The following is a 54,936-nucleotide window of genomic DNA, read 5'->3' as shown; positions in this document are numbered from 1 at the left end:
GGCAGATCGGCCCCGGGCGGGCCGGGGTGGACGTAGCCCAGCGCGTCGCGCCAGAAACTCGACAGGGTCCGCGGGTCGTGGGCGTCGAAGGTGATCTGAATGTGGCGGCTCATCAGAATGCTCCATTCGTAGCGGGGTGTGTGGAGGGCGCGGTCGCGCAGCTGCGGACCTCGGACATGGGTCACTGTGACACCTCCAGCGGACAGGATCGGTCCGCTATTTCTGAAAGGGTGGGCGGCATGGATGTGGGGAGCGGTGAGGAGCGGGGGACCACGGAGCGGGTGCTTGCCCTGCTCGGGCTGCTGCAGCAGCGCCAGGTCTGGACGGGTCCCGAACTCGCCGAACGGCTCGGGGTCACGCCGCGCACGGTACGGCGTGATGTCGAGCGGTTGCGCGCCCTGGGCTATCCGGTGCATGCCACCCAGGGTGTCGGCGGCGGTTACCAGCTCGGCCCCGGACAGGACCTGCCGCCGCTGCTCCTCGATGACGAAGAGGCGATCGCCACCGCGGTCTCGCTGCTCGCCGGCGCGGGCGGGGCGGCCGCCGGCGATGCCGCGCTCCGGGCACTGACCAAGCTCGACCGGGTGCTGCCCACCAGGCTGCGGCACGAGGTGCGCACGCTCTCCGGCTCGGTGGAGTTCTTCGGTACCGGCCGCGCGCCGGTCGACCCCGAGGTGCTGATGACGCTGGCCAGAGCCTGCCGCGACGAGACCGAGGCCGGTTTCGGCTATCCCTCCGGGAGCGAGGTGCGACGGCGGCGGGTGGAGCCCTATCGCGTGGTCGCCTCCGACCGGTGCTGGTACCTCTTCGCCTACGACCTCGAACGCCACGACTGGCGCAGCTTCCGGCTCGACCGGATGACCGAGGTGTCAGCGCGGACCTGGCGCTTCCGCCCGCGCGCGGCGCCGGACGCGGCGGCGTACGTACAGGAGGGGGTGGCGAGCCGCGTCTACCCGCACCGGGCGCGCTTTCTCGTGCACGCGTCGGCCGACAGCGTACGCGCACAGATTCCGGCGTCGGCAGCCGTCGTGCGACGGCGGGGGAGTGAGCGCTGCGAGGTGCTCAGCGGGGGCGGCAGCCTTGATGCCGTGCTCATGCACGTGCTCCTGCTGGGGCACGACTTCGAGGTCCTCGACCCTCCGGAACTGGGCAGCCGCTGTCGCGTGCTGGCGGAGAAACTGATGTCGGCCGGTGCGAGGGTCTCGCCGGTTCCGGACACGGCGGAGTGAGGGCCTGAACAACCCTCAGGTGGCGCTGGTGGATGTGGTGGCGCTGTCCGAGGCCGATTCGGGCTTCGTGTGCAGGACGTCGCGGGCCTGGTCCGCGGCGCGGATGATGCTGTCGGAGACGAAGTCGACGAAGCGGGCGATGTTTTCGAGGCGGACGGCCGCCGGGGTGCCGGAGACGAGGATGCTGACGCCCTGTCGTGCGATCTCGGCGAGATGGGCGGTGCCGCGGGCGCTGGCCAGCATGGATTGGTACCAGACGTCGTCATCGACGACGTAGCGCTCGCGGCGGCCTTCATCACGTTCCCGGCGTACGAGGCCCTGATTCTCAAGGTACGTGATCGCTTTGGAGACGGACGCCGGGCTGACCTGGAGGCGCTGGGCGAGTTCGGATGCGGTGAGGCTGCCAGCGTCGCTGATGCAGAGGCAGGCCAGCACGCGGGCCATCATCTTGGGCGTGCCCGTCCGCATGAGGACGGTGGTGAACGACTCCTCGTATTCGCGCACTGCCTCGGCATCGCGGTCGTGGGCCTGTTCGGGAGCCTTGGCGACCCTGGGCGCGGCCTGCCTGCGCCGGTGGGCGCGGTGTTGGGTGGCGCGGTGTGCGAGATCGGCGCGGTAGGCAGTGGGGCCGCCGTTGCGCATCACCTCACGTGTGATGGTCGAGGTGGGGCGGTCGAGACGTCTGGCGATCTCCGCATAGGCGAGGCCGTCGGCCAGCCCCAGTGCAATCTGCTGGCGCTCTTGCTGGGTGAGCCTGCCTCCCGGCATCGCGGTCTCCTTCGTTGTCTTCGTGGCTCCTGGTGCCTCAGGAGCGTCGGCCGTGCAGCATAGCGTTCACTTCTGGTTCATTGCAACGAATGGAGTGGTGGTTGTTGCGTTACCTTCCAGCTTGTTGCAATGAAATCTCATGGCTGAGCTGCAAAGATGACAATTATTCGCAATATCAGTATTGCTGGATACGTGAATGCAACGTAGCGTTTCCAATGTCAGAAACAGAGAGTCCAGGGAGCGCACGATGCAGACGAAGCAGAGCACGATCCAGAAGTTCGACACTCCGGATCCGGTGGCCGCCGTCCTGGACATCCCCGCGGGGCGCGTCCGGTTCATCGCTGCCGACCGGGCCGACACCACGGTCGAGGTCCTGCCGGCGGACGTCTCGAAGAGCCGCGACGTGAAGGCGGCGGAGCAGATCGAGGTCGCGTACGGCGACGGCGACGGCGTCCTGCGGGTCGCGGCCCCGGCGCCGAGGAACCGGATCCTCGGCACCTCCGGATCCGTCGAGGTGACCATCCAACTGCCCGCCGGTTCACGCGTCGAGGCGAAGGCGGCCGACGCCGAAGTCCGGGGCGTGGGGCGGCTCGGTGACGTCACCTTCGAAGGGGCACACGGCTCGGTCAAGCTCGACGAGACCAAGAGTGTCCGCCTCGCCCTCCTCGCCGGCGACATCTCGGTCGGCCGCCTGGGCGGACCCGCGGAGGTCACCACAGCCAAGGGCGACATCCGCATCGCCGAGGCCGTGAGCGGCACGGTCACCCTGCGCATCGAGGCCGGTGACATCTCGGTCGGCGCCGCCCGCGGTGTCTCCGCCGCGCTCGATGCCGGCACCGCCTACGGCCGGATCCACAACACGCTCAAGAACTCCGACGGCGCCGCCGGCCTGAACATCCACGCGACGACCGCCTACGGCGACATCACCGCCCGCAGCCTCTGGGAAACATCCCTCACGACCGATACCAACCCGGCCATCGCGGTGAGCGGGCCGCGCAAGTCCCACGGCAACAAGGTCGTGGACGCCCGCGGTGGCCGCCGTTGTGCTCTCCAGCCGCACCGAACACATCCAATCGCGAGATGAGGAAAGACCATGGGTGAATCCCTCCACACCGTCGAGAACAACAGCGGGCAGAATCGTCCGGAGCTGCAGCAGGCCATCGAGGAGTTCGTCGATGCCGGGTTCGCCGGGATGCAGATGCGGGTGCACGACGAGCAGGGCGAGTGGGTCGGCAGCGCCGGGGTGCGCAAGCTGGGCGAGGACGCCAGGCCGCAGACGAACGGGCTTTTCTGGGTCGGCAGTTCCACCAAGACCTTCACCGCGACACTGGTGCTGAGACTGGTCGCCGACGGCGCGATCGGACTGGATGCTCCGGTGGCCGACTACCTGCCCCAGCTCGGGCTGGACCGGCGGATCACGGTGCGGATGCTGCTGCAGCACACCAGCGGGTTGTACAGCTACACCGGCGAACCCGAACCCGACGGGACGTTCGTGCCGGGAATCCCCTCGGCGGGCAAGGAGTGGGTGGACAACCGGTTTCTCACCTACCGGCCGGAAGAACTCGTGCGATTCGCGCTGCTCAAGCCGGCTCGGTTCGAGCCGGGGACCGGCCAGAGCTACTGCAACACCAACTACACGCTGGCCTTGCTGCTGATCGAGAAGGTCACCGGCCGCTCGTACGCCGAGGAGATGCACCGGGCGATCCTGCGGCCGCTCGGGCTGCGGGACACCGTGGTGCCGGGGGCCTCGCCGGAGATCCCCGGGCCGCACGCCCATGGTTACTACCGCTACCAGGACGCCGACGGATGGAAGGTGGTCGACGTCAGCCGTCAGAACTCCTCCCTGCTGGCCGGCGCCGGAGACATGATCTCAAGCACCCAGGACCTCCACACGTTCTTCTCCGCGCTGCTGGGCGGCACGCTGCTGCCCGCCCCGCTGCTGGACGAGATGCGTACGCCGCATGGTGAACTCGGCTACGGTCTGGGGATGTTCGTACAGGGCTTGGGTCCGGACCACGGCGGCACCATCGTCCACCACAACGGCGGCGCCCCAGGGGGCTACGGCTCTCTGATGATCAGCACGCCCGACGGCAGCAGGACCCTGACCGCGGGGCTGACGACCGGCGATGCCGAATCCAACCCGGCAGTGGTGATCCAGGGGGCGTTGGACAGGCTCATCAAGGCAGTGTTCAGCGGCTGATGGGCTGATGGGCTGATGGGCTGGTGGGGTGACGGGCTGACGGGCTGACGGGCGGGCGAGCCGCCGCCCGTCATGCCAGGAGCGAGCGCCAGCGGTCGGCCGACTCCAGCATGTCCGTGATGACCCGCTCCAGGAACGTCCCTGCCTTGGCCATCCGTTGTCCCACGGGCGTGTCGAGCCCGAGCGTCTCCGCCGTCGTCATCGCGGCCCGCGCCGATTCGAGCGTGTGCCGTGCGCTGATCACGATCGAGTTGTACCAGGCGTTGTCGTCGATGACGTAGATGTCGCGGCGCCGCTGCGGATCGTGCTCGCGCCGGACATACCCCTGCTCCACAAGGGAGTTCACGGCCACGGAGACGGAGGCCGGGCTCACCTGCAGCCTGCGGGTCAGCTCGGCCGCGGTGCGCCTGCCGTCCTCGGACAGCAGCAGGTCGACGTGCACGCGCGCGGTCATCCTCGGCAGCCCCGACCTGACCGCCAGCTCGATGATCTCCTCTTCCACCGCGCCGGCCGGCGGCCCGGCCCCGCGTGGGGGAGCGGGCGTGCCGCGCCGGGCACGCTGAACCGTCGCCCGATGCGCCTGCTGGGGCCGGTAGCCGCCGGCGCCGCCGTTGCGTCCGACCTCGCGACTGATCGTCGAGGTCGGCCGGTCGAGCCGTCTGGCGATCTCGGCGTAGGAGAGTCCGTTGGCGAGTCCGGCAGCGATGCGCTGGCGTTCCTGTTGGGTCAACCGTCCACCTGGCATGCCGCCAGTATTGCCTTCGCCGTCATCCATTGCAACGCACCATTGCATTCGAGTCCAGCGTCATTGCATCAATTTAGCTTCTGCTAGCTGGACTAACGCTGTTTAGTGGATTGACGACACATCGAACGCAACGTAGCTTTCAAGTAATCCCAAACGCGTACTATCGCGAAATGAGGAATGGTCATGGGTGAGTCCGTCCACACCGTCTCGACGACGCCGATGGTGCGTCAGTCCGGCTGCCCCTTCGACCCGCCGGCGGAGTTGCTCGACGCCCGCCGCCACGGCCCCATCAGCCGCTACACCCACCCTGGCCCTGGAGGGAAGCCCGGATGGCTGATCACCGGATACGACATGGTCAGGTCGGTGCTGGCCGACCCGCGGTTCAGTGCGCGCAAAGAGCTCATGAACGTGGTCGACTTCGAGATTCCGCCGGCGCCGCCCGGCGAGTTCCTGCTCATGGACGACCCGCAGCACCGGCGCTACCGCAAGCCGCTGATGGGCAAGTTCACCGTACGGCGCATGCGCCTGCTCACCGAGCGCGTGGAGCAGATCACCGCCGACTGTCTGGACGCCATGGGAAAGACCGGGCCGCCGGCGGACCTGGTGACCGCGTTCGCCAAGCCCATCCCCGCCATCGTCATATGCGAGCTGCTGGGTGTGCCGTACGAGGACCGGGGCTCCTTCCAGGAGCAGATCGACTCGTTCATGAACGGGGAGACGAGTGAAGAAGAGCTGATCGCGGCCTACACCGCGGTCCAGAACTACCTCGCGGAGCTGGTGGTCGCCAAGCGTGCGAATCCCACCGACGACGTACTCAGCGACCTCACCGACAGCGATCTGACCGATGAGGAGCTGAAGGGGATCGCCCTGATCCTGCTGTCGGCCGGGTTCGACACCACCGCGAACATGCTGGGACTGGGCACCTTCGCCCTGCTCCAGCACCCGGCTCAGCTGGCCGCGCTGCGGGCAGACCCTGCGCTCGCCGAGCGGGCCGTGGAGGAGCTGCTGCGGTACCTGAGCGTCGCCAAGCAGTTCTGGCGGACGGCGCTGGAGGACGTCGAGCTGGGCGGCCAGACCATCAAGGCCGGCACGACGGTTGTCCTGTCGTACAACACCGCCAACCGCGACCCCGAGCGCTTCACCGATCCCCAAGCGCTCGACCTGCAGCGGCAGGAGGGCGGGCACCTGGCCTTCGGCCACGGCGTCCACCAGTGCCTGGGGCAGCAGCTGGCCCGCGTCGAGATGCGGGTCGCGTTCTCCGCGCTGCTGAACCGCTTCCCGACGCTGCGCCTGGCCGTACCGGCTGAAGAAGTCAGCCTGCGACCGGAGGCCGCGGACATCTACGGGGTGAAGAGCCTCCCGGTCACCTGGGACGTGTGACCCTCACGTTGTCGCGCGGCGGTAGACCGAGACGAGGAGCTGGTCCTTGGCCGGGCCGTGGACTTCCCAGCGCAGGTGCCACTCGTCCGGCGACAGGACGGTGAAGGTGCCTTCGTAGCGATCCGCGGCGCATTGGTGCACGGCCGTCCAGTGGCCGCGGCGCAGGTCCAGCGTGTGGAAGGGACGGCCGTCCGCGAAGGACACCTCCGCGGAGCCGTCCGGGAGCGGCGTCATCCGGAGGGTTCGGCTCGCGTCCCGCTGCGCGCCGTCCCATTCCATGACACCTTCCTCCACGTGCAGCCACCCGTCGTCGGCGTCGTCGGTGCGGAACTCGGCCCGTCCGGAGAAGTGGCCGACGTGTTCACCGGCGTACAGCTCACGCTCCACGCTCCAGTTGCCTGCGAGGTAGGCGAGCGCATCGGGTACGGCCCGGACGCCGGGATCGGGTGAGGTCATGCCCCCCAGCTTCTCACTCGGCACAGGGGCGGCAGCCTGTACCCCTCCTTCAATACAGTCCGGAACTTCCGCACAACCGACCCCGTCTTGATCTGCGGAGCCAGGACAGCGGGCACGGTCGAAGGGCGGCGTGGAGTGGAACGGCGAAGACGATGGCGTGCACAAGCGGCAGGGTGGGTGATGACTCTGACTGCTCTTGCGACCGCCATTCTCACCGGCTGCTTTGCTCCGGGGGCGGCTCGCGCGGCGCGCCCCCGACGGCAGCCCGGTGGTGACCGGCCGCCTCGACGGCGCTCGTTGACGCAGGTCAAGGCTGCTGTAGGGGCGCTGTAGGGCTGCTGCCTCGCGTCAATCGGCGGCGGTTGGGTGAAGGGGGGAGGCATCGGGGAGCGGAGCGGGAACGATGCCCACGATCACTGATGTCGTAATGGTCGGATTGTGATACCGGTTGTCGTGGGAGGTCGGATGGACAGGACCGGCGTGCGGTGGTTCTCGCGTCGGTGCCGGTCACCGGCACTGTGCCGGCCTCCGCCATGGCGTACGCGCCGTGCTCGGCACCGGCCGGTCGGCCCGCCTGCCAGGCACTACCGCAGGGGCCGGCTCATCGGCTCTGCTGCCCTGCCTGTCATGACGGGGTCCGTATGGCTGGCCGCTGCTCGGCATCGCACCGGGACCGACCAGGGAAAGCCATCGTGCAAGAGCTGTACAAGCGAATGTGTCTGCTGTTGCAGGCCCCCGGGACCGCCGGCAGGGCGACCACAGCATTGTCCGGACTCTGCAAGCAGTTGCCCGCCATCATGTGGGCAGGCGTCCTGCTGGCAGTGGCCGCCGCACTCGTCATCGTCTGGTCGGGCGCGGGACCGCCCGCGCCGGCGGCGATTGCGCTGACGGTCTTCGCCGGGGCGACCGTGGCGTGGGTGTCGGGCCGGGGCGACACCACTTTCGTCGGGCTGATCGCCGTACTGATGCTCGTGATCGCCGGCGTCGTGGCGCCGGCGCGGCTCTTCGCCGGGCTCGGGAACGAGACGGTGTGGTTGCTGATCGCCGCCTTCGTCCTGGCGGCGGGCATCGGCGCAACGGGTCTGCCGGCCCGCGTGGCCCTGGCCCTGTGCACCCGCGCCCGTACGGTGCGGCAGTTGTTCCACCTGGTGGCGGCAGTGCTGGTGCTGACAGCCTTCGCTCTTCCGGCCACCGCGGGCCGGGCGGCCCTGGTGCTCCCCGTCTTCGTGGCGCTGGCCGCCTCCGTACAGGAGCGCGTCACCGTCGTACGCGCTCTGTCCCTGTTGTTCCCCACGGTGGTGCTGCTGTCGGCCATGGCCACCCTGACCGGTGCGGGTGCCCACCTGATCACCAGCCAGCTATTGGCCGCCACGACGGGCGGCGGCATCAGCTATGTGCGGTGGCTGGTGCTGGGACTGCCGTTCGCGCTGATCTGCTCTCACCTGGCCACGGAGGGACTGTTGCGGACGATGACCGACCGGGAGGAGCGCCGTGCCCCGTTGGTGCGGATGCGTGATGGCTCTTCGGCGGCCGGTGAATCGTCAGGTGAACCGTCCGGTGACGCGTTCGGCGGAACGGTCGGCGAAGCAGGGGGCGAACAGGAGTCGCGACGGCCCGGACGGCTGGGGCGATGCGGACGACTCGGACGCGACCAGGCCCGGGCTGCTGCGATTCTGCTGGTGGTGATGGCCTTGTGGTGCACCGAGTACCTGCACGGCATCCCGCCCGCCGTCACGGCATTGGCCGGCGCGGTGATGATCACCGCACCCAAGTGGGGCACCATCGGCATGTCGGCGGCCCTCGACGCGGTGCCGTGGTCATTGCTGCTGTTCATGGTGACCACCACCGTGCTGGGCGGCGCACTGGCCTCTTCGGGGGCAGCGGACTGGCTCACCTCCCTGTTCTTCCCCGCTGCCGCGGGCCCGGGTGTGGTCCTGGTGGTCGTCGTGGTGGTCAGCGCGGCCTCTCATCTGATGCTCCAGTCGCGGTCGGCGCGGTCGTCGGTGCTGGTGCCGCTGGTCATCCCACTGGCCTCGACCGCGGGCCTGCAACCAGCCGCACTGGCTTTCGCCTCCACCGCCGCGGCGGGGTTCTGTCACACCACCATCGCTTCGGCCAAGCCCCTCGCCCTGTTCGCTCAAAGTGGCGTCCCTGCGGTCTTCGGTGAGCGGGATCTGCTGCGCCTGTCGGCCTGGCTCGGTCCCGTCACCGCCGCGGTGACCGTCGGCTGTGCCCTGACCATCTGGCCCTGGCTGGGCCTGCCCCTGCGCTGATCACCTGTGCTGAACACATCCGCTGAACACACCGCGACGCGTGGACAAGACGCGCGTACAAGATGGCGGCCCTGACCGGGACCGCCGCTGAGGAAACGGGAAGACTCATGTTCTTGCGAGTTCTGGTCGCTCCCAGCGGCTTCAAGGAGTCCCTGGCCGTCGAAGCGGTCGGTGCGGCGATCAGCGCCGGTGTCCGGCGTGTGCTGCCCGGCGCCTGCGTCTCGGCCGTCCCCTTGGTCGACGGTGGCGAGGGCACCGCCCGTACGCTGGCCACCGCCAGTGGCGGGAAGCTGGTACCGGTGACGGTCACCGGACCCACCGGGGAAGCCGTCTCCTCGCACATCGCCGTCCTGGGCGGTGCGGGGCCACTGACCGCTGTCGTCGAAATGGCCGCTGCCGCCGGGCTCGCACTCGTTCCCGCCGGCGCCCGCGACCCCGGCCGCACCACCACGTACGGGGTCGGGGAGCTGATCCGCGCCGCCCTCGACCAGCGTTGCGAACGGATCGTGGTGGGCTGCGGTGACTCGGGAACCTGCGACGGCGGCGCGGGCGCCCTGACCGCGCTGGGTGCCCGCGTACTCGACGCCGAAGGACACCAGGTTCCCGCGGGCGGCAGTGGACTGCTCCGCGCCTCGATGCTGGAACTCGGCGGCCTGGACGTACGTTTGACCGGTACCGAGATCTTCGTCGCCTGCAATCCGTACAACGTCCTGACCGGTGAAGGCGGCGTCGCCCGGACTTTCGGGCCGCAAAAGGGCGCGACGGCCGCCCAGGTCGAAGAACTGGCCTCGGCCATGGACCACTGGGCCGCGCTGCTGGAACGCCAGTGCGGTACGGACGTACGAGAAATGCCGGGCGGAGGGGCCTCCGGCGGGCTCGGCGCGGGCCTGGCAGCCGTCCTCGGCGCCCGCCTGCTGCCCCGCTTCGACGTCCTCCCGGGCTACGCGGAACTCGACGCGCAACTGGCCCTGGCCGACCTGGTCATCACCGCGGAGGGAGCGCTCGACCATCAGACTCCGCGCGGCAAGATCCCGGCCGAAGTCGCCCGTCGCGCCAAACGGCTGGGCAAACAGGTCATCGCGCTGGCCGGCATCATCGGCCACGGCGCCGCACAGACCCACCCGGTCGGCATCGATGCCTACGCCTGCATCCTCTCCGGCCCCATGTCCCGACGCGAAGCCATGGACAGCACCGCCGCACTCCTGGCCGACGCCGCCGAACAAGCCCTCCGCATGGTCCTGATCGGCACCCGCCTCACCGAACCCCCGCCCCTCGTCGGCGACCCCCTCCCGCCGGCGGCCGGCAGCCGGCCGGCGCCCACCGTGGGGTGAGGGGTGAGGGGTGAGGGGGGGAGGCGGCCATCAGCCGTCAGGGCCGGGCAATGGCAGGTGGCCGATCGCCCGCGGCGGGCCAGCACCGCCCGCTCGCCCCCCGGGCCTCACTGCCCCCGGGCCTCTCCGCCCCCCCGGGCCTCTCCGGCCCGCGCCCGCTCCGGCCCTGGTCACCACCGTTCGGTTCACTCGTCCGGCCTACTTCAACCCTGAATGGAGGTGTTTGTGTGCATACAGTCGAACTGTTGCCCAGACGGGTGATGGAGTCTGTTGGAGGGAGCCGAGATGCTTTCCCAAACTGTTCGGACAACCGGTCTGACCCTCGACGGGGAAACCCTGGAGGCGGTCGCGGCGCAGCCTGAAGCGCCGCTGAGCGACGCTCCGGTCCCCTCGCCGGAAGGCGGCGGCATCGGCCTGCTGCTGCTCGGGCTGCTTCTTTCGCCCAAGGAGCCGAAGGACCCGAACCGCCGGTGATTCCCCAGCGGTCCCGGACTGCGCACCGCGAATCCGCCGACCGTTTGGCGCTTCGTGCTCTCGACGCCCTGGAGGGCGTCGAGAGCACGGGCGTGGCCGCGGGTTATGTGGAGGAAGCGGCGGCGGAGTCCGAAGGAGATACAGCGGTCGCCCTCGGGGCAGTGCGCATTCTCGGCGCCGATGTGCTCGCACCGTACGTACTGCGGCACTGGGTTCTGCCGGACGAGGAGTCCTACGTCATCGATCTCGCCCTCTCGGCGCTGCCCCCGGCCCGTCCGGCGCCGCCCCCACCGCCGGGAGGCCCCGAAGCACCGTGGTTGCGGGCATGGGCCGACTGGGGTCTGGTCGCCGCGCTTGCCCGGGTGGCCCCCGGCCACTCCTCGCCGCACCCGGCTCCGCTCCCCGAAGCGCCTCCCGTCTGCGACGACGCCCTCCCGCGCCGGCACCCCGCAGTCGCCGACCCCGAAGACGCCGACCTCGATGGGACCGCCCGCGAGGGCTGGGTGTCCTGGGCCGTACGGATGGCCGCGCTGGCACCGCTGGCCCTGCCCGGGCTGGACGGACCGGTGCATGCATCCGCGCGGGCCGGCGTGACGGGCCTGGCTCGCGGTGCCTGCCGCTCGATGCTGCGACGCGACTTCCCCACCGCCGCACGCCTCGCCCGCTGGCTCGCCTGGCTCCACCACGAGGGCGTACCCCTGCCGCTCGACCCCGTGCCGTTCACCCAGCACCTCACTCTGCTGGGCGTGGGCGGACGCCTCGCACTCGACACCGCGATCGCGCGGGAACTGCTGAGGGAGGAACCGCTGTGAGCACCGATGTGACGCAGACGGCGCACGCCGTCAGTTCCCGGGCCCTGGGCTGGTTGCACGCCAATCGACAGTACGGCGCGCTCACCGACCTGCCCGGCCCCGACCTCATCGATGACGCCGATGCCTACAAGGCCGTCGGCGAGACAGCACTCGCCACCTCTCTCGTCCTGCGCAGCGGCGCGGCCGGCTCTTCCCAGCTCGCCCTCGCGCGCGAGCTCCTGGAATTCTGCTGGGAGCAACTGGGGGAGGGGCGGCTGCTGTACGAGCGGCTGCTGCGCCACCCCCTGATGACCGACCCGCTGGAAACCTACGCCCACTTCGTACGAGGCGGGTACCGGAACCCGCAGCTGGAACAGCTCGCTGCCCACACCATGGCGCTCCGTTCCACACGCGCCGGCGAGCTGGTGCCCAACCGGCGCCTCGGAGTCGCCAACTCCGCTCGCGTCGCCGGCCTGACGCACGACGGTGAAGGGAACGTGGGGAGCGACTGGACAGCCATGACCGAGGCCACCTGGCTCGGCCACACCCCCGAGCCCTGGCACATCGACTGGATGACCGGCTACTCGGTGACCCACACCGCCTTTCACCTCAGTGACTGGGGACGAATACCCGGCGCACTGCCCAGCCCCATAGCCGGCTACCTGGCCAACTGGCTGCCCGTGTGGATAGACATCTGGGCGGAGACCGGCCAGTGGGACCTGATGGCCGAGCTGATGATCGTCGAAAACTGCCTGCCCACGCCGCACACCGACCCCGACGACTGGCATCGGCTGGCCGGCATCCAGCACGAGGACGGCATGGTGCCCCGCGACGACAAGGACGTCGAGGACGACCCCGCTCAGCGCTTCGATGCGCACCAGCACCCCACCATCGTGGCCGTCATCGCCGGTACGCTCGCCCTCACCCGCGTACTGGACGAGCCGCACCACCCGGCCTCATGACGGCAGCGCCGCGCACCCCACCGGATACGCACGACCCGCCGCGCGTGGCGTCCGAAGGCCCCGCGGAGGAGCCACTCGCCGGGCCGTCACGCGCCGGGCCGTCACTCGTCGGACAGGACGCGGTACGCGCACTGCTGTCCGCCGCCCCGGATGCCAGCGCCGTCACCGTTGGCATCCACCGCGCCGGGCAGCAGGCGTTCGTGGCGACAGGAACCACTACGCACCACGGTGACCATCCCGCGGCGGCGGACACCCGTTTCGAGGTCGGCTCGCTGACCAAGACCTTCACCGCCCTGCTGCTGGCCGAGCAGAACGCCCGCGGTGAAGTGGCCCTCCACGATGCCGTTGCTCACCACCTGCCCGCAGGCACGCAACTCCCGGCCGGCGGCACCGCCATCACGCTGCTCCACCTGGCCACCCATACCTCCGGCCTGCCCCGCCTGCCACCCGGACTGCTGCGCACCGCGCTGCCCCGCCTCCTGAGCAACCCCTACGCCGACTTCACCCGCGCGGACCTCCTCGACGCCTTCTCCCGCACCCGGCTACGGGCCCGGCCGGGCACACGCGTGCGGTACTCCAACTTCGGTGTCGGCCTCCTCGGCCACGTCCTGTGTGCTGCCGCCGGTGGCCTGCCGTACGAGGCACTACTGGCCGAGCGGATCCTGGGTCCGCTCGCCCTGCACCACACGAACTGCACGCCCGATCCGACTCCCCGCGCCGCAGCTACGGGCTATCGGAGAGGCCGCCCCCGCCCGCCCTTCGACATCCCCGGGCTGCCGGCCGCCGGAGCCGTCCGCTCCAGCGCGCGCGACCTCCTCACCCTCACCCGAGCGCTCCTGCCCCATCGTTGCGATGCCGTACCCGCTGCCACTCCGGCATCTCCCGCGACCTTTCCGGCACCTCTGCGGACGGCGCTCGCGGACGTCACCCGCCCCTGCCTGACGCTGCCCAACGGCACCGGCCTCGCCCTGCTGTGGAACACCCGCACTCGTCCCGACGGCTCCGCCCTGTACCACCACTCCGGCGGCACCCGCGGCTGCACGGCATTCGCCGGCTTCAGCCCAGCGCACGACACCGCACTGGTCGCACTCGCCAACTGCGCCCCGGGCCACGGCAACCACCTGATCCAGCGGGCGTACGAGGCCCTGCTGAGCCTGCTCCCTGAGGGCTAAGTGGTCGGCCGAGTCCTGGACAATCGCTCAAGCCGGACACGCGTGCCGACTGGTCCACCGCCCCTGCGTGATTCGGAACGGCGCGGTCGAGGTGGAGCACGTGCCCGGGTGGGGTGTGGAGGTCCGCCGCGACTGGCTGGACCAAGCTCACCGGCAGGTCGGTTCGCTCGGTTGACAGGTGTGTGCGGCGGCCGGCCGGACTTCACGGCTGACGCAGTTGCGCCAACTCCACCTCGATGGCCTGCGACATCAGGGTGCGGGCCTGCTCGATGCCGAGTCCGCCGCTGAGCCAGCGCATGCTCAGGCCTTCCAGCAGAGCCGTGAGCCGCTCGGCCGCCGCCGCGAGCGTGGTGGCCGGGGCGAGCGGCTGCACCTGGCCCAGCAGGGCGGCCACCTCCTGCACCCAGACCAAGGTTGCCCGGGCGAGGTCCTCACGCAGGACAGGGTCGAAGACGGCGCTCGCCCTCAGCTCGCCCCAAGCGGTGCTGTTCTCCCGTACCTCCGGGATGTCCTGCAGTTCCAGCAGCAGAATCTGGTCGAGCTCCTCGCGCGGGCTCAGCGGCTCCGCGTCCGGGTCCCTGGACGTGGTGTACCGCTCGGCGCGGTCGTTGATGAACTCCAGCGTGTGGCGCAGGACTCCCGTGCGGTCCTTGAAGTGGTAGTAGAGCAGGCCGGTGGAGACCCCGGCTTCCTCGGCCAGTTCCTCCACGCGGAGGCCGCGGACCCCGCGCCGGGCGATGACCCGGGCGGCGGCTTCCAGGATCTGCGTACTGCGAGCGGACATACGACGAACCCTATCCGGCCCTGTGTGCCGTTTTCGCCGAGGTCAGGAGCCGGCTCCGCCTCGCCGTCCGCGCTCCGGCGCGTCCTCCGCCGCCCCTACGTTTGACTGAAAATTCAGTCAGTGTCACAGTGGGGCCACGGCCGCCCCACTCACGCCTCCGGCCCGCCGTAACCATGACTGCCAACCGCGTGAAGCCAAGGCCATGACGTCCACCGACGTGCCGCGTCACCGTGCTGCGCCTGCCGCTGCTGGATAGTCTCGCCTGCCCCGGATCGGAGCCACACCGTGTCCCCCTTTCCCCCCTCCCGCCGCACCGCCCTGCGCGCCTTCGCCGGAATCGGCGCCGCCCTCGGCCTCGGAACCACCGCCTGCGGCTCCGAGGGCGCGGGCGGCAGCACGACCTCCGCCCCGGCCCGCACCCCGGCAGAGGAAGGCGAGCGCCGCTTCGGCGCCGAGTGGGAGAGCCACACCCGCACGTTCATGTCGTGGCCGGCGCTCGACTCCGTCTGGAAGGACGACCTGCCCTACGTACGGAAGGACATCGCCGGCATCGCCCGGGCCATCGGGGAGTACGAGGCGGTCGTCATGATGGCCCGTCCTGAGCATGCCAAGGCAGCCCAGCGGGCCTGTGGTTCACAGGTCGAGGTCATACCGCTCGTCGTCGACGACCTGTGGGCCCGCGACACCGTCCCCGTCTTCGTCGAGGACGACGGCGAGCCCGTCGGGATCGACTTCAACTTCAACGGCTGGGGCAACAAGCAGGAGCACACCAACGACGCGAAGGTGGGCCGCGAGCTGCTCGCCGAGTACGACATCCACCGTGAGAGGGCGCCGCTCGTCGCGGAGGGCGGCTCCTTCGAGACCGACGGCGAGGGCACCCTCCTCATCACCGAGAGCTCGATCGTCAACGACAACCGCAACCGCGGGAAGAGCCGGAACCGGATCGAGGACGAGCTCATCGAGACGCTCGGCGTGGAGAAGGTCGTCTGGCTGGCCGGCGTACGCGGCGAGGACATCACCGACGCGCACGTGGACGGCCTCGTCCGCTTCACCGCGCCCGGCGTGGTCCTCCTCGACCAGGCGTTCCCCGGCCTGCCAGCGGACTCCTGGTCCCGCGCGGCCGACCGGGCCCGCTCCGTGCTCAGCAGGACGACGGACGCGCGCGGACGGCGCTTCGAGATCATCGACCTGCCGCAGCCCGACCTCGACAAGATCACGGGCGAGGGCGACGACTTCGTCTCCACGTACGCCAACTTCTACATCGCCAACGACTCGGTCTTCCTGCCCAAGTTCGGTGACCGGAAGGCCGACGCGCGGGCGAAGGGCATCCTCCAGGAGCACTTCCCCAAGCGGGACATCGTCCAGCTGCGGATCGACGCCATCGCTTCCGGCGGCGGTGGCATCCACTGCTCCACCCACGACCAGCCCGGCAAGCCCGCAGCGTGACCGCACTCAGGAGCGAGGCGTGCGTCCCCGTAGATTGCTCACCGTATCGACGAGGGTGAGGGGAGACGCATGACACAGTCACTCAAGATCAATCCCATTGGCGTCGTCGTGGGTGGCCGGACCGAAGCCACTGACGATCACTGGAACGAAACCGCGATCATCCGTTTGAACAGCGACTTCCCGCCGGAGGTCGTTCAAGGACTCGAAGAGTTCTCCCATCTCGTGGTCGTCCGGCACTTCAGCAAGGCATCACCCGACGACGTCGCTTTGCACGCACGCAGTCCGCGCGACAACCCCGACTGGCCGGCGACCGGCACGTTCGTACACCGAAATCACCGCCGCCCGAACCAGCTCGCGCAGTCCTTCCCGCGGCTCCTGAAGGTCGACGGCCTGGATCTGCACGTGCGCGACCTCGACGCCGTCGAGGGAACCCCCGTCTACGACCTGTCTCCCTATTTCCGGGAGATGGGCCCCCGCGGTGAACTCCGTCAGCCCGACTGGCCCGGCGAGATGCTCAAGGACTACTGGGCCGACTGACGGCACCGGTGAACCGCCCGGCCGGTGGCCCACCGGGCCACCGGCAGTGGCGCTCCTGACCGGCCCCAGGCCCACGGTCTTCGACTTCTCCGCCCCGGTGGCTGCCGTCGCCCGCCACCGTGTGGACCCGCCCCGGCTCGGCATCGACTCCGACCCGCATCGACTCCGACCCCGCCTGGCGCGCGGCCGCCCTCTTCCAGACCTTGCTGCTCATCAAGGCGCTGCCGGCGTACGACGTCCGCTACGCCTGTGCGATCACACTCGCGTACATGCACGCCTCGGGGGAGGGCGGTCGGCTTTCCTCGTAGGGTGAATCCCGCAGGTGGGTGGAGCCCGCACGTGAGAGACGGGAGATCGAGGTGGCCGGGACGGCGTCGACCGGGACAACGGTCGCTGAGGTGATGGCCGAGCTGGCCGCGCTCGAGGATCCGAAAGTCCGTGCGGTAAACGAAAAGCACGGTGACGAGCACGGTGTGAACCTCACCACACTGCGTGCGCTGGCGAAGCGGCTGAAGACGCAGCAGGACCTCGCGCGAGAGCTCTGGCAGACGGGTGACAGCGCCGCACGGCTGCTGGCGCTTCTGATCTGCCGCCCGAAGGCGTTCGCGCGTGACGAGTTGGACACCATGTTGCGCGGGGCGCGCACACCCAAGGTGCACGACTGGCTCGTGAATTACGTGGTGAAGAAGAGTTCGCACGCGGAAGAGCTACGCCTGGCCTGGCTCGCCGATCCGGATCCCGTGGTCGCCAGCGCCGGCTGGGCGCTGACCACCGAACGCGTGGTGAAGAAGCCAGAGGGCCTCGACCTCTCCGGACTGCTCGACGTCATCGAGGCGGAGATGAAAGACGCCCCGGACCGCCTGCAGTGGGCGATGAACCACTGCCTGGCGCAGATCGGGATCGAGCACCCCGAGTACCGCACCCGTGCCATGGAAATCGGTGAGCGCCTGGAGGTGCTCAAGGACTACCCGACCTCCCCGGGCTGCACGTCGCCGTTCGCGCCCGCCTGGATCGCCGAGATGGTGCGCCGGCAGCACGGATAGACGCTGTTCATCGGTCCATGGATGGTCGTCACCGGTGCCGGGACTGGCCGCCATGCCGACTCCCGGTGTGGGTGTGCCGACGAAATCTTCCCGAACGTGGGGCTCCGGGCAATCAATATCTGTGCTCGCCGGGTAAGAATTTGACCGCCTGTGCGAGCAGGGTTTTTGCCGTAACAGGCGGAGCGGTTTTCGTCGGCGTACCGGGACGATCGCAGCGTGCTACTGTTGGTTCCAGTTGCAGTTGTGGTTCCCAAAACTTCAAGTGCCCTCCAGTCGGCTGTCGGCCAACGGAGAGCATTTTTGTACTTCCGGTATTTTCCGGTCGGGGTGATCATCGCGGCGACATGGCATTCGCGCAGTGTGGATGCCGGTGTACTGCCCCAAAGGAGAAATGACATGGCCGCTGGTACCGTGAAGTGGTTCAACGCCGAAAAGGGTTTCGGGTTCATCGAGCAGGAGGACGGCGGCGCCGACGTGTTCGCCCACTACTCGAACATCGTTGCCCAGGGCTTCCGTGAGCTGCGCGAAGGCCAGAAGGTGAGCTTCGACATCGCGCAGGGCCAGAAGGGCCCGACGGCGGAGAACATCATTCCCGCCTGACGCTGACGGCGTATTTTGCAGCTGGGGCCCGCATCCTTCGGGGTGCGGGCCCCAGCTGCAAGGCTTTTTTCGCACTGTGGTCATCTTCGGGACACGCCACCGAAGAAAATTCTTGCGCTTCGGCGGCATTTTTGCCGGCGAGATTCGCTTTCGCGTTCCACTCGGCTCATTCTTGCAATTCTCTACGCTGCTCCACCGCTGTGAGATTTCTTGACGTGTGCCGTATCGAGGAAGGTTCCTCATGAACCGCACACGCACGAACGACCGTTTTGATCGCGCTCGCAACGGCAGCGCTGATTCCAGGAGGGGCGGCAGCCGATTCGCTTCGTCGGGCGGAGGCCGTTCCGGCGGGCCGAACCGCTCCGCCGGTCAGAGCCGTCGGCCCGTGGCGAGCCAGGGAGAGTTCGCACTCCCCAAGACCATGACCCCGGCGCTGCCCGCCGTGAACGACTTCGCTGCTCTGGACATGCCCAAGCAGCTGCTCGCCGCCCTCGGCTCGGAGGGAGTGACCGTACCCTTCCCGATCCAGGGCGCTACGCTGCCGAACTCTCTTGCGGGCCGCGACGTACTGGGCCGCGGGCGTACCGGCTCCGGCAAGACACTCGCCTTTGGACTGGCTCTGCTGGCCCGCACGGCCGGACAGCGCGCCGAGCCCCGCCAGCCGCTGGGCCTGATCCTCGTACCGACGCGTGAGCTGGCACAACAGGTGACGACCGCGCTCGCCCCGTACGCCCGCGCGGTGAAGCTGCGGCTGGCCACCATCGTCGGCGGTATGTCGATCGGCAAGCAGGCCCGTGCACTGCATGGCGGCGCGGAGATCATCGTTGCGACCCCCGGACGGCTGAAGGACCTCATCGAGCGGGGTGACTGCCGGCTGAGCCAGGTGGGCATCACGGTGCTGGACGAGGCCGACCAGATGGCCGATATGGGCTTCATGCCGCAGGTCACCGAGTTGCTCGACCAGGTACGGCGCGATGGTCAGCGGATGCTGTTCTCCGCAACCCTGGACCGCAACGTCGACCTGCTGGTCCGCCGCTACCTGAGCGACCCCGTCGTCCACTCCGTCGACCCCTCGGCCGGTGCGGTCACCACGATGGAGCACCACGTGCTGCACGTCGACGGCGCCGACAAGCACACGGTCACCACGGAGATCGCCGCTCGCGACGGCCGGGTGATCATGTTCCTGGACACCAGGCACACCGTCGACCGCCTCACCAAGCACCTGCTGAACAGCGGTGTACGCGCCGCCGCCCTGCACGCCGGAAAGTCCCAGTCCCAGCGCACACGCACGCTGGAACAGTTCAAGACCGGCCATGTCACCGTGCTCGTGGCGACGAACGTCGCGGCACGCGGCATCCACGTCGACAACCTCGACCTCGTCGTCAACGTCGACCCGCCGGCCGATCACAAGGACTACCTGCACCGCGGCGGGCGCACCGCCCGGGCCGGTGAGTCCGGCAGCGTGGTCACGCTGGTCACCTCGAAACAGCGCCGCACCATGAGCCGTCTGATGGTGGCCGCGGGCGTCACCCCGCAGACCACTCAGGTTCGCTCGGGCGGCGAGGCGCTGAGCCGCATCACCGGAGCTCAGGCGCCCTCCGGAGTCCCGGTCGTCATCGCCGCACCCGTGGTCGAACGCCCCAAGCGCGGGTCCGCCTCCCGTGGCCGGCGCCGCCCCGCTTCGCAGACCCGGCGCCGCTCTTCGGCATCCTCCGCCACCGGCGTGGCGGCCTGAGTCCTTCGTCTCCTTCGTGATCAGCAAGCTCACCACCACTGCAGGAGCTGTTTTGACGCTGATTCAGGCTCAACATGGCAGGGACCCGGGTACATGCGTCTCTTCCCGTTGGACCGCCGCTCCTGTTCGGACCGCTTCCTCTTCTCTGTGAGGCAACATGCGCTGCATCATCGCCCGCTTCCCCTTCGACCTCACCAAGAACGGCGTGCTGGAGTCGATGAAGGGCATTGAGCCCGAACCGGCAACCCGCGAGACCGTGATCATTGGCCGCCGTACCTACCCCGTCAAGCAGGTGGGCGCGGTGATCACCAAGCAGGACCGCCGTGACTTCAGCGCCGGCGAAGTCGTACGGGCCATGACTCGGCTTGGCTTCACCTGCTCCAACATTGCTCAGGTGGAACCTCCTGAGCACACATCGAGCCCGTTCCAGCGGGCTCAGGCGATGCTCGGGATCCCTCGCTTGCCGGAGGCCTGAGAGTCGCAAGTCGACATCACGCGGATTACGCAATAACGCGGATTACGCAGCACTGAGGGCTCGACCGGCCACGCCGGTCGAGCCCTCAGTGCGTTGCATTCTTCACCGCAGGGGTATCTTCGCAGCATGATGGAGACAGGAAATCAGTGCTGACATCTGTAGAAAATCTGCCGTGTTCGCAGTAGACATGAGTGGTCGCCAGGTGTAGCGTCCTTTTCATACACCAGAGAGTCCCATACTCCGGACTCCAGAACGTGAAGAGCGCACGGCAGCGAAGCGGGACGGAAGCCGCAACGAAGCACTCACCGGGTGTCGCGGGCCGCGGAGTGGCAGATGGTGTTGAACGCTCGGGGCCAGGGTGCCGTCATGGCGCCTTGGCCCCCGTACGTGTCCCCGAAAGAAGAGGTCTATGCCCCCTCGCAGTACCCACGTCGCCGACAAGTTCGACGACGATGATTATCCCGCCTACACCATGGGCCGGGCCGCCGAGATGCTCGGCACCACCCCCGCCTTCCTCCGCACCCTCGGCGAGCACCGTCTGATCATGCCGTTGCGTTCCGAGGGCGGCCACCGCCGCTACTCCCGCTATCAGCTGCGCATCGCTGCCCGCGCCCGCGAACTCGTCGACGCCGGCACCCAGATCGAAGCGGCCTGCCGCATCATCATCCTGGAAGACCAGCTCGAAGAGGCCCAACGCATAAACGAAGAACTGCGCGCCCGCGCCAACGGGCCGCAGCCGGAGGCCCCTGCCTGATCGCGCAGCGACGGGGCAACGACCTCCCCGACGTCCGCACGGCCACGGCCCGCATCGCCGAGGAGTTCGACGGCTGGGCACCGGAAGTCACGGCGTTCCTCACCGGCGGTGAGACCGCACCCTGTCCTGCGGGATGCGTCTGTGACCTGACGCCGGCCTTCGACCTCTCCCAGCCGACGATCTCCCACCACCTCAAGCTGCTGCGGCAGGCCGGTCTGATCGACTGCGAACGCCGCGGAACGTGGGTGTACTACCGGCTGCTGCCGGAGATGACCGACCGGCTCGCCGAGATCCTCACCCGCCCGGCCGGGCAGTCCCTGCCCGAGCGCCCCGCCGAAGCCGGGACCGCCTGATGACCGCCGAGACCACCTCCACCACGCCCGTCGCCGCCAGGCTGTCGTTCCTCGACCGCTACCTCGCCGTATGGATCCTGGCCGCCATGGCCGCCGGCCTCGGCCTGGGCCGCCTCGTACCTGGTCTCGGCGATGCGCTGGCCGAGGTCACCATCACCGGTGTCTCGCTGCCGATCGCGCTCGGTCTGCTGGTGATGATGTACCCGGTCCTGGCCAAGGTCCGCTACGACCGGCTGGACACCGTCACCCGCGACCGCCGGCTGCTGATCCCGTCCCTCCTCCTGAACTGGATCGTCGGCCCGGCGGTCATGTTCGCCCTCGCCTGGATCTTCCTCCCGGACCTGCCCGAGTACCGCACCGGCCTGATCATCGTGGGCCTGGCCCGCTGCATCGCCATGGTCATCATCTGGAACGACCTCGCCTGCGGCGACCGCGAGGCCGCCGCCGTACTCGTCGCCCTGAACTCCGTGTTCCAGGTGATCGCGTTCGCCGCGCTCGGCTGGTTCTATCCCTCCGTACTGCCCGGCCGGCTCGGCCTGGAGCAGACCGGCCTCGACGTGAGCATGTGGGAGATCGCCCGCAGCGTGCTCATCTTCCTGGGCATCCCGCTGGCCGCCGGCTACCTGACTCGGCGCCTGGGCGAAAAGGCCAAGGGCCGCACCTGGTACGAGTCGAAGCTGATGCCCCGCATCGGCCCGTTCGCCCTCTACGGACTGCTGTTCACCATCGTCGTCCTGTTCGCCCTGCAAGGTGATGCGATCACCTCGAAGCCGGTCGACGTGGTGCGGATCGCCCTGCCACCGCTGGTGTACTTCGCCGTCGTATGGGCCGGCGGCATGGCGTTGGGCATGGCGGTGGGCCTGGACCACCCGCGCACGACGACCCTGGCGTTCACCGCCGCCGGCAACAACTTCGAGCTGGCCATCGCCGTGGCCATCGGCACCTTCGGAGCCTCCTCCGGCCAGGCACTCGCCGGTGTCGTCGGCCCCCTCATCGAGGTCCCCGTGGTGATCGGCCTGGTCTACGTCGCCCTGCGCGCCCGCCGTTTCTTCCCCCGCAACACCAACGCCCACAGCAACAACGTGGTATCGCAAGCCCCAGAGACCGGCATTCAGCAGACCTCTGGAGCCTGATGCGTCATGCGCGGCGTTCGACCTCCAGGCCCGAGGTGTCGTCCCGGGAGACGGTATCCATCTCGCCGGTGCCCACGAGGGTGCCGAGCCTGCACGGGCGAGAGGAGGTGTGGCGGGTACGGGCATGTTCACCTGCCGGCCCGAACTGCAGGTACTGCCTTCACGACGGCCGTCATAGACGTCCCCCGGCAGTGGCAGTCCGGCCGGAGCGGCGCCCTTGCAAACTTCCCGTTTCGGGCCTTCCAACGCCGGCATCTACTCCGGCGACACCACCGCTGCCAGACCGTCGCCGCGTCCGTACCGACCGAATAAGTCGGCTTATTTCCCCCGCGAGACCTCGGTTCCGCACAGTTACTGTGACGGACGGTCAGGGGAACGGCCCCAGACCGATGCGAGGGGGAAGACATGGCGAATGCGGACTTCCGGCCCAGGACGCTGATCGGTCGCAACCAAGCCTGGACATCCGGTGACGGCAACACCCTTCTGCGCCTTCAGGAGGACGGCAACTTCGTCCTCTACCGCAACGGCAAGGCGGCCTGGCAGGCCGAGAACGTGTACCCGAACGGGGAAACGGCCGCGCTGGAAACAAACGGCGACTTCGCCGTGTACGACGCTTCCGGCAGTCGGCTGTGGCACTCCGACACCGGTGGAAATGACGATGCCCAGCTCTCGGTGCAGGACGACGGCAATGTCGTCATCTACGCCAACGGCCGGGCGATCTGGCACACGAACACCGCGGGCTGATGTGCGGGGGCGGGCGCCGGTGCGACGTCCGTCCCCGTTCCGCGTGGCGGCTCAGTCTTTCGTGCCGGGTACGAGGCTTGCTGCCAGTGTCGAGCGCAGCAGCCCGATATCGGGCTTGTCCGCCGACGTGAGCGGGATCTCGGTCAGCAGGTGCAGTGCCTCTGGCGCGTACAGGGGCCCCTTGTGAGCGCTGACGAAGGCGCGGATCTCCTCCAGGGTGGGGCGGTGCCCGGGAGCGGGGACGACTGCCGCGTGGATGCGTTCGGTCTCGTCGATGTCGCGGACGCCGAACACCGCGCACTGAGCGACGGCCGGATGGGAGAGAAGGAGGTCCTCGACCTCGGTGGGATGGACGTGGCCGCCCACCACGATGATGACGTTGTCCCGCCGGCCCGCGACGAAGAGGTAGCCGTCCTCGTCGAGGAAACCGATGTCTCCGGTGCGCAGCCAGCCGTCCCGCAGGACCTCGGCGGTGAGTTCGGGCTGCTTCCAGTAGCCGGACATGACGATGGGGGACCGTACCTGGATCTCGCCTTCCGCACCCGGCGGCAGGGTCCTGCCCTCTTCGTCGCGGATGGCGACGTCGACGCCGGGCACGGGGCGGCCGACGGTGATACGGCCGCCGGGGCCGGTGATCGTGTGCTCGTGCGGCCGTGCTTCGCTGATGGCGGGCACCTCGCTCTGGGCGTACCAGCCGTACAGGATCGGGCCGAAGACCTCGGCCGCCTGACGCAAGCGGGTGGCGGAGGAGGGGGAGCCGCCGTAGGTGATCCGGGTGAGGCCGGAAAGGTCCGTCCCGGGCAGGTCCGGGTGGTCGAGGAGCTGGTGCAGCTGTGCCGGCAGGAGCCACACGTGAGTGATGCGTTCGCGCGCGATCGCGGCGAGTACGGCACCGGGCTCGAAGGGGCGCTGCAGAACGACGGAACCGCCTTGCATCAGCGTTTTGTCGGTGAGGAAGCCCGCGAGCCGACCGAGAGCCGTGCAGGCGAGGTAACGCGGCGGATCCCCCGCATCGGGCAGCGGGAACCCCACCCCCCTGCCGTAAGGACCATGAGTCGTACGGATCCCCTTGGGGATACCGGTAGTTCCACCCGTGTGCTGGATGTACAGGTCGTCTTCCGGTCCGACCGGCGAGGTGAAGGCGTGGGGCTCGCGGCGGGCGGCGGCCGCCAGTACGTCCTCACCGAAGGGGTCGAAACCCAGCCCGAGCACAGCGGGGCCGTCGAGCAGGGGCAGCAGTTCCTTCGCCGATGTGTGCCGGGTGGAGTCGATGAGCAGCAGTGTGGTCTCGGTGCTCTCGGCGATGCGGGCGAGCACGGCGGAGGCCAGACCATCGTGGAGGTGAACGACCCGGGCGCCGGCGAGATGTGCCGCGTAGCGGGCCGTGAGGGCCTCCGGGGTATTTCCCGTGAGGAGGGAAACGGTCGTACCCGGGCCGAAGCCCCGTTCGGCCAGTTCCCAGGCCAGCCGGATGGTGTGGTCGCGCAGCTCGCCGGCGGTGATGTGCCGTCCGTCGGCCGCCGTGATGACGGGGCGGGCGGGCGTGGCGGACAGCAGGTCGAGGAGGGCGCCGGCATAGCTGAGGAACGCGGGTGCGGGCGGGCCGTCGGTCATGCAGGACTCTTCTTCTCGTGGGGATTGTGGGAATCGGGGTCGGGCGGTCGCCGGGGTCGTAGGGATCGTGTGGATCGTGGGAGATACCTGTACGTGCCTATGAGATATCCGGGGCGGCAGGGGCTCAATCCCTTGGCCCCCGGGTCCTGCTCCGGGGGCCTGGCGCGGGTCGCGTCAGGACGTACGGGTAGCGCAGAATTCGGCGTCGACGACGCCGACGTACGTGGCGGCGTTCTTGGGCCAGTCACCGTTGATGTTGAAGGCCAGTTGGTGCTTGCCGTCCTTGGTGGCGGCCAGTCCGGACAGGGAGCCGTTGGTGCGGCCGGTCTTGCCGTAGATCCGTACTCCGCAGGAGAGCGTCACGGACTCCACACCGAGTCCGTAGTCGAAGCCATCCTCCTCGGAGTGCACGGTGGTGAGCATCTCCCGCATGGCTTCCGGAGCCAGCAGCCTGCCGCGCAGCAGGGCGTGAAAGAGGGTGTTCAGGTCGCCGGTAGTGGAGATGACCTCGCCCGCGGCGCCGAGCCATGACATGTTCTGTTCGGTGGCGTCGACGATCGGGGCACCGGGTTCCTTGCTGTGCAGCCGCGAGTAGCCGACCGGGTGCGGGCGCGGCATGGTCGCCCGCAGGCCCGGGAAGGTGGTCTCACGCAGTCCCAGCGGTCGCACGATGCGGCGTTCGGCTTCGTACGCGTAGGAGTGGCCGGTCGCCTTCTCGATGATCATTCCCGCAAGTATGTAGTTGGTGTTGCTGTACTGGGCCCCGCCTCCCGCGTTGTGCGGGGGACTCTGCATCGCGAGTGCGACCAGGTCTTCGGGGCGGTAGGTGTCGTAGCGGTGTTCAGGGAATCCGGGGCCGGCGGTGCGGCGCGCGAATTCGGGGTCGTCGGTGTAGTTGCTCAGGCCGCTGGTGTGGTTCAGCAACTGCCGCAGTCGGATCTTCCGGCCGTCGTTGCCGTTGCCGCTTACGACCCCCGGCAACCAGGCATCCACGGTGTCATCGAGGTCGAGCCGCCGCTCCTGCTGGAGCTGCAGCAGGACGGTGGCGATGAAGACCTTCGTGATACTCGCGGCCCGGAAGTGGTCCGCGCGGGAACGCTTGCGGTGGGTCGAGGTGTCGGCGTACCCGGCTTCCCCGAACCACCTCTCCTTCCCTGTCCGGGCTTCGGCGGCCACCCCCGGCAGGCCCTCCTCCACCACGGCCTTCAACGCTTGTTGAGTCGCTGCGTGTTGCCCGGCCGCGGCACCGGCCCCGGCAGCGGGCGGTGCGGCGGCGGTGGCACTCGTGGTGGTTACGGGCGCGAGCAGCGCAGTGAAGGCGATGGCTACGGCGGTCGTACGGGCGGTCCTGCTGAGCCGGTGGCGGCGATAGGTTGTTGTTCGCATGGCAGGAGATTAGAAAGCGCGGCACCCCGCGCGGCATCGACGAAAGTCATCGTTTACCCTGCACTTTCGTTGCTGCTTCGCGCCACCGGAATCGGCGCCGCCGGAATCGGAGCCGCCGCACCCAGGACGCGTCGTGAAACCCAGGCGTCGAGCTCGCCGGACGACGGCCCTCCGGCAGTTGAACAACAGACCGAGGCGGGTGATAACGCCGAGATCAGCGGCAGTCGTGGCCGATGGCCTGGCCGCTGAGTGTCAACAGCGTTATCACCCGCCTTCAGGCGGGCGGGGGCTCCGCCGACTGCGAGTGCTACTTGATGAACCTGTAGCGGTAGGGCTCGAACTTCCCGTTGTTGGGGTAGTACGGGTACGGAGCGATGCGGTTCTGGACCTTCGGCGGGGTCTGCTCGTACGTCCAGTACTTGGTCTTGGCCGCGTTGGCCCAGCCGGCGAAGATCACGACGTGCCTGGTCTTGTTGAGGAGCAGGTCACCGACCTGGAGCTGATCCTTGGTGATCTTCTGGGTGATGGCGGGGTCGGCCAGCCCCTGGGTGTTGCGTCCCGGCGCGGGCAGCTTCAGAACCATGGAGGCATAGCCGCTGGAATCGGTGCGGTACCCCCTGCCCTGCGGGTCGGGAGCGGTGCGCTTCTGGCTGTAGGGCACCTGGCGATCGAACCAGAACTTCGTACGGGCCAGCACTTCGGCACGGGTGATGGAGGCTGCGGCGACGGGCGCGGACGTGTCGGGGGTGTCGGCAGCGTGTGCGCTGGGTGCTGTGAGCGTTGCGGCAGCAACGGCCAGCGCGGCGAGCGCGGCCGAACGGCGCGTGATCAACAAATGCTCCTCAGTGGGTAGACACAGGACGGGGTCGGTGCTCAACGGCTCGACCCCCTGGCCGCGCTTGATCCTTCCTGCCGACCGGCCGCCACGTCAGTCAGAAACGCGTCATTGCCTCCAAAGGGCTCTTATGAGACACGGGAGTCAGGCTTCCCGATCTGCGCTCCGTGCAGCCCACCTGCGGTCGTAAGTGGGCGGTGGCAGGTGCCGCTCGCCCTGACCGCTGGGTGAATGATCGAAGGCGCCGCCGCGCCCTGGCGTCTTCGAAACGAAGGCGGAGAGTGTGAACTAACACATCAAACCCAGGCTGGTCCGCGTCGTGCCGGGGCGAGTTCCAGTTCTCTCGCGTCGGGCGGCGCAGGGGGCAGGCCGCCCGCGGGACGCAGTCAGTCCCAGTTGCACCGATGCTTCAGGACGTAGAGCGGACTTGTCGCATAGTCCATGCTGACGTCGCTGCGCCAGGATTCCAGACCCCAGCTCGGCCCGGTGTTCCAGTGTCCGGGCGCGTCCTTGTCCGCGAAGACCGCATGGCAGGCGAACCGTTCATACAGGGACCGGCGCTCCGTGTTACTGACTCCGTTCGGGTAGGGCGCCAGGCTCCACGCCTGCTCCCAGGCCCCGACGAAATCGGTGCGGGCGTTGAGGAAGCCGTCCTCCGTGGGGTAGCCGAACGCCCGCCCTCCCAGCCGTCCTCTCCTCACAGCTCCCCGATTCGTCCCCACACGGGGTGCGCGCCGTTGGACAGTGTGGGATGCCAGGGGACGGTGCCGCCCTCGAACTGCTGGCGCTTGCCCTGGCCGTCCGGATTGGTCGGCTCGTCACCGAGGGGAAATCCGAGCTTGCCGGCCTCCCGGCCCAAGGCTCCCCACTTGTCGCGGATGGTGCCCCATACGGCCCACCACTACCGACTCATTGCGTTCTCAGCTTGCGGCTTCCGGCTCGGTTCTTCGCGATGTTCCGTGTCTTCTTGGTGTTGGCTGACTCGGCGAGCAGGGCGAGTACCGCCGGCGACGTCGACTTCTCGGCGAGGACGCGCTGCATCCAGTCCGTGACCTTGGCCAACTCGGCCGGCGTCGGCACGTGACCGTCCTTGATGGACAGATGGAACAGCCAGTCGTGGATGCGGCGGCGGATGAACTCGCGGTACCCCTCCGTCTTGAGCTGGTCGATCTCCGGCAGTAGTTCGGCCGACCACTGCCGGAACTCGGCAGGACCGGTCACCTTCATCGCGATCCTGTCCACGAGGGCGACCACCGCCGCCTTGGACGAAATCTCGTTGGGGTCGCGCAGGATCGTGGCCACGATCGCGCGGTCCCGGTCGCGGCTCCGCGACGAAGCGATCACCGAGACGACGCGTTGGTACGCGGACGACCGGACGTGCTCGTCCGCGACGGCATCCTCGACGTCCACGTCGAGGATGCCGGCCTCCGCCAGCAACTCGGCCATATCGGCATGCAATGTCATCGCTTCATTCCTTCTCGCAGGGCCGGGTGCCACATCGCGGGCATCTTCCTCTGATGGGCACGCTGATCCAAACGAAACGGCATAGCCCGCCAGTAGATATGGGCGCCCCGCAGCGCGTACCCGGCACCGCACACGGTCGGCAGGTCGAACGGGGTAGCCATGGCAACTGCCGAGCGGAGCCCCCTCGGTCGCCCGGTGCGGTGGGCCCTCACCTTTCCTCGTCGTCGTGTTACTCGCTGTTCTGGCCCGCGCCGGCTTGTCGGCGGGCGCGGTGCTTGGCGACGTTGAGGCGGTTGCCGCACAGGTCGGGCATGCAGTACCGGCGTCGGCCCGCCTTGCTGGTGTCGACGAACATCCCGTCGCACACGGGCGAGGCGCAGTGGCGGATGCGGTCGTGGGACAGGGTGCGCAACACTCCGAGAAGGCCGGTGCCGATCATTGCGGCGAGCCCTTCGGCGAGCGACGCCTGTGGCTTGGTGGCGACGTACCACTGCCAGCGGCCGTCCGCATCCCGCTCCAGGAGCGGCCCCGCCCCTGCCGTGGCGACCATGGCGTTCGCACCGTCGGCCACGCGGTCCTCGCTGTCGGACTCCAAGAGGGCGCGCAGCTCATGACGGAGTGCCAGCACCGCCTCCAGGTCCCGCTGGGTCGGATGGCCATCGGAGGTCATGGCGTCCACGGGGGCGCGGTGCTCGCTGAGGAACCGGCCGAGCGCGGCCGGTTCTGTGAGCGTTTCGCCGGTGCTTCTGCGCACCAGGGCAGAGGTATTGATCAGGTCGGTGGCGACGCCCGCCCCGAGCGCGTAATCGAAAAAAAGAAACTTCAAGCCTTACTCCATGCTACGGTAATCGAAGAAAGGCGAGTATACCCATTATCTATGGAGGGGTCGGTATGACCACGCACTCCCGCAACCGCCCGTGGCACCTCCACCAGTACGTACAGGTCACCGCCGGCGAGGTGGCCACCGGCGTCTTCGGTGACGGCCCACCCGTCGTCCTCGTCCACGGCACGCCCGCCTCCTCCTACCTCTGGCGGAACGCCGTCCCCACTCTCGACCGCCACCACACCGTCTACGTCTGGGACCTCCTCGGCTTCGGCGCCTCCCGCCTCGATCGCGACCTCGACCCCCGGGTCACTCCCTCCATCGCCCAACAGGCCCGCACCCTCGCCGAACTCGTCGAGCACTGGGGTCTCGCGGCTCCCGCGCTCGTCGGACACGACATCGGCGGTGGCGTCGTCATGCGCGCCCACCTGCTCGAAGGCGTACCGGCCGCCCGGATCGCGCTCCTCGACGCCGCCGTCCTCGGCCCCTGGAACACCCCCTTCACCGAACACCAGCAGCGCTACGCCGAGGCGTACCGGACAATGCCGCTCCACATCTTCGACGACCTGGTCACCGCCCGCCTCCGCACCGCAGTCCACCGGCCGATGTCCGAAGAAGCCGCAGAGGCCTACCGTGCCCCCTGGGCGGGCGCCGAAGGGCAACAGCGCTGGATCGACCAGGTCTGCGCCGTCAGCTTCGAGGACACCCGCGAGGCCGTGGCATGCCTGGGTGAAGTCACTGCTCCCACCCTCGTTCTGTGGGGCGCGGAGGACCAGTGGCTGCCACCCGCCACGGGCGACCGGCTCGCCGCCGCCATCCCCGGCGCTGAACGCGTCACGATCCCCGGCGCCGGCCACTTCATCGCCGAGGACCGGCCGGAGGAGACGGCCAGGGCGCTGGTGAACTTCTTCGGTTCCGAGCGCACCCCCGCGGAGGCGGGACCTGCCGGGGCGAATCGCGTACGCCGCGGAGAAACGTAAGGACGTGTTGCTGCCCGCCGCGTCCACCCTTACTGGGCGGTCCAGCCGCCATCGGCGGTCAAGAGCGCGCCGGTGATGAAGGAGGCGGCGTCGGAGGCGAGGAAGGCGACGGCTTCGGCGACCTCGTGGGGGTGCCCGATCCGTCCGATCGGGTGCGCGGAGCCGAAGGAGGCGAGCATCTCGCGGCCGTTGTCGACGACGCCCTCCATGATGTCGGTGTCGACGACCCCGGGGAGCACGGCGTTGGAGCGGATGCCCTTGGGACCGCCCTCGATGGCCAGCACCCGGGTGATCTGAGCCAGGGCGCCCTTCGACGCCGCGTAGGCGGTCTGTGTGGCGAAGGCGACGAGTGACGACACGGATGCGATGGAGACGATCGCGCCGCCACCACTGACTTCCATGGCGCGGAACGCCTCACGTGCCTGGACGAAGTTGCCGCGGGCGTTGACGCGCAGAATGTCGTCGAAGTCCTCGACGGTGGTCTCGGTGACCGGCTTGTTCAAGGTGCGGCCGGCGTTGTTGACCAGGATGTCGAGCGAGCCGAAGCGGCTGGTCGCGAGGGCCGCCGTGGCCCGGGCGAGCGCCTCGTCGGCAACGTCGCCGACGAGTGCGGCGATGTTGTCCGGGTCCTTTGCGGCGAGCTCCTCGACGGCCTCGGAACGGTCGGTGACGACCAGTCGGGCGCCGCGGGCGTGCAGCAGTGTGGCGGTGGCGTGGCCGATGCCGCGGGCGGCTCCGGTCACGACGGCGACTCGCCCGGTGAGGTCCCACCTGGCGGGGGCGGCGGGGCGGTGCGGGGTCGTGGTCATGGGCGTCTCCGGGTGGGTGCTCTGCTTGAGTGCTCTGGTTGGTTTTCGGTGGGTGTCAACGCTGGTGCACGGGGCGTACGACGATCTCGTTGACGTCGACGTCGGGCGGCTGGGCCAGGGCGTAGGAGACGGCTCCGGCGATGGCGTCGGGCCCGATCGCATGGGCGCGGTAGGTGCGCATGGCCTCGGCGGCCCCCGGGTCGGTGATGGTGTCGGCGAGCTCGGAAGTGACGACGCCGGGTGAGACGGTCGTGACCCGGATGAAGGGGGAGGACTCCTGGCGCAGGCCCTCGGTGATCGCCCTGGCCGCGTATTTGGTGCCGCAGTAGACGGCGGCGGTGGGCACGACCTCGCGGGCGCCGGTGCTCGCGACGGTGACGAAGTGCCCCGAGCCCTGTGCGGTGAACACGGGCAGCGCAGCGGCGATGCCGTGCAGGAGGCCACGTACGTTGACGTCGATCATCCGGTCCCACTCGTCGACGAGCAGGGAGTCCAGGCGCGACAGAGGCATGATGCCGGCATTACTGACCAGGACGTCGACCCGGCCGTAGCGCTCGCGCGCGGCTGCCACGAAATCAGCGACGTCCGCGCGGTCCGTTACGTCCAGCCGTACGGGGAACAGACCGCCGCCGGAGCGGTCGGCTGCCCCGGCCGTGGTCTCGGCCAGCGCCTGCAACCGGTCGGTGCGGCGGGCCCCCGCAACCACCTGGTGCCCGTCCGCTACGAGCCGAGTGGCCACGGCCGCGCCGATGCCACTGCTGGCACCGGTCACGAGGACGACCTTGGGGGCGGTCGGCATGGCGCTTTCGGAACGCTGTGCATTTCGCGGCGCGTTTTGCTGTGCGCTTCCCGGTGCGTCTTGCTGTGCGCTTCGCGGTGCGAATTGCTGTCTGGTCATGGCGTCAAACCTGGCCCGGCCGGTGCACTCGCAGGAAGGGCGACCTGTTCCTGGGTGCAGCGCACCCAGGAAGATGGGAGGGCCCGCACCTACGATGGTGGCATGGCACGCTCAGAACTCGGCGCCTACCTCACCACCCGCCGCGCCCGAATCACTCCGGCCGAGGCGAATATCCCGGTCACGGGGCACCGCCGGGTACCGGGATTGCGGCGCGAGGAGGTGGCGCTGCTCGCGGGGGTCAGCGCCGACTACTACGTACGTCTGGAGCAGGGCCGGGAGCGTACGCCCTCCGCGCAGGTGCTCGACGCCCTGGCCGCCGCGCTGCGGCTGGACGAAGACGGCCGACTGCACCTCTTCCGGCTTGCCGGTCTCGGCCCGCAGCCCCGGGCTGCTGCCACGGTGGACAGGGTCGAGCCGAGTCTGCTGGCCCTGATGGACGCTTGGCCGCACAACCCGGCCATCGTCTACAACCACGCGTACGACGTCCTGGCATCGAACGCGATCGCCGACGCGCTCTTCCACGGCTGGGCGCACTCACGCAACCTCCTGCACGTGGTGTTCACCGACCCGGCCGCCCGCGCCTTCTACCGCGACTGGCACGAGGTCGCGCGCAACTCCGTTGCCGGTTTCCGGCTCAACCACGGAGCGGCTCCGGGCCACCCGCGGGTGCGGCAGGTACTGACCGAACTGCTGGACAGCAGCGCTGAGTTCGCCGACCTGTGGGCACGCCACGATGCCCGGGGCAAGGCACTGGAGAGCAAACGCTTCGTCCACCGTGACGTCGGGCCCCTGACGCTGACGATGCAGACCTTCGACGTCCGCGCCGCCCCGGGGCAGGAACTCGTCGTGTACCACGCCGAGCCCGCCTCGCCCAGCAGCGAGGCCCTCACCCTCCTCGGCTCGCTGACCGCTACCGCGCGCCAGAAAACCTGACCCGGTGGGGAGCACAGTTCATCGCGCGTCCATGCGCGTCGGACTTTCCCGCTGGTGGTTCGGGGCAATCGAAGGCTCCGCCGCGCCCTGACGTCTTCGAAACGAAGGTGACGGGAGGCGAGAAGGGTTCAAGCCAAGGTCGGCACGTGATGCTCGCGACGCTGGGCGCCGGGTCGGGGTGGGTGCGGAGGTATCAGTTGGTGTGCCAGGTGCGAGGAATGCCTCATGAGTGGAACCGCGTGTAGGCCGAGCTCGTCCTCCACCGAAAGCCGCACGAGAGTGGGGGCGACGGTGGACACCGATACGGGCATTGCTGTCTGCGCGTCCGCGATAGCGCTTGGCTCTCTGGCGATCAGCTTTGCTCAAACCAAGGTGGTCCGGGAACACAACCGGCAGTCCGTGCGTCCCCTGCTGCAGATCCGCAGGGTGAAGGAATTCAAGGACAACATCGCGCGTCTTGAGGTCATCAACGCCGGTCTCGGACCGGCAATCGTGATCGAGACCGTAGTGACGTTCGACGGGGAGGTCATCGGGCAGTGGGACCTGGAGACCTACCGCACGGTGATCCGGTCGTTCCCGATGCAACCCAAGGTCTCCACCTTGGTCGGGGGAGGAGCCGTCCTCGTGGGGCAGAAGGTTTTCCTGATACACATCGACGATTTCGACGGAGACGAACACGGTTGGTTCTGGGACCTCATCGCCCAGCGCATGCTCATCGACATTCGTTACGAGTCCCTCTACGGCGGTGAGAACTACAGGGTCAGATCGTTGCCGCTGTGATTGTTGTGATTGCTGTGATTGACGTGCTGCCGGATCCGCGTAGGCACTGCTTGCGCACCACTGCTTCTCTGCACGCGGAGGGGCTCCGCCGGACCGTGCCGGCGGAGCCCCTCCGATGCCTGCCTCAGGCTCAGATCATCAGCAGGAGCCGTGTGTGCGGTACGAGCTTGCGGTTCACGCTGGTGCTCTGCACGAAGATCGTGAAGTCGTCGTTGTGGTCCGGGGTGATGCGGACTTCCGCGTCCGGCAGGCCGAGCAGGGATCGGGCCTGCGGCCCCGTGTACACCCGGTCCGTCTTCTTCTCCAGCACCGCGATCTGCTTCCGCGCCTGGACCTTCTCGGACTTGCTCAGCTGGTAGAAGGCACAACCGGTGCGGTACGTGTGACCGCATTCCACGACCCACTCACGTATCGCCGCCGCGCGAGCCACCGGAATCAGCTGGTACTCCGACGGGTTCACCGGGGTGAGGCCGGCCTTCTTGATGGTGTCCTTGTTGACCGCCTCCGCACCCGTGGAGAACACCGCGCGCGATCCCCGGATGCCGTTGGCCCGGCCCACCATGAAGTTCTCGGTGGCCTGCTGGATGACCTGCCCTGCCTCCTCCAGGCCCTGGGTGCTGGTGGCGTCCCAGATGGCGATGTTGTCCTTCGGGAAGCCACACTGCATGGCCTCGCGCTTGCCCATCTGGTCCGGCACCAGGACGGCCAGCGTCCAGTTGTCCTCCTGTGTCGCCATCAACGTGGATACAGCCTGCACCAGTTCACGCGGATTCCCGGCAGGGGCATCCGGGCAGCGGTGGCTTGCGTTCTCCTGTCCATCGGTCAGTACAAAGGTCAGGAAGCTGTGGTCGCCGTACAGTTGAGCGGTCTGCGCCAGCTCCTGCTGCGACTTCAGTGTGGCCGCCAGCAGAGCCGTCATGCCGCCGACCCGGTAGAGCTGCTTCAGGGACGGCATCCGCAGCACGTCCTTGTCGTAGATGACGCACTCCACCTTGTCGGCGAAGACGTACACCGTGACGCGGGTTTCCTGGTCCAGTTCCTTCGAACGGCGGGCGAGATAGGCGATCTGCTGGTCGGCGACGTCGACGACCTTGCGGCTCAGGTGTGACATGGACGAACTGGCATCCAACACGAGAGCAACGTGGTTGATGTAGTTCTGGCTTCCGGACATCACTGCTGACATGACTGGTCCCCCTCTTCCCACTCGGTACTCATACCTTCTCACCCACCACTGACAATCGATCTTGGCTCCAGAGCCGGCTGCAGAGCGGACCGGTTGCCACCCAGTTCGAGTCCGCAGAACCCGCTCGCCGCGTCCTCCCTATGCGGCCCGTGGCCGGCGCAGGACCATGGGGCATGGGCCACCGGAGGGCGGCATACCTGCGCTGGGCCGCGGCCGGCCTGGCCACGGCGGCCCTCCTCACCATGGCGACCTGGGTGTGGTCCGCGTACTCCCTCGGCGGACTCAAGAATGGTGACCAGCGGGACCAGGACTCCCTCGCCACGCTCAATATCGAGCCCGCGAACACCACGTCCCCCATGCGCATCGCCACCGCGGGGCTCCGCTCCTTCTTCCCCGGTGGCATCGGCAAGGTGGCGGTGTACTCGTACGAACTGTCGGGTGACCGCATCGCCGCGCACTACAGCGTGATGACCAGTTGAACGGGGGAGGTGGAAATGGGCAGTTGACTGCGGGGCGGCGACCATCGTCCAGTCCGAGAGCGCCCATAACTTCGCGTCAGCCGCACAGGGAGTCCTCCGGTAGCGCAGGCACCAAGTTCCGCCGGCGGTCGTGCGGCTCAGGGCGCAGATGTCCGCTGTGGCTCGGTCGGTGTTGAGGTCCCACAGGCGTACCGCGAGGCTCGCTCCGGCGGTGGCGAGCGTCTTGCCATCCGGTGGAGAAGGCGACCGTGAACAGGGTGGGAGCACGGCCGGAGAAGGTGGCCGTGGACGCCGCCTCGCAACATCCCACAGCTGCACCGTGCTGCGAGTGCCGCAGTCGCTGCCGTTGTACGTGGCGGCCAGCGTCCGGCTGTCGGCTGAGTAGGCGAGGGCGGGCAAGCCGGTCGAGGACGGTGTCGGTGTCAGTGGTGGTGCCGGCGTCGGCGGTGGTGAATCCGGTACGGGTTGTGGGGCGGTGGGTGCTGCCAGGTCTCCAGCAGTGCGTGGGACACCAGCGGCTGCGCCGGGCTCGCCGGTGACCTCTTCCAGGGTGCGGGCGGTCAGCTCGCCTTCCATGTTCAGGCCGCGGGCCTGCGCGGGGCGGACGACGGCGGCCCGCAGCTGCTCCGCTGCCATCGGGCCGGTCAGGAGGGTGGCGTCATTGAGTGCGGAGGCCAGGGCCGGGAGTTCGGTGCAGCGGCCGAAGAGGCTGAATACCTCTTCGAACTGGTCCACCAGCACCCAGGTATCTAGCGGACCATCGGCTCGGGCCGGAGCACCCTGAAGATCCGCTCGCCGCTGCGGCAATGCCACCTGCCGTGACCCGCCTGGGAGCGGCCGGAGAGTGGCTGAACGGGCCGGGGCGCCCTAATCACCGACAGACCCCCAAAGCGTCACCAAGGGGGCCCCACCAGTGGCCGAATTTGATCGATCATTCACCAGCTCTTGACGCCCGCGTTGCGACAGAGCAACATCCTCGCGCACTCCATGAGAGAACTTATCAGCGTGTGAGAAGGAGATGGCGTGAAGGTCGGAATTCTGGGCCTGGGTGAGGCCGGCGCTTTGTATGCGAAGGGCTTCGCGGAACATGACTGGGAAGTGAGCGGGTTCGATCCGGGCGATGTGCCCACCCCGGCGGGCGTGGCGCGTGCGGCCACGGCGGTCGAGGCGGTGCAGGGCTGTGACCTGGTACTGAGCCTTACGGGCGCCAAGGCTGCGCCGGCCGTGGCGCAGGAAGTGGCCCCGCATCTGCAGGCGAGGGCCGTCTACGCCGATATGAACGCCGGTGCGCCGGAGCTGAAGCGGCATATCGCCGACGTGATCTCCAAGGGTTCCCGGGCGGTCTTCGCGGACGTTTCGGTGATCGGGTCAGTGCTGAAGTACCGCCACCGGACCGCTTTGGTGGCCAGTGGCCAGGGAGCTTCCGTGATCGCGGACTACTTCGGCACTCTCGGGGCGCCGGTGGAGGATCTGGGTGATGAGCCCGGTGCGGCCTCGGCGCGCAAGCTGCTGCGCAGCCTGTTCATGAAGGGGCTGGGCGCCGTCATCGTGGAGGCCGTGGACGCGGGGCGTGCGGCCGGTGATGAGTCCTGGGTGCGCGAGCAGATCGCGAAGGAGCTCGTCGACGGTGAGAGTGCGCTGGAGCGTCTGTATGACGGTACGTTCAAGCACGCCGACCGCCGGGGGCGCGAGGTGGCGGCGGCCGCGGAACTCGTGGCGGAGCTCGGCCTCGATACGGGGCTGGCGCGCGAGATCAGCCGGCTGCACTTCCTCGCGGGCCGCGCCGAGGGGCTGCGTGACACCACCCGGCTGACCCCGGAACTGCTGGCCTCCTACGCGGGCTTGCCGACAGCGAACATCGGGGACGCCACGGAGCGGCTGGGGCTGCTGGATTCCGGCATCAGCGCGTTGTGGCCGGGGGCGCGGGCGGTGGGCCGTGCGTTGACGGTGTGGACCCGGGCCGGTGACAATCAGGCGCTTCATCAGGCCATCAAGGTTGCCGAGCCCGGTGACATCATGGTCGTCAACGGTGAGGGCGATGTGTCCCGCGCATTGATCGGAGAACTCATCGCCGAGCGCGCCAGGGCTCGCGGTGTGGTGGGTATGGTGCTCGACGGCGCAGCCCGCGACGTCGAGGTCCTGGCCGAGATGGGCTTCCCGGTGTGGGCGCGGGCTGTCACTCCGGCCGGTCCGTACAAGTTCGGTCCCGGCCGGGTCGGCGTGCCGGTCGCCGTGGGCGGCGTGGTCTGCCGGCCCGGTGACCTCGTGGCGGCGGACGGCGACGGTGTTGCCGTCGTCCCGGCCGACCGCGCGGCCTCCGTCCTGGTCGCCGCCCGCGAAGTCGAGGCCGAGGAAGCACGGCGGCGCGCCGACATCCGCGCCATGGCCGTCGGCACGCCAGGAGGAGCATCGTGATCGCCGTATGGGCACTGGGTTGCTACGTGGTGGCCATCATCGTGTGGAATGCCGTCCTCAAACGCAACATCGGCGAGGCGCTGATCGTCGGCTTCCTGGTCACCGGCCTGTTCGCCGGCGGGGACATCGGGCACGTCATGTGGAGCGGGTTCGCCGAGGCCCTGCAGGAGGAGGTCACCTTCGCCGCGCTGGCCTTCGTCTTCATGAGCTATCTGCTCGCCCGCACTCCCGTCCTCGACCAGCTGCTGGGCATCCTCAACTCCCTGTTGGGAAGGTTGCGGGGCGGCCCGGTCTACACCTCCACCCTGGCCGCCGGCATCTTCGGCGCCATCGCCCACGTCGGCGCGGCGGTGACCGCGGCGGTCGGGTCGGTGACGATTCCCTGGATGAAGCGCTCGAAGGTCAGCGGCGAGCTCGCGGCCACCGTGGCCGCCGGGGGCGCCGGCATGGGCGTGACCTTCCCCTTCAGCTCCACCATGTTCATCCTCATGGGAACCGCCGGTGTGGCGTCGATGGCCACCACCGACGACATCGTGCTGCCCCTGTTCCTGGGCGGGCTGTGGTGTCTGGGCTACCGCATGGTCGCCGCGTTCATCATGGTGCGCCGCCACAAGATCCAGCCGATGGACCGCGCCGACCTGATGCCGCTCCGCAGGAGCCTGAGCGCGGGCTGGACGAGCCTGTTCCTCTTTGCCGCGATCGCGGTGCCGCTGCTGCTGACCAAGGGCCCCTCCGGCGCCGCTCTGAGCGACTGGGCCGGCACCACGATGTCCGACGCCATCAGCCTGATCACCTGGATACCCGTCCTGCTGATCGCCACGGTCCTGATCCTGGGACGGCGCCACCTGCCGCGCTCCGGCCGTCAGTGGTGGCAGGTGCTGGGCAGCGCGGCACCCCAGTTCGGTGTCATCGGCGTCACCATCGTGGCGGCCTTCTCCGCATCCAACGTGCTGGGAGAGCTGGGGCTTCCGCAGCAGCTGACGGATCTGCTGGCCGGGGTGGATGCCCCGCTGTGGGCCATGGCACTGATCGTGGGCGTACTCGTCGTCGGCGTGGCCATTCCCCTCACCGCCAGCGCCACCATGGCCGCCATCGGCCCGGTCGCCGTCTCCTCCCTGGTCGGCGCCGGAGTGCCGCCCGCCACCGCCTGCGTCGCGGTGCTCATCTTCGCCTCCACCGAGGGCGCATCACCTCCGTCCGGCGCCCCCATCTACGTCGCCAGCGGCATCGCCGGCATCGATCCGTCCCGCACGTTCCTGCCGCTGGCCGCCTACTACTGCGTTCCCATCCTGCTCATCGGCGCCGCGGTGGCCACCGGCGTCCTGCCCGTCTGAACCGGAGGCCGCACCATGGCTCACCGTCTCCTGCAACCCCTCTTCCGCCTCAGCATCCTCGTCTTCCTGGCCGGCGGCGTCGTCATCGTCCTCGGCCAGACCCTCGGCATCGTCCTCGGCGACGCCCGGTGGGTGATGCAGGTGGAAAGCAGCGCCCAGCCGCCGACCTGCATCGCCGCGAGCATCTGCGGCATCCTCTCCTTCGTCCTGTCCTACCGACGGTCACAGGACTCCCGGGACGACACGGAGAACGACCGGCTCCCAGAGCACACGGCCAACGCCGGCCGCGCTCAGTAGGACCACTGTCTCCGGGATCGTTGCTGCTCCCCGGAGCACCACTGCCCCCGGAGCACCGCTGTTCCCCGGATTGCCACTGCCTCCTGGATGGATCTTGTGCGATCCACTCCCTGCTCGCATGCTGATAACTCTTATCAAGACCAGCGCGTGCCGAGCAGACCATCCAGGAGCCCTTCCATGGCCACCACCCCGCCCGCCTCTGCCATGCGGTCCCTCGACCGGGCCTTCGACGTCCTGGGCGTCCTGGAGGACACCCGCCAGCCCCTGCGCCTGAGCGAGGTCGCCCGCCGCGCGAACCTGCACGTCGCCACCGTCCAGCGCATCCTCAATGTGCTCGTCGAGCGCGGCTACGCCGCGAAGGAGGACACCGGCTACGTCGCCGGCCCCGCGGCCGTCGCCACCGCCCACGCCTTCCTGGTCAACAACCGCCTCAGTCAGATCGCCCTTCCCGTCCTGCAAGAACTGGCCGCCACCACCAGTCAGACGGCCAGCCTGTACGTACGCGTGGGACTGGCCCGCGTACTCATCGCACGCGTCCAGGGCCGCAACCCCCTGCGCTACCAACTCCCCATCGGCGAGAAGCTCCCTCTGCACCTCGGCGCCGGCAAAGCACTGGCCGCATGGCTGCCCGACACCGAACTCGACACCTTTATCGAGCAAGCCACCCCCTTCACCCGTATCTCCGGCGAACACATCACCGCCGATGAACTGAGGGCCGATCTCCGGCAGGTCCAGCGCGACGGCTACGCCCTGTCCCTCAGCGAACGCGCCCTGAACGTCACCGCCGTCAGCGCACCCATCCGCCACGGCGACGACGTACTGGGCGCACTCAGCGTCACCGGATCCAGCGGCGAACTCACCGACGACGACCACACACGCCTCATCAACGAAGTACGCCGGGCAGCCGACGCGGTCGCGGCGCGCTGCCCCTGACAGAAAGCCGCCCACATGCCTCTGCCCACCTACCGACAGCTCACCGAACGAACCGACGCCCCGGCAGGCTCCAGCTGGCATCTCTTCACCGACCAGCCCGAACGAGGCATGGCCAACTTCGCCGGCCCACCCCAGATCCGCCGCGCAGCCGACGCCGTCGTCCAGGGCCGCGCCTTCAACCTGGACTACCCCCTGGACGCCTTCGACCCGCCCATGTCCAAGGCCCGCGGCATTCCCCAGCACCGCATCACCGCCAAGCACGACCAAGCCCGCGATGACGTCCTGGACAACTTCCACCTCCAGGCCAGTACTCAGATCGACGGACTGCGCCACCGCCGCGCCTCCGGACACGGCTTCTACAACGGCGTACCCGACCACGAGATCTCGCCCCGCAGCCCCCGCCTGGGCGTGCAGCTCTGGGCCGAGCTTCCGCTGGCCGGCCGCGGCCTGCTGCTCGACGTCGAGGGACTGCTTCGCGACCGCGGCACACCACTCCACCACGCCGACGGACCCGCCCTGACCACCGACCTTCTCGACGATGCCCTGACCGAACAGGGCTGCGACGTCGAACCGGGCGATCTCGTCATGGTCCACACCGGCTGGGCCAACTGGTACCTCACGACCACCCCCGAACAGCGCGCCGACACCCGTGACCGGCGCCGCGCCACCGGCTTCGCCCAGAGCCGTGCCTTCGCCGCGTGGTGCTGGGACCATCGCATCGCCCTGATGGCCACCGACACCTTCGCCGTCGAGGTCCTCCCCGTGCTGGAGAGCAGCGACTTCCACCACAGCGCGCCCGAGGACAACGGCATGATGCATCAGGAGCTGATCGCCAGGCTGGGCCTCCCCCTGGGCGAACTGTGGAATCTCACGGCCCTCGTCCAGGACTGCCGCGCCACCGGCCGCTGGGACAGCCTGCTTACCGTCAAACCGCTCAACCTCACCGGCGGAGTCGGCTCACCCGCCAACGCCACAGCCCTCCGCTGACCGCCCGCAGCAGGGCTCGCGGTATGGCTCCAGGGTCTCGGCCGGGGGAGGGCGCCCGGTGGTGGAGTTCTTCAGCGGAGCTTCTCGGCGGAGCATTTCAGTGGGGCACTTCAGTGGGGCTTTTCCTGCAACGGCCGTGGTGAAATCCTTCATGGTCTCTGCATCCGTCTGAGCGGGCCGGATCTGCGGTTTTGCTTCCGTTCAAGGCTCGCGGTGCCGGATGTCGGCGTGTTGACCAGCAATGATGCAGGATTCCGCCATTGACTGGCGGAAAGTCGCTGGTTAGCTTCAGCACATGCCCCAGGAAGCCCTCGCGGACTCCATCGACGAGCTGGACCGCCGCGTCATCGCAGCCCTGCAGCTCAACGGTCGTGCCCCGTGGAGCGCGGTAGCGCGTTGGGTGGGTGCCAGCGAGACCACCGCCCAGCGCCGCTACACGGCCCTGCGCGAGCGAGGGCTGTTACGGGTCATCGGCACGCTGGAACTGGACCGGACACGGGAGGGTTCCTCCATGCTGGTCCGGGTGCAGGCCCGCCCAGGTCGCGGACTGGAGGTCGCGGACCGCTTCGCCGCGAGCCCCGACGTACGCTTCGTGGCCGTCGTCACCGGATCGGCCGATCTCATCGTCGACTTCGTCGCCCGTGACAACGAGGAGATGATGCGGATGCTCTTCACGGATCTGCCCGCTGCGGACCTCATCACGAGCACCGAGGCGGTTCCCGTGATCCGGGCGTTCACCTCGGCGGCGATGTGGGACACCGGGCTGCTTCCTCCCGCTGCGGCCGCCGACCTGAGGCCGGCCTCGTCCTCGGCCTCCTGCGACCGCACCGACCGGGACCGCGCGCCACAAGCGCTCACCCCGCTGGAGCAGGAAATCACCACAGCGCTGCGGGAGGACGGCCGGACACAGATCAGCGTGCTGGCCCGGCGCCTGGACCGTGCCGAATCCAGTGTCGCGCGCGCCCTGGACCGGCTCATCTCCCGCGGCATCCTCCAGTTCCGCACGCTTGTCGACCCATCCCTCCTCGGCTACGACGCGGAGTTCATGGTGTGGCTCTCCATCAAGCCCGACCAGCTGGAAACCGCGGGCAGACAGCTCGCCAGGCATCCGGGAACGAAATTCCTCGCCGCGGCAACCGGGCGCTTCAACCTCGCCGGACACATGGTGCTGCCCCGGCGTGCCGACCTCTTGCACTACACCAGCGATGTCATCGGGACATTGCCCGGACTCATCGCCTCCGACGTGACACTGCACCTCGTCACGATGAAGTACTCGTGGCACCGGATGGACCGCACCCCCCGACCATCTGACTGACCACCTGAGCCACCGGCCCCCGGTTCCGTACAACACGTCGCCGTCGCCCGCAGCGGCCGTACCACCCACTCCTCCCCAGACCCGTACCACCACCGTGGAGTCATCATGCCCCCAGAAGGCTTCAGCCTGCCCGCAGAGAGCTGGCGCTGGCCCGAGAGCACGTGGCGCGGCCACGTCGACGCCGTACGCGCCGGCCGGTGTCTGCTCCCCGAACGCTGGCCCGACGGTGCCCGCGTCGCCGTAGCCCTCTCCTTCGACTCCGACCACGAGACGATCCCCCTCCGGGACGGCGAGACCAGCCCCGGCAGGCTTGCCCAGGGCGAGTACGGTGCACGCGCCGGCGCCCCGAGGATTCTGCGGCTGCTGGCGCACTACGGAGTACCGGCGACGTTCTTCATGCCGGCCGTCTCGGCGCTTCTCCACCCGGAAGAAGCCCGCGCCTACACCCGGGACGGGCACGAGCTGGCCGTCCACGGCTGGATCCACGAGCGGAACATGCTCCTGGATCACAGCGATGAGCGGGAGCTGACCGCACGCGCCCTGGACACCCTCACGACGCTGACCGGACAGCGCCCGGTCGGGATCCGGACCCCCTCCTGGGACTTCTCGGCATCCACCCTCGACATCATGCGCGAACTCGGATTCGCCTACGACTCCTCGCTCATGGCCGACGACGAGCCGTACGAGATCGTCGCCGGCGGGCAGCCCACCGGACTGGTCGAGATCCCGGTCGACTGGATCCGGGACGACGCGCCGTACTTCACCATGGACCGCTACGGATCCGCCCGCCCCTACAGCCGGCCCCGCGACGTCGGGGAGATCTGGCGGGACGAGTTCGACGCCGCCTACCGTGCCGGCGGTGTCTTCCAGCTCACCCTGCACCCACATGTCATCGGCCACCGCTCACGCCTGGTGGTGCTGCGGGAACTGCTCGACCACATCACCGCACACCGCGATGTCTGGTTCGCCACCCACGCCCAACTGGCCGATGCCGCACGCAACATGATGAACGGCTCCGCCCCTTCCCGTCCCGCCCCTGACGCCCCGGAGCACACGCCATGAACGCCGGATCTGTCATGCCCGCCGGTTCCCGAAGAGAGAACAGTGGCGGCTCGCCCACCGGGAAACTGAGTGGCGCCCAGCGCAAGGCCATCGTCGCAGGGACCATCGGCAACACCGTCGAATGGGTGGACTGGGCGCTGTACTCGATCTTCGCGAAGATCATCGCTGACGAGTTCTTCCCCAAGGGGAACGGCGCCGTCGCACTGCTGTCGACCCTCGCGGTGTTCGCGGTCGGATTCGTCATGCGCCCGGTCGGTGCCGCGGTACTCGGCGCCTACGCGGACCGCCGTGGCCGCAAGAAGGGCATGACACTCACCGTCGCCCTGATGGCGGGCGCCGGATTCATCATCGCCATCACCCCGTCCTACGACACCATCGGTGTGCTATCGCCGTTGCTGCTGCTCATCGCGCGCCTCGTACAAGGCTTCTCCGCCGGTGGCGAATTCGGCTCGTCCTCCGCCTTCCTCGTCGAATCCGCAGCCCGAGGCCGCCGCGCCTTCGCCGGGTCCTGGCAGCAGGTCTCGGTCGCCGGCGGCGTCCTGATCGCCTCGCTCCTGGGCACCCTCACCACCTCGATACTGAGCGACGAAACCCTGCACTCCTGGGGCTGGCGCGTGGCGTTCATCTTCGGAGGACTGCTCGGCCTCGTGGGCCTGTGGCTGCGGATCTCCGTCGAGGACACCGAGTCCTTCACCCAGGCCCAGGGGAGCGGTCGCACCCGTACCAACCCCGTCAAGGCCATGTTCGTCGAGCACCCGGCAGCCACGCTCCGCGTCGTCGGCATCACGATCGCGGGCACCCTCACCTACTACATCTGGGTCAACTACCTCCCCACGTACGCGAATGTGACCACCGGCATCCCGCTGAAGACGGCCCTGCTCTCACAGACCCTGTGCCTGATCATCTTTGTGATCGCGCTCCCGTTCGCCGGCCTGCTCTCGGACCGCATCGGACGCAAGCCCACGATGGCCGGATTCGCCGGCGGATTCGTCGTCCTGGCCTGGCCCCTGCTGGACCTGCTCCACAACAGCTTCCTCAGCCTCTTCCTGGTCCAGCTCGTGGGCATGCTGATGATCCTCGGCTACTCCGCCAACTGCGCCGTCATCATGGCCGAGCAGTTCCCGGCGGAAGTGCGCGCCACCGGCATCGCCCTGCCCTACGCGCTGGCCGTCGCCCTCTTCGGCGGGACGGCCCCCTACATCACCACGTGGCTGCACGAGAGCGGGCACAGCGACATGTTGTGGATCTACGTGGCAGCGGCCGCGCTGATCTCCCTCGTCGTCTATCTCACGATGCCCGAGACCAAGGACAAGGAATTCCACTGATGCCGCACGTACTCGTCACCGGCGCCGCGGGCGGCATCGGCAGTGCGATCGCCGAGGCATTCGCCGCCCAGGGCGCCTCCCTGACACTCGCCGACCGCGACCCCGACGCACTCCACGACACGGCCTCCCGCTTCGGCACGAACGCGGCAACCCGGGCTGCGGACCTGACCGACCCCGACGCCCCCGCTGCCCTGGTCGAAGCGGCCTGGGCGGCAAACGGCCCGGTCGACGTCCTGGTCAACGCCGCAGGCCGCTACCCCTCCCTGGACATGGCGGACGTCGACGCAGCCGCCTGGGACCGGCTGTTCGCGGTCAACCTCCGCGCCCCCGTACTGACGACCGCCGCCTTCGCCCGCCTCGCCATAGCGGCGGACCGGCCGGGTTCCGTCATCAACATCTCCTCCGGCGCGGCACTGCGCTCACGGCCGGGCGGCGGACCGTACGCCAGCTCCAAGGCGGCCCTGGACATGGCAACCCGGGCCGCAGCCCTGGAACTGGGCGGACATGCCATTCGCGTCAACGCGGTCAGCCCCGGCTTCGTCCTGGTCGACAGCGACTGCAACCCGGTCTCCGCCGAGTACGCCAAGGCCATCAGCGCCAACCCGCTCGGCCGCCCCGGAACGCCGCAGGACATCGCCCGAGCCGTGTGCTGGCTCGCGGGACCCGAAGCCTCCTGGATCACCGGAGAGATCCTCCGTGTCGACGGTGGGTCGAGCGCAGGAGCCCTCCACCTGCCCCGTATCTGGCAGTCACACGACACCCGCGCCACCGCGACCGCGGAGCCCCTTGCGGCCGCCGCCACAGAGGAACACGAGGAACACGCCCGATGAGCGACCACAGCCCTGAACGAGCCGCTGGCGATGGCGAACGAGTCGCCCGCAGCCCTGAACGTGCCGCCTACACCATCGTCGGTGCGGGAGCGATCGGCGGCACCCTCGCGTTCGCCCTCGCCCGCGCGGGCCACCCGGTCACCGTCATCGACACCGACCGCACCCACATCGACGCCATACGTACGCACGGACTCGTCCTCGCCCGGGGCGAAGGCCGGACCAGCATCCCGGTCACTGCCGCCACGCCGCAGGAGTTCACCCGCCCCCTGGAGCGTGTCCTCCTGGCAGTGAAGGCACAGGCCACCCAAGGCGCCATCGACTGGATTGCCCCTCGCCTGGACCCGCATGGGTACGTCGTCTCCGTACAGAACGGGTTCAACGAGGACCTGATCGCTCGCCGCATCGGCGCTCATCGCACCATCGCGGCCTTCGTCAACATCTTCGCCGACGTCGTCGAACCGGGCGTGATCCAAGATGGTGGCGCCGGAGCCCTGGTCGTCGGCGAACCCAACGGTGCGCCCGTCAGCGATCGCGTCCGCGACCTGGTCGCCGACCTGCAGAGCTGGGGCCCCGCCCAGGCCAGCGACAACGTCGAGGGCTACCTGTGGGCCAAGGCCGGGTTCGGCGCCATGCTCGCGGCCACAGCACTCGCCGACGCGCCCATGGCGGACCTCATCGACCGCCACCGTCCCGCCATGGCCGGGCTGACGGGCGAGATCTTCGCCGTGGCCGACCAACGCGGCGTCAAACTGGAGCCGTTCGACGCCTTCGACCCCCACCCCTTCCGGCAGGAAAGCGACGCCGCAGCACGCGACGCCGCCTTCGGCCGCCTCACCGCCTGGCTGCGCACCCAGACAAAGGACCGCAGCGGCATCTGGCGCGACCTGGCCGTACGCCACCGGCCCGTCGAAGTCACCACGCACTACACCGACATCATCGCGTACGCCGCACACGAGGGCCTGCCCACGACCCTGCTGCAGTCCGTCATGCACGGTCTGCGCGAACTCGAAGGCGCACCACAGAAGATGACCGAAGCCCGGATCGCCGAACTCGACAGGCTTGCCACACAGCCGGCCGCTGACCGCGTGCCCGACAGCGACCAGGCCATGGCAGTGCAACGCTGGCTGGAACGCCATCGCGAAGACATGATCGCCGACCTCGCGGCGTACACCGCGCAGGGCAGTGCCAGCGACGATCTGGACGCCTTGGACGCCTGCCTCACCTGGCTGCGCGACTGGCTGGACCAGCGTCTGGGGGCACCGGAGACGGAGGAGATCCTCCCGCGCGACGAGGCCGGAGACATCCTGATCCGCCGTTACCAGGCGCGCGGGGCGACAGCGGCCGACGACCGGACCGTCATGCTGGTGGGCCACTACGACACCGTGTGGCCGACCGGCACCCTGGAGAGCTGGCCCTTCCGCCGGGAGGGCGACCTCATCACCGGGCCCGGCGTCTTCGACATGAAGGCCGGCCTCGTCCAGGCCGTGTGGGCGTTGTGCGCGCTCGACGCCCTCGACCTGCCCCGCCCGGCCCTCACCCTCATTCTCAACGGCGACGAAGAGACCGGAAGCCTCGCCTCACATGAGGCGATCGTCGAGGAAGCCCGCGACGCCCGGCTCGCCATGGTCTTCGAAGGCGCAGCCGACGGCGCCATCAAGACTGCCCGCAAGGGAGTCGGACTGTTCGCCCTTACGGTCACTGGCACCGAGGCCCACGCCGGACTGGACCCCACCGCTGGAGCCAGCGCCGTAGACGAACTGGCGCACCAGATCCTGCACTTGACGCAACTACGCGACAACGAAGCCGGAACCTCCCTCAACGTCGGAGTGATCGAAGGCGGCACGCGCAGCAATGTCACGGCGGGCCGCGCCACCGCACGCCTCGACGTGCGCGTGGCATCCGCCGCCGAACAGCAGCGCATCGCGAAGGCGCTCGCCGACCTCCAACCCATTGACGTCCGTACGCAATTGCAGGTCACGGGGGACTGGAACCGCCCCGTCTTCGAACGAAGCGAGCAAGTCGCCGCACTCGCGCACCTGGCGAAAGCCTGCGCAGGGCTGCTCGGGTACGACCTGCCCGAGGCCTCGGTCGGCGGAGCGAGCGACGGCAACTTCCTCGCCGCCGCCGGCGTACCGGTACTGGACGGCATCGGCGCTGTCGGCCATGGCGCCCACGCCCGTTCGGAGAGCACGTACGTATCCGGCATGCTCGCCCGAGCAGCGCTGGCCGCCACCATCCTCCTCACCCTGGCCCGCCGATGACGACGGAGATTGCTACAGGCGCTAAAGGCTGACGCCGCCGGTGACGTCGACCTTGGTGCCTGTGATCCAGCGGGCGTCGTCGGAGGCCAGGAAGGCGACCGCGTCGGCGATGTCCGTGACCTGGCCGATCCGGCCGAGAGCGGTCAGGCTGATGTTCCGCTCCAGGTTCGCCGGGTCGGCCAGCACCTCGGCGGTCATGTCGGTGCGAGTGAATCCGACGGCTACGGAATTCACGGTGATTCCGCGGGGGCCGAGGTGCTTGGCCAGGGTCTGGCTGAACACTTCGAGTGCGCCCTTGGTGAGCGGATATCCGATGCCGTGGGCGGAGGCGATCCGCGTGGAGACGGATGAGATGTTGATGATCCGGCCGCCGTCGCGCAGCCGTGGCAGCAGCCGCTGGGTGAGGAAGAACGGTGCCTTGACGTTGACCGCGACCATCTGGTCGAACTCCTCGGGAGTGAGCACCTCGATCGGCCGCCCCATGAGGTTGAGCCCCGCGTTGTGAACCAGGATGTCGACCGCCGATTCCCCGTGTGCGCCCAGTCCGGCCTCCAGCCCGGCCGCGAGCGTGTCCACGTCGCCGGGAACGCCCAGCTCGGCGCCCACGATGAATGCCCGGCCACCGGCCTCGGTGATGGCGGCGGCGGTCTCCTTGGCCGCCGCCTCGTCGCTGCCGTAATGCACGGTTACCAGAGCGCCGTCCCGGGCCAGCCGTTCGGCGATGCCCCGCCCGATGCCCCGACTGCTGCCGGTGACCAGCGCGACCTTCCCGCTGAGGTTCCCCATGTCCACTCCTTGACCGTGTTCCGCGGAGCTCTCTCCACCCAATCAAGTAAACTTAGGCTCACCTAAGTGTGGCATGTGTTCAGCTGCGGGTCCTTCAGTGGCTCTTCGGCCCGGGGCGCGGGCGGAGAGCGTCGACGATCAGGTCGAGGAGCTGGTCGGTCCTCTCCGTCGAGTCCGTCGCCGTGGTGGAGAGGAAGACGCCGAGGATCATCATCGTGACGTCCTCCGGGTCGACGTCCGGGCGCAGTGAGCCGGTTTCTGCGCCGCGGCTCAGCATCATGGCGATGGTGGCGGTGATGCGTTCCCGGGTTGCGGGTGTGGCGATGGTGCCCGATGCCCAGCCGGCGCGCAGTGTGTCGGACATGCCGCGCTTTATTTGGAAGAACGCCGCGTACTGAGTCAGCCATGCGCGCAGTGCGGCCGCGGGCTCCAGCTCATCGAGGAGCGGCGGTGCACTGGCGACGACCTTGTCGAGTTCCGCGGCGTACACGGCCTCCACGAGTGCCTCGCGGGTGGGGAAGTGCCGGTACAGCGTGCCGATCCCGACGCCGGCCGCGCGGGCGACGGCGTCCAGTGGGACGGCGTCCGGTGTTGCGGCGAAGGCGTCCCGGGCTGCGGCGAGGAGCTTGTCGCGGTTGCGCCGCGCGTCGGCGCGTGCGGGCCGGCCGGGCGTCGACGCGCTGCTGCCACTGGTCGGGGGTTCGGTCTCAGGCAAAACGGAGGACCTCCGGTTAGTGCTACGGTGAAGTGGTGAGCGAAACGGAGTGGCTCCGTTTCGCCTATGATCCCACGCGAAGGAGAGAGCCCATGGCTTCCCCCGCCCGATCTCTTCCCGTCACCGCGACCGGCGCGCAGCGCGCCGGCGGCCCCGGAGACCTCGCAGGCCGCACCGTCTCCCGGATCGGCTTCGGCGCGATGCAACTGGAGCGCCTGCGCAACGACCGCAAGGCGGCGATCGCGGTGCTGCGCCGCTGCATCGAGCTCGGCATCGACCACATCGACACCGCGCATTTCTACGGCCACGGCTTCGTGAACGAGGTGATCCGCGAAGCGGTCCGCCCGGAGGACGACGTCATGGTGGTGAGCAAGGTCGGCGCCGAGCCCGACACCGAGGGCCCGCTTCCCCTCCGCCTCGCCCAGCGCCCCGAACAGCTGCGGGCCGCCGTCGAGGACAACCTGACGACGCTGGGGAGGGAACAGATCCCTCTGGTCAACCTCCGCCGCACCGACAACGGCCCCGGTCTGCGCGCCGAAGGGGACCAGGTCGTACCCCTCGACGACCAGCTCGCCGTGATGACGGCGCTGCGCGACGAAGGCAAGATCGGCGCGATCGGCCTCAGCAGCGTCTCACTCGACGTCCTGCGCACCGCCCTGCCCGCGGGCATCGCATGCGTCCAGAACGCCTACAGCCTCGTGGCCCGCGACGACGAGGACATGCTCCGCCTCTGCCTTGAGGAAGGCATCGCCTGGGTTCCCTACTTCCCCCTCGGCAGCGCCTTCGCGGGCATGCCGAAGGTGACCGACGAGCCCGCGGTCATCACCGCCGCGCGTGACCTCGGCGCCGCACCTGCCCAGGTCGCACTGGCCTGGCTGCTCCACCACGCCCCGAACGTGCTGCTCATCCCCGGTACCGCCAACGCCGAACACCTCGAGGCCAACGTCGCCGTCGGCGCCATCACACTCGACGAGCAGACTCTCTCCACCCTGGACGCCGTCCAGTCGCGGCCCGGCGAAATCATCGTCTGACAGCCACTTGACTGCGGTCCTGCGCCCTGCGCCCTGGGGCCCTGCGCCCGCCCGGCTCCGTCTTTCTCAGAATCCGGCCCGGTCGCGCTTTCGGGCGGCGTGCCTCCGTGCGCTCTTCACGGCGTCCGACGTCCGCCGTAGCGTCGCGAGAAGCATCCGACCGCAGAGGAGGCCGCAGTGGAGGCTGTCATGCCCGATTCCCGCACGGCCGTGACCAGGGATGACGGTGGCGAGCACGGCGGCCCGCCCGATGACCAGCCCTGGCCGGTGCCGGACGGCGAGCCCAGCCCGGACGGCAGCCGCCCCCAAGAACTGATCCCGTGACCACGACCTCTCCCCGTTCTCCAACGGTGCATCCGGGACAGGCCGCGCTCGTCGGAGAGGGAAGCAACTGCGGCGCTCCTGCGAGCTGGTCACCGGCCAGGAGCGGATGGACCTGCTCTATTCGAATGAGCCCGTGGTCACCCAGCTGGACGACGGCGAGCCGGACGGGCCCGGCACCGCCACGTCCGCCAACTCCATGCCCTCGATGGTCGCCCTGGGCGACCACGCCCCGTACGACCGGATCCTGTCCACCTGTGCGCTGCGCGAGGTTCCGCCGTCGCTGGTCGCCCAGCTCGCACCGGGCGGCTGTCCGGACCGTGTGGCTGGAGAGCGAGGACGGCTCGGCGGCCGTGGCCGGTGGCGGGACGGTGACGGTGCACGGGCCGAGGGGCCTGTGGGTTGAGGCCGCGGAGGGCGAGGCGGAGTACGCCGTCCGTGGTCGACCGGACATCGCATCCTTCGGCCTGACGGTCACGCCGCACGGCCGCCAACACCTTTGACCGCACACCCCGGCGGAGGTGATCCCCGGCCCTGCCGATCCAGCCCTGCCGATCCAGCCCTCTCCAACCAGCACTGTCGAACCCATCAGGAGGACTTCTATGGCGCGTGAAGCGGTCACCCTGCCTGACTACTGGGACACCTACAAGCCGCATCGCGGTGCGGGCGAGCAGCCTGCCCCCGAGGTCGGGGCCTTCGAGTGGACGCAGTACGACGGGCACGGGCCGGGCGTGGAGTGGCTGGGCAGCCCGCGGACCGTGTTGGAGCTGGGTTCGGCTGAGGGAACGGACGCTGTCGTCCTCGCCCGTTCGGGGATGGAGGTGACCGCGCTGGACTTCTCCGACTTCCAGATCGCCCGTGCTCGCCGCTGGTGGGCCGATGTTCCCGGGCTGCGCTTCGTACACGCGGAGGTGTGCGACTACCTGGACACCACGGAGGCGACGTACGACGCGGTCTTCTCCATGTGGGGCGCTGTGTGGTTCACCGACCCCGAGAAGCTGGTGCCGCGCATCGCCAAGCGCCTCAACTCCGGTGGCCTGCTGGCACTTTCCCAGGCCGAGCCGATCGAGGGCTTCGAGGGCCCGTACGCCATGTACGGCAACGGATTCAGCGGCCGGAAGCTCCCCTTCGTCCGCTGGTCCTACGGGCCGGAGTGGTGGGCCGGCCTGCTGCAGCGCACCGGGTTCACCGACATCGACGCCCACGTCCTGCCCGCGCCGGACCCGGAGTGCGTCGGCACGTTGATGGTGAGAGCGCGGAGGACCGGCTGAAGGTGATGGAGGCGTCACACTCGATCAGGCGTCGCCCCCGATCGGACGGGCGTTTCCCCGGACACACCACCGGAGAACGAACCCGACCACGCCTACTAGGGTGGGGCCGGTCTTGGAACAGCGAGAGAAAGGCGCCCACGTGGTAGACATGACAGCCGCAGCGCAGAAGGTCTTCGAGCGTTACGACCTCGACGGTGACGGTCAGCTGACCGCAGAGGAGTACCGGAAGGTCGTCGAGGAACTCGGCGAGCAGGGCGTCACCGATGAGGCCGCGCAGGCGCTCATCGACACCATCGACACCGACGGTGACCGCAAGGTCTCGTTCGAGGAGTTCCGGGCCTCCATGGGCCTCTGAGCGTCTGCTCCGCGGAGAAGCGGAGAGCGCGCGATGACGCCGTACACGTACTCCGGGTCCATAGAGGCCCGGAGTACGTGCATGTGGGTCCGTGACGACGGCCAGCCGTAAAGCGGTCGTACGGGAAGCGGTCGTACGGGGGGCGCGAATAGAGAGCTCGCTCAGGACAGAAATCAGTCGCTGCTCGTACGCGGTGGGGCCGATCGCGGGGTTCCGGGGTCGAGGGGTGGTGCCGATACGCCGCAGTGGTAGGTGCACTGAGGACGACAGTGCTGTGCCTGGACGTCGCTCTCCTGTTCCTGTGCTTGGCTCTTCCGGGCCGTCCGCGTCGTCTCCGCCCTGGCGCGTTCCGGGGCGCGGGAACGCAGGGGGAACCAGGCGAGGGCCGCGCCGATGGCGAGGAGGACCGCGCAGAGGAAGAGGGACCGCCGATAGCCGGCCGCGAACGCGGTGGCCGAGCGATACGCCTCCGGTCCCATGCCGGCAAGGAGGGGCAAGGCGGCAACGGCGAGCAGGCCGGCCGCGCGTGCGGCCGCGTTGTTGACGCCGCTGGCCAGTCCGGCGTGTGTGACGTCGACGGAGGCCAGCACGGTGGCGGTGAGTGGTGCGACGAGGAGGACCATGCCGAGGCCCAGCACGGTCACGGCGGGCAGGACTTCGGTGCGGTACGAGGCGTCGGTGCCCGCCCGCGTCATCAGCAGCATCCCGGTGGCGCACACCAGCGGGCCGAGCGTGAGCGGGATGCGGGGCCCGATGCGTTGGGCCAGTTCTCCGGAGCGGGCGGAGAGCAGCAGCATCAGCACGGTGGTGGGCAGCAGCGCGGTCCCGGCGACGAGCGCGGAGTACCCCGCGCCCACCTGTAGGTACAGCACGGTGAGGAAGAAGAACCCGCCGAAGGCCGCGTAGACGCACACAGTGACGGCGTTGACCGCGGTGAACTGCCGCGACCCGAAGAGCCATGGGGGCAGCATGGGGTCGGGGTCACTGCGTTCGACGCGGAGGAAGGCGACCGCGAGCAGCACGCCGGCGGTCGCGGCGAGCAGTACGTCAGGTGCCGTGCCCCGGCCGGGTGCGGCAATCAGTGCGTAGGTCACCGCGCCCAGCGCCAGCGCGCCGAGCACGGCACCCCGTACGTCGAACCGGCCGTGCGCGGTGGGGTCCCGGGTCTCGGGCACGTGGCGGGCGGCGAGGGGTACGCACACTGCCGCCACGGGCACGTTGAGGAAGAACACCCAGCGCCAGCCGGGGCCGTCCACGAGCCAGCCGCCGAGGAAGGGGCCGGCCGCGGTGGCCACGCCGCCCAGGCCGGACCAGGCACCGACCGCACGGGACCGCTCGTCGGGATGGAAGACGGCTTGGATGAGGGCGAGCGAGCCTGGGGTGAGCAGGGCTCCGCCGACGCCCTGGAGGGCGCGGGCGGTGAGGAGTACCGCGGCGTTGGGTGCCAGTCCGCACAGGAGTGAGGCCGCGGCGAACCACACCATGCCGATGAGGAAGATCCGGCGCCTGCCGTAGCGGTCACCGAGTGCGCCGCCGAGCAGCAGCAGAGCGGCCAGGGTGAGCAGGTAGGCGTTGACGGTCCACTGGAGGGTGGCCAGTGAGGTGTTCAGGTCCGTACCGATGCGGGGCAGGGCGACGTTGACGACGGTACTGTCGAGCATCGCCATGCCCGAGCCGAGGACGGCCGTGAGCAGGACCCAGCGGCCCTGGGCGGTGGCCATCCGTACTGTGCCGGGTGGGGAGAGGTCGCTCATAGAGCGAGCATGCACCCAGGCAGGCGCGAGAGAGGCTCACGACGCCGTGGCGTCCCCTCACGGGCTTCGGTTTTCGCGCGAGGCAGGGCCCGCCCAGGGCTCATGACGTCGACGTACCAGTGCTGGGAGATGCGGGCGGTGGAGATCACGCCCGAGGGACTCGAACTCTTCGACGCAGCAGCACACGTGGCGGCGAACCCGCTGGGAGAGCGCCTGGTTGCCCACCTGGGCCCCGGCGAGCCCGCGATGCTGATGGACCTGCCGACCCGGCTCGCCCACCCCGCGGACGGCAAGGCGTAAGCCTGTCTGTGAGCCGGCACCGACTCTCCCGCCGCCGGATGCGGCCGTTGATCTGGTCAGTCCGCCGCGGGAGCG

Annotated in this window: 56 protein-coding genes and 5 pseudogenes (2 of these 61 cut by a window edge); 41 read left to right on the top strand and 20 right to left on the bottom strand. The window is 69.1% G+C overall.

Annotation, left to right across the window (positions count from 1 at the left end):
- Positions 1-113: the start of a VOC family protein gene (locus tag ACIGQF_RS07595; RefSeq protein WP_399706791.1), read on the bottom strand. 349 nt of this gene lie to the left of the window's left edge; the window shows 113 of its 462 coding nt (coding positions 1-113); the start codon lies at positions 111-113; its stop codon lies off the left edge, out of view.
- A gap of 126 nt (positions 114-239) precedes the next feature.
- Between ACIGQF_RS07595 and ACIGQF_RS07590 the strand changes: the two genes are divergently transcribed.
- Positions 240-1,229 carry a helix-turn-helix transcriptional regulator gene (locus tag ACIGQF_RS07590; RefSeq protein ID WP_399706788.1) on the top strand — a complete coding sequence of 330 codons (990 nt, stop codon included), beginning with the start codon at positions 240-242 and terminating at the stop codon, positions 1,227-1,229.
- A 15-nt stretch (positions 1,230-1,244) separates the two neighbouring features.
- Here ACIGQF_RS07590 and ACIGQF_RS07585 read toward each other — a convergent pair whose 3' ends face one another.
- Positions 1,245-1,997 (bottom strand): helix-turn-helix domain-containing protein, encoded by a 753-nt coding sequence (locus tag ACIGQF_RS07585; protein WP_399706785.1) that lies wholly within the window; start codon positions 1,995-1,997, stop codon positions 1,245-1,247.
- Between the two features lie 268 nt (positions 1,998-2,265).
- Between ACIGQF_RS07585 and ACIGQF_RS07580 the strand changes: the two are divergent.
- Together ACIGQF_RS07580 and ACIGQF_RS07575 are read left to right on the top strand one after the other, a co-directional pair.
- Positions 2,266-2,937, top strand: a pseudogene (locus ACIGQF_RS07580) (DUF4097 family beta strand repeat-containing protein); the annotation flags it as partial.
- Between the two features lie 153 nt (positions 2,938-3,090).
- The gene (locus ACIGQF_RS07575) at positions 3,091-4,197 is read left to right on the top strand and encodes a serine hydrolase domain-containing protein (protein WP_399706783.1); all 1,107 of its coding nucleotides are present in this window, start codon (positions 3,091-3,093) and stop codon (positions 4,195-4,197) included.
- A gap of 70 nt (positions 4,198-4,267) precedes the next feature.
- Here ACIGQF_RS07575 and ACIGQF_RS07570 read toward each other — a convergent pair whose 3' ends face one another.
- Entirely contained in the window at positions 4,268-4,942 is a 675-nt protein-coding gene (locus ACIGQF_RS07570) for a helix-turn-helix domain-containing protein (RefSeq protein WP_399706781.1), read from the bottom strand.
- Between the two features lie 183 nt (positions 4,943-5,125).
- Between ACIGQF_RS07570 and ACIGQF_RS07565 the strand changes: the two genes are divergently transcribed.
- Entirely contained in the window at positions 5,126-6,322 is a 1,197-nt protein-coding gene (locus ACIGQF_RS07565) for a cytochrome P450 (protein ID WP_399706779.1), read from the top strand.
- Positions 6,323-6,325: 3 nt separating this feature from the next.
- Here the strand turns inward: ACIGQF_RS07565 and ACIGQF_RS07560 are convergent, their stop codons facing one another.
- Positions 6,326-6,778 carry a DUF6314 family protein gene (locus ACIGQF_RS07560; RefSeq protein ID WP_399706776.1) on the bottom strand — a complete coding sequence of 151 codons (453 nt, stop codon included), beginning with the start codon at positions 6,776-6,778 and terminating at the stop codon, positions 6,326-6,328.
- Positions 6,779-7,575: 797 nt separating this feature from the next.
- Between ACIGQF_RS07560 and ACIGQF_RS07555 the strand changes: the two genes are divergently transcribed.
- The 6 genes from ACIGQF_RS07555 (at position 7,576) to ACIGQF_RS07530 (ending at position 13,781) form a co-directional block, all read left to right on the top strand.
- Positions 7,576-9,051: an SLC13 family permease gene (locus ACIGQF_RS07555; protein WP_399707613.1), complete on the top strand. Its 1,476-nt coding sequence runs from the start codon at positions 7,576-7,578 to the stop codon at positions 9,049-9,051.
- A 107-nt stretch (positions 9,052-9,158) separates the two neighbouring features.
- Positions 9,159-10,382, top strand: a complete 1,224-nt coding sequence (locus ACIGQF_RS07550) for a glycerate kinase (protein ID WP_399706773.1) — start codon at positions 9,159-9,161, stop codon at positions 10,380-10,382.
- Positions 10,383-10,652: 270 nt separating this feature from the next.
- Positions 10,653-10,856, top strand: a complete 204-nt coding sequence (locus ACIGQF_RS07545; protein WP_361554611.1) for a hypothetical protein — start codon at positions 10,653-10,655, stop codon at positions 10,854-10,856.
- A 44-nt stretch (positions 10,857-10,900) separates the two neighbouring features.
- A complete protein-coding gene (locus ACIGQF_RS07540) occupies positions 10,901-11,668 on the top strand; it encodes a hypothetical protein (protein WP_399706771.1) in 768 nt (255 codons plus the stop codon).
- Positions 11,665-12,609, top strand: coding sequence for a DUF6895 family protein (locus ACIGQF_RS07535; protein WP_399706768.1), 945 nt, complete (start codon positions 11,665-11,667; stop codon positions 12,607-12,609). The genes ACIGQF_RS07540 and ACIGQF_RS07535 overlap by 4 nt, the downstream gene beginning before the upstream one ends.
- Positions 12,610-12,653: 44 nt before the next feature.
- Positions 12,654-13,781: a serine hydrolase domain-containing protein gene (locus tag ACIGQF_RS07530; protein ID WP_399706766.1), complete on the top strand. Its 1,128-nt coding sequence runs from the start codon at positions 12,654-12,656 to the stop codon at positions 13,779-13,781.
- Positions 13,782-13,983: 202 nt separating this feature from the next.
- On the opposite strand, the gene ACIGQF_RS07525 is transcribed toward ACIGQF_RS07530, so the two are convergent.
- The gene (locus ACIGQF_RS07525; protein WP_399706764.1) at positions 13,984-14,565 is read right to left on the bottom strand and encodes a TetR/AcrR family transcriptional regulator; all 582 of its coding nucleotides are present in this window, start codon (positions 14,563-14,565) and stop codon (positions 13,984-13,986) included.
- A gap of 285 nt (positions 14,566-14,850) precedes the next feature.
- On the opposite strand from ACIGQF_RS07525, the gene ACIGQF_RS07520 reads away from it, so the two are divergent.
- The 11 genes and pseudogenes from ACIGQF_RS07520 to ACIGQF_RS07470 all read left to right on the top strand — a co-directional run bounded on the left by ACIGQF_RS07520 (position 14,851) and on the right by ACIGQF_RS07470 (position 23,385).
- On the top strand, positions 14,851-16,011 hold the full coding sequence (locus tag ACIGQF_RS07520) for an agmatine deiminase family protein (RefSeq protein ID WP_399706762.1): 1,161 nt from the start codon (positions 14,851-14,853) through the stop codon (positions 16,009-16,011).
- A gap of 69 nt (positions 16,012-16,080) precedes the next feature.
- Complete coding sequence (locus ACIGQF_RS07515; protein ID WP_399706760.1) at positions 16,081-16,548, top strand: TrmO family methyltransferase; 468 nt, start codon at positions 16,081-16,083, stop codon at positions 16,546-16,548.
- Positions 16,549-16,594: 46 nt separating this feature from the next.
- Positions 16,595-16,838 (top strand): annotated as a pseudogene (locus tag ACIGQF_RS07510) (hypothetical protein); the annotation flags it as partial.
- A gap of 111 nt (positions 16,839-16,949) precedes the next feature.
- Positions 16,950-17,591, top strand: coding sequence for a DNA alkylation repair protein (locus ACIGQF_RS07505; RefSeq protein WP_399706758.1), 642 nt, complete (start codon positions 16,950-16,952; stop codon positions 17,589-17,591).
- Between the two features lie 396 nt (positions 17,592-17,987).
- Positions 17,988-18,191 (top strand): cold-shock protein, encoded by a 204-nt coding sequence (locus tag ACIGQF_RS07500; RefSeq protein ID WP_399706756.1) that lies wholly within the window; start codon positions 17,988-17,990, stop codon positions 18,189-18,191.
- 241 nt (positions 18,192-18,432) lie between these two features.
- Complete coding sequence (locus tag ACIGQF_RS07495; protein WP_399706754.1) at positions 18,433-19,926, top strand: DEAD/DEAH box helicase; 1,494 nt, start codon at positions 18,433-18,435, stop codon at positions 19,924-19,926.
- 157 nt (positions 19,927-20,083) lie between these two features.
- Positions 20,084-20,401, top strand: a complete 318-nt coding sequence (locus tag ACIGQF_RS07490; protein ID WP_399706752.1) for an SCO5918 family protein — start codon at positions 20,084-20,086, stop codon at positions 20,399-20,401.
- A 409-nt stretch (positions 20,402-20,810) separates the two neighbouring features.
- Positions 20,811-21,155: a MerR family transcriptional regulator gene (locus ACIGQF_RS07485; protein ID WP_399706750.1), complete on the top strand. Its 345-nt coding sequence runs from the start codon at positions 20,811-20,813 to the stop codon at positions 21,153-21,155.
- 134 nt (positions 21,156-21,289) lie between these two features.
- Positions 21,290-21,508 (top strand): annotated as a pseudogene (locus tag ACIGQF_RS07480) (ArsR/SmtB family transcription factor); the annotation flags it as partial.
- Entirely contained in the window at positions 21,508-22,641 is a 1,134-nt protein-coding gene (gene arsB / locus ACIGQF_RS07475) for an ACR3 family arsenite efflux transporter (RefSeq protein WP_399706747.1), read from the top strand. The pseudogene ACIGQF_RS07480 and the gene arsB, both read left to right, overlap by 1 nt.
- A 405-nt stretch (positions 22,642-23,046) precedes the next feature.
- Positions 23,047-23,385, top strand: coding sequence for a hypothetical protein (locus tag ACIGQF_RS07470; protein ID WP_362214520.1), 339 nt, complete (start codon positions 23,047-23,049; stop codon positions 23,383-23,385).
- 51 nt (positions 23,386-23,436) lie between these two features.
- Here ACIGQF_RS07470 and ACIGQF_RS07465 read toward each other — a convergent pair whose 3' ends face one another.
- The 7 genes from ACIGQF_RS07465 to ACIGQF_RS07435 all read right to left on the bottom strand — a co-directional run bounded on the left by ACIGQF_RS07465 (position 23,437) and on the right by ACIGQF_RS07435 (position 29,510).
- Positions 23,437-24,999 (bottom strand): AMP-binding protein, encoded by a 1,563-nt coding sequence (locus ACIGQF_RS07465; protein ID WP_399706744.1) that lies wholly within the window; start codon positions 24,997-24,999, stop codon positions 23,437-23,439.
- A gap of 174 nt (positions 25,000-25,173) precedes the next feature.
- A complete protein-coding gene (locus tag ACIGQF_RS07460; protein WP_399706741.1) occupies positions 25,174-26,385 on the bottom strand; it encodes a serine hydrolase domain-containing protein in 1,212 nt (403 codons plus the stop codon).
- Positions 26,386-26,692: 307 nt separating this feature from the next.
- Positions 26,693-27,217 carry a hypothetical protein gene (locus tag ACIGQF_RS07455; RefSeq protein WP_399706738.1) on the bottom strand — a complete coding sequence of 175 codons (525 nt, stop codon included), beginning with the start codon at positions 27,215-27,217 and terminating at the stop codon, positions 26,693-26,695.
- 389 nt (positions 27,218-27,606) lie between these two features.
- Positions 27,607-27,921: a hypothetical protein gene (locus ACIGQF_RS07450; protein ID WP_399706736.1), complete on the bottom strand. Its 315-nt coding sequence runs from the start codon at positions 27,919-27,921 to the stop codon at positions 27,607-27,609.
- Positions 27,918-28,079: a hypothetical protein gene (locus tag ACIGQF_RS07445; protein WP_399706734.1), complete on the bottom strand. Its 162-nt coding sequence runs from the start codon at positions 28,077-28,079 to the stop codon at positions 27,918-27,920. The genes ACIGQF_RS07450 and ACIGQF_RS07445 overlap by 4 nt, the downstream gene beginning before the upstream one ends.
- A 50-nt stretch (positions 28,080-28,129) precedes the next feature.
- Positions 28,130-28,684, bottom strand: coding sequence for a hypothetical protein (locus ACIGQF_RS07440; protein ID WP_399706732.1), 555 nt, complete (start codon positions 28,682-28,684; stop codon positions 28,130-28,132).
- Positions 28,685-28,913: 229 nt separating this feature from the next.
- Positions 28,914-29,510 (bottom strand): CGNR zinc finger domain-containing protein, encoded by a 597-nt coding sequence (locus ACIGQF_RS07435; protein ID WP_399706730.1) that lies wholly within the window; start codon positions 29,508-29,510, stop codon positions 28,914-28,916.
- Between the two features lie 65 nt (positions 29,511-29,575).
- On the opposite strand from ACIGQF_RS07435, the gene ACIGQF_RS07430 reads away from it, so the two are divergent.
- Positions 29,576-30,487: an alpha/beta fold hydrolase gene (locus ACIGQF_RS07430; RefSeq protein WP_399706728.1), complete on the top strand. Its 912-nt coding sequence runs from the start codon at positions 29,576-29,578 to the stop codon at positions 30,485-30,487.
- A gap of 29 nt (positions 30,488-30,516) precedes the next feature.
- Here ACIGQF_RS07430 and ACIGQF_RS07425 read toward each other — a convergent pair whose 3' ends face one another.
- Both ACIGQF_RS07425 and ACIGQF_RS07420 read right to left on the bottom strand, forming a co-directional pair.
- A complete protein-coding gene (locus ACIGQF_RS07425) occupies positions 30,517-31,296 on the bottom strand; it encodes an SDR family NAD(P)-dependent oxidoreductase (RefSeq protein ID WP_399706725.1) in 780 nt (259 codons plus the stop codon).
- Positions 31,297-31,351: 55 nt separating this feature from the next.
- Complete coding sequence (locus tag ACIGQF_RS07420) at positions 31,352-32,095, bottom strand: SDR family oxidoreductase (RefSeq protein WP_399706724.1); 744 nt, start codon at positions 32,093-32,095, stop codon at positions 31,352-31,354.
- 201 nt (positions 32,096-32,296) lie between these two features.
- Between ACIGQF_RS07420 and ACIGQF_RS07415 the strand changes: the two genes are divergently transcribed.
- Together ACIGQF_RS07415 and ACIGQF_RS07410 are read left to right on the top strand one after the other, a co-directional pair.
- Complete coding sequence (locus ACIGQF_RS07415; protein WP_399706722.1) at positions 32,297-33,127, top strand: helix-turn-helix domain-containing protein; 831 nt, start codon at positions 32,297-32,299, stop codon at positions 33,125-33,127.
- Between the two features lie 291 nt (positions 33,128-33,418).
- Positions 33,419-33,907, top strand: a complete 489-nt coding sequence (locus ACIGQF_RS07410; protein WP_399706719.1) for a hypothetical protein — start codon at positions 33,419-33,421, stop codon at positions 33,905-33,907.
- 130 nt (positions 33,908-34,037) lie between these two features.
- Here the strand turns inward: ACIGQF_RS07410 and ACIGQF_RS07405 are convergent, their stop codons facing one another.
- Entirely contained in the window at positions 34,038-35,078 is a 1,041-nt protein-coding gene (locus ACIGQF_RS07405; protein WP_399707611.1) for a vWA domain-containing protein, read from the bottom strand.
- A gap of 185 nt (positions 35,079-35,263) precedes the next feature.
- On the opposite strand from ACIGQF_RS07405, the gene ACIGQF_RS07400 reads away from it, so the two are divergent.
- Positions 35,264-35,569 carry a hypothetical protein gene (locus ACIGQF_RS07400; RefSeq protein ID WP_399707649.1) on the top strand — a complete coding sequence of 102 codons (306 nt, stop codon included), beginning with the start codon at positions 35,264-35,266 and terminating at the stop codon, positions 35,567-35,569.
- 579 nt (positions 35,570-36,148) lie between these two features.
- On the opposite strand, the pseudogene ACIGQF_RS07395 reads toward ACIGQF_RS07400, so the two are convergent.
- Positions 36,149-36,304: pseudogene (locus ACIGQF_RS07395) on the bottom strand (hypothetical protein); the annotation flags it as partial.
- A gap of 288 nt (positions 36,305-36,592) precedes the next feature.
- On the opposite strand from ACIGQF_RS07395, the gene ACIGQF_RS07390 reads away from it, so the two are divergent.
- From ACIGQF_RS07390 to ACIGQF_RS07345, 10 genes are all read left to right on the top strand, one after another.
- Positions 36,593-37,984, top strand: coding sequence for a DUF1932 domain-containing protein (locus tag ACIGQF_RS07390; protein WP_399706716.1), 1,392 nt, complete (start codon positions 36,593-36,595; stop codon positions 37,982-37,984).
- Positions 37,981-39,318, top strand: coding sequence for a TRAP transporter large permease subunit (locus ACIGQF_RS07385; RefSeq protein WP_399706715.1), 1,338 nt, complete (start codon positions 37,981-37,983; stop codon positions 39,316-39,318). Before ACIGQF_RS07390 ends, ACIGQF_RS07385 begins: the two co-directional genes overlap by 4 nt.
- A gap of 15 nt (positions 39,319-39,333) precedes the next feature.
- Positions 39,334-39,615 (top strand): hypothetical protein, encoded by a 282-nt coding sequence (locus ACIGQF_RS07380; RefSeq protein WP_399706712.1) that lies wholly within the window; start codon positions 39,334-39,336, stop codon positions 39,613-39,615.
- Positions 39,616-39,792: 177 nt separating this feature from the next.
- The gene (locus ACIGQF_RS07375; RefSeq protein ID WP_399706710.1) at positions 39,793-40,548 is read left to right on the top strand and encodes an IclR family transcriptional regulator; all 756 of its coding nucleotides are present in this window, start codon (positions 39,793-39,795) and stop codon (positions 40,546-40,548) included.
- 15 nt (positions 40,549-40,563) lie between these two features.
- Positions 40,564-41,535 carry a cyclase family protein gene (locus tag ACIGQF_RS07370; protein ID WP_399706707.1) on the top strand — a complete coding sequence of 324 codons (972 nt, stop codon included), beginning with the start codon at positions 40,564-40,566 and terminating at the stop codon, positions 41,533-41,535.
- A 295-nt stretch (positions 41,536-41,830) separates the two neighbouring features.
- Positions 41,831-42,850, top strand: a complete 1,020-nt coding sequence (locus ACIGQF_RS07365) for an Lrp/AsnC family transcriptional regulator (protein WP_399706705.1) — start codon at positions 41,831-41,833, stop codon at positions 42,848-42,850.
- Between the two features lie 105 nt (positions 42,851-42,955).
- Positions 42,956-43,912 (top strand): polysaccharide deacetylase, encoded by a 957-nt coding sequence (locus ACIGQF_RS07360; RefSeq protein WP_399706702.1) that lies wholly within the window; start codon positions 42,956-42,958, stop codon positions 43,910-43,912.
- The gene (locus tag ACIGQF_RS07355) at positions 43,909-45,237 is read left to right on the top strand and encodes an MFS transporter (RefSeq protein WP_399706701.1); all 1,329 of its coding nucleotides are present in this window, start codon (positions 43,909-43,911) and stop codon (positions 45,235-45,237) included. The genes ACIGQF_RS07360 and ACIGQF_RS07355 overlap by 4 nt, the downstream gene beginning before the upstream one ends.
- Positions 45,237-46,067, top strand: a complete 831-nt coding sequence (locus ACIGQF_RS07350) for an SDR family NAD(P)-dependent oxidoreductase (RefSeq protein WP_399706698.1) — start codon at positions 45,237-45,239, stop codon at positions 46,065-46,067. Before ACIGQF_RS07355 ends, ACIGQF_RS07350 begins: the two co-directional genes overlap by 1 nt.
- Positions 46,064-48,328, top strand: a complete 2,265-nt coding sequence (locus ACIGQF_RS07345; protein WP_399706695.1) for a 2-dehydropantoate 2-reductase — start codon at positions 46,064-46,066, stop codon at positions 48,326-48,328. The genes ACIGQF_RS07350 and ACIGQF_RS07345 overlap by 4 nt, the downstream gene beginning before the upstream one ends.
- Before the next feature lie 21 nt (positions 48,329-48,349).
- Here the strand turns inward: ACIGQF_RS07345 and ACIGQF_RS07340 are convergent, their stop codons facing one another.
- Positions 48,350-49,114 carry an SDR family NAD(P)-dependent oxidoreductase gene (locus tag ACIGQF_RS07340; protein ID WP_399706693.1) on the bottom strand — a complete coding sequence of 255 codons (765 nt, stop codon included), beginning with the start codon at positions 49,112-49,114 and terminating at the stop codon, positions 48,350-48,352.
- Between the two features lie 94 nt (positions 49,115-49,208).
- A complete protein-coding gene (locus tag ACIGQF_RS07335; RefSeq protein ID WP_399706690.1) occupies positions 49,209-49,829 on the bottom strand; it encodes a TetR/AcrR family transcriptional regulator in 621 nt (206 codons plus the stop codon).
- 92 nt (positions 49,830-49,921) lie between these two features.
- Between ACIGQF_RS07335 and ACIGQF_RS07330 the strand changes: the two genes are divergently transcribed.
- From ACIGQF_RS07330 to ACIGQF_RS07310, 5 genes are all read left to right on the top strand, one after another.
- Positions 49,922-50,860, top strand: coding sequence for an aldo/keto reductase (locus tag ACIGQF_RS07330; protein WP_399706688.1), 939 nt, complete (start codon positions 49,922-49,924; stop codon positions 50,858-50,860).
- Positions 50,861-51,049: 189 nt separating this feature from the next.
- Positions 51,050-51,184 carry a hypothetical protein gene (locus ACIGQF_RS07325; RefSeq protein WP_399706685.1) on the top strand — a complete coding sequence of 45 codons (135 nt, stop codon included), beginning with the start codon at positions 51,050-51,052 and terminating at the stop codon, positions 51,182-51,184.
- Positions 51,185-51,290: 106 nt separating this feature from the next.
- Positions 51,291-51,587, top strand: a complete 297-nt coding sequence (locus tag ACIGQF_RS07320; RefSeq protein WP_399706682.1) for a hypothetical protein — start codon at positions 51,291-51,293, stop codon at positions 51,585-51,587.
- A 196-nt stretch (positions 51,588-51,783) separates the two neighbouring features.
- On the top strand, positions 51,784-52,452 hold the full coding sequence (locus tag ACIGQF_RS07315) for a class I SAM-dependent methyltransferase (RefSeq protein ID WP_399706679.1): 669 nt from the start codon (positions 51,784-51,786) through the stop codon (positions 52,450-52,452).
- 148 nt (positions 52,453-52,600) lie between these two features.
- Complete coding sequence (locus tag ACIGQF_RS07310) at positions 52,601-52,807, top strand: EF-hand domain-containing protein (RefSeq protein ID WP_361554819.1); 207 nt, start codon at positions 52,601-52,603, stop codon at positions 52,805-52,807.
- Positions 52,808-52,980: 173 nt separating this feature from the next.
- On the opposite strand, the gene ACIGQF_RS07305 is transcribed toward ACIGQF_RS07310, so the two are convergent.
- The gene (locus ACIGQF_RS07305; protein WP_399706675.1) at positions 52,981-54,561 is read right to left on the bottom strand and encodes an MFS transporter; all 1,581 of its coding nucleotides are present in this window, start codon (positions 54,559-54,561) and stop codon (positions 52,981-52,983) included.
- Positions 54,562-54,663: 102 nt separating this feature from the next.
- Between ACIGQF_RS07305 and ACIGQF_RS07300 the strand changes: the two genes are divergently transcribed.
- Complete coding sequence (locus ACIGQF_RS07300) at positions 54,664-54,861, top strand: hypothetical protein (protein ID WP_399707648.1); 198 nt, start codon at positions 54,664-54,666, stop codon at positions 54,859-54,861.
- A gap of 24 nt (positions 54,862-54,885) precedes the next feature.
- Here ACIGQF_RS07300 and ACIGQF_RS07295 read toward each other — a convergent pair.
- Positions 54,886-54,936: pseudogene (locus ACIGQF_RS07295) on the bottom strand (IS5 family transposase) (its annotated part continues 390 nt past the right edge of the window); the annotation flags it as partial.

The organism is Streptomyces sp. NPDC053560, assembly GCF_044544605.1.
Lineage (GTDB): Bacteria > Actinomycetota > Actinomycetes > Streptomycetales > Streptomycetaceae > Streptomyces.
This window is presented reverse-complemented; position numbering and strand designations above follow the sequence as displayed.

What these genes read in the sequence shown, in the direction of transcription:
- ACIGQF_RS07590 (WP_399706788.1), top strand. Translation starts at nt 240, where the DNA reads ATGGATGTGGGGAGCGGTGAGGAGCGGGGGACCACGGAGCGGGTGCTT.
- ACIGQF_RS07585 (WP_399706785.1), bottom strand. Translation starts at nt 1,997, where the DNA reads ATGCCGGGAGGCAGGCTCACCCAGCAAGAGCGCCAGCAGATTGCACTG.
- ACIGQF_RS07575 (WP_399706783.1), top strand. Translation starts at nt 3,091, where the DNA reads ATGGGTGAATCCCTCCACACCGTCGAGAACAACAGCGGGCAGAATCGT.
- ACIGQF_RS07570 (WP_399706781.1), bottom strand. Translation starts at nt 4,942, where the DNA reads ATGCCAGGTGGACGGTTGACCCAACAGGAACGCCAGCGCATCGCTGCC.
- ACIGQF_RS07565 (WP_399706779.1), top strand. Translation starts at nt 5,126, where the DNA reads ATGGGTGAGTCCGTCCACACCGTCTCGACGACGCCGATGGTGCGTCAG.
- ACIGQF_RS07560 (WP_399706776.1), bottom strand. Translation starts at nt 6,778, where the DNA reads ATGACCTCACCCGATCCCGGCGTCCGGGCCGTACCCGATGCGCTCGCC.
- ACIGQF_RS07555 (WP_399707613.1), top strand. Translation starts at nt 7,576, where the DNA reads ATGTGGGCAGGCGTCCTGCTGGCAGTGGCCGCCGCACTCGTCATCGTC.
- ACIGQF_RS07550 (WP_399706773.1), top strand. Translation starts at nt 9,159, where the DNA reads ATGTTCTTGCGAGTTCTGGTCGCTCCCAGCGGCTTCAAGGAGTCCCTG.
- ACIGQF_RS07525 (WP_399706764.1), bottom strand. Translation starts at nt 14,565, where the DNA reads ATGTCCGCTCGCAGTACGCAGATCCTGGAAGCCGCCGCCCGGGTCATC.
- ACIGQF_RS07515 (WP_399706760.1), top strand. Translation starts at nt 16,081, where the DNA reads ATGACACAGTCACTCAAGATCAATCCCATTGGCGTCGTCGTGGGTGGC.
- ACIGQF_RS07505 (WP_399706758.1), top strand. Translation starts at nt 16,950, where the DNA reads ATGGCCGAGCTGGCCGCGCTCGAGGATCCGAAAGTCCGTGCGGTAAAC.
- ACIGQF_RS07500 (WP_399706756.1), top strand. Translation starts at nt 17,988, where the DNA reads ATGGCCGCTGGTACCGTGAAGTGGTTCAACGCCGAAAAGGGTTTCGGG.
- ACIGQF_RS07495 (WP_399706754.1), top strand. Translation starts at nt 18,433, where the DNA reads ATGAACCGCACACGCACGAACGACCGTTTTGATCGCGCTCGCAACGGC.
- ACIGQF_RS07490 (WP_399706752.1), top strand. Translation starts at nt 20,084, where the DNA reads ATGCGCTGCATCATCGCCCGCTTCCCCTTCGACCTCACCAAGAACGGC.
- ACIGQF_RS07485 (WP_399706750.1), top strand. Translation starts at nt 20,811, where the DNA reads ATGCCCCCTCGCAGTACCCACGTCGCCGACAAGTTCGACGACGATGAT.
- arsB (WP_399706747.1), top strand. Translation starts at nt 21,508, where the DNA reads ATGACCGCCGAGACCACCTCCACCACGCCCGTCGCCGCCAGGCTGTCG.
- ACIGQF_RS07470 (WP_362214520.1), top strand. Translation starts at nt 23,047, where the DNA reads ATGGCGAATGCGGACTTCCGGCCCAGGACGCTGATCGGTCGCAACCAA.
- ACIGQF_RS07465 (WP_399706744.1), bottom strand. Translation starts at nt 24,999, where the DNA reads ATGACCGACGGCCCGCCCGCACCCGCGTTCCTCAGCTATGCCGGCGCC.
- ACIGQF_RS07460 (WP_399706741.1), bottom strand. Translation starts at nt 26,385, where the DNA reads ATGCGAACAACAACCTATCGCCGCCACCGGCTCAGCAGGACCGCCCGT.
- ACIGQF_RS07440 (WP_399706732.1), bottom strand. Translation starts at nt 28,684, where the DNA reads ATGACATTGCATGCCGATATGGCCGAGTTGCTGGCGGAGGCCGGCATC.
- ACIGQF_RS07430 (WP_399706728.1), top strand. Translation starts at nt 29,576, where the DNA reads ATGACCACGCACTCCCGCAACCGCCCGTGGCACCTCCACCAGTACGTA.
- ACIGQF_RS07425 (WP_399706725.1), bottom strand. Translation starts at nt 31,296, where the DNA reads ATGACCACGACCCCGCACCGCCCCGCCGCCCCCGCCAGGTGGGACCTC.
- ACIGQF_RS07420 (WP_399706724.1), bottom strand. Translation starts at nt 32,095, where the DNA reads ATGCCGACCGCCCCCAAGGTCGTCCTCGTGACCGGTGCCAGCAGTGGC.
- ACIGQF_RS07415 (WP_399706722.1), top strand. Translation starts at nt 32,297, where the DNA reads ATGGCACGCTCAGAACTCGGCGCCTACCTCACCACCCGCCGCGCCCGA.
- ACIGQF_RS07405 (WP_399707611.1), bottom strand. Translation starts at nt 35,078, where the DNA reads ATGTCCGGAAGCCAGAACTACATCAACCACGTTGCTCTCGTGTTGGAT.
- ACIGQF_RS07400 (WP_399707649.1), top strand. Translation starts at nt 35,264, where the DNA reads ATGGGCCACCGGAGGGCGGCATACCTGCGCTGGGCCGCGGCCGGCCTG.
- ACIGQF_RS07380 (WP_399706712.1), top strand. Translation starts at nt 39,334, where the DNA reads ATGGCTCACCGTCTCCTGCAACCCCTCTTCCGCCTCAGCATCCTCGTC.
- ACIGQF_RS07375 (WP_399706710.1), top strand. Translation starts at nt 39,793, where the DNA reads ATGGCCACCACCCCGCCCGCCTCTGCCATGCGGTCCCTCGACCGGGCC.
- ACIGQF_RS07370 (WP_399706707.1), top strand. Translation starts at nt 40,564, where the DNA reads ATGCCTCTGCCCACCTACCGACAGCTCACCGAACGAACCGACGCCCCG.
- ACIGQF_RS07365 (WP_399706705.1), top strand. Translation starts at nt 41,831, where the DNA reads ATGCCCCAGGAAGCCCTCGCGGACTCCATCGACGAGCTGGACCGCCGC.
- ACIGQF_RS07360 (WP_399706702.1), top strand. Translation starts at nt 42,956, where the DNA reads ATGCCCCCAGAAGGCTTCAGCCTGCCCGCAGAGAGCTGGCGCTGGCCC.
- ACIGQF_RS07355 (WP_399706701.1), top strand. Translation starts at nt 43,909, where the DNA reads ATGAACGCCGGATCTGTCATGCCCGCCGGTTCCCGAAGAGAGAACAGT.
- ACIGQF_RS07350 (WP_399706698.1), top strand. Translation starts at nt 45,237, where the DNA reads ATGCCGCACGTACTCGTCACCGGCGCCGCGGGCGGCATCGGCAGTGCG.
- ACIGQF_RS07345 (WP_399706695.1), top strand. Translation starts at nt 46,064, where the DNA reads ATGAGCGACCACAGCCCTGAACGAGCCGCTGGCGATGGCGAACGAGTC.
- ACIGQF_RS07340 (WP_399706693.1), bottom strand. Translation starts at nt 49,114, where the DNA reads ATGGGGAACCTCAGCGGGAAGGTCGCGCTGGTCACCGGCAGCAGTCGG.
- ACIGQF_RS07330 (WP_399706688.1), top strand. Translation starts at nt 49,922, where the DNA reads ATGGCTTCCCCCGCCCGATCTCTTCCCGTCACCGCGACCGGCGCGCAG.
- ACIGQF_RS07325 (WP_399706685.1), top strand. Translation starts at nt 51,050, where the DNA reads ATGCCCGATTCCCGCACGGCCGTGACCAGGGATGACGGTGGCGAGCAC.
- ACIGQF_RS07320 (WP_399706682.1), top strand. Translation starts at nt 51,291, where the DNA reads ATGGACCTGCTCTATTCGAATGAGCCCGTGGTCACCCAGCTGGACGAC.
- ACIGQF_RS07315 (WP_399706679.1), top strand. Translation starts at nt 51,784, where the DNA reads ATGGCGCGTGAAGCGGTCACCCTGCCTGACTACTGGGACACCTACAAG.
- ACIGQF_RS07310 (WP_361554819.1), top strand. Translation starts at nt 52,601, where the DNA reads ATGACAGCCGCAGCGCAGAAGGTCTTCGAGCGTTACGACCTCGACGGT.
- ACIGQF_RS07305 (WP_399706675.1), bottom strand. Translation starts at nt 54,561, where the DNA reads ATGAGCGACCTCTCCCCACCCGGCACAGTACGGATGGCCACCGCCCAG.
- ACIGQF_RS07300 (WP_399707648.1), top strand. Translation starts at nt 54,664, where the DNA reads ATGACGTCGACGTACCAGTGCTGGGAGATGCGGGCGGTGGAGATCACG.